Below are 56,752 nucleotides of genomic sequence, written 5' to 3' on the forward strand. Positions count from 1 at the left end.
TCTTGCGCCGGAAGCCGACAGGCTGCACGACGATGTCGATGGGCAAATCGCCGCGGAGCTCGCGGAGCCGCTGCTCGATGGCGTTGCGGTCGCCTTCGAGGTTACTGTCCGCGCCGAAGGGGATGTCGACCGCAACCCCGTCGAACAGCCAGTGCGCGGGCGCCGCCTGCGGCAGCACGGCGCGGGCGCCATCGACGATGGTCGAGTCGAGCGCGGGATTGTCAGGGTTGCAGATCAGCGTGGCGACGAGGGACATTTGAGGTTTTCGTGAGCGAGGGGTATTCCAGCAAGGCCGTGCTTATCGCAGGCCCGACCGCCAGCGGCAAGTCGGCGCTGGCGCTGGAGCTTGCGCGTGCCGCCGGCGGCGTCGTCATCAATGCCGATTCCATGCAGGTCTATCGTGACCTCCGCATCATCACGGCGCGGCCGACCGCAGCGGACGAGGCGCTCGCGCCGCATCGTCTCTATGGCCACGTCGATGCCGCCGTGAATTTCTCGGCCGGTGCCTGGGTAAGCGATGCGGCGAAGGCGCTCGACGAGGCGAGGGCGCAGCGACAGCTGCCGATCATCATTGGCGGCACCGGGCTCTATTTCAAGGCGCTGACCACAGGTCTCTCCGCGGTGCCGCCGATCCCCGCCGAGCTGCGCGAGGATGTGCGCGCGCGGCTGGAACGGAACGGCGTCGAAGCGCTGCACGCGGAACTCGCAGTCCGCGATCCGCGCGCGGCCGAGCGATTGAACCTGCGCGACCGCACCCGCATCGCCCGCGCGCTCGAGGTGATCGAGGCAACCGGCCGTTCGCTGCTCGATTGGCAGCGGGAGGGACAGCCACCGCTGCTGCCCAAGGACAGATTTCGCGCGGTCTTCCTCGCACCCGAGCGTGACGAGCTCTATGCCCGCATCGATGCCCGTTTCGATGCCATGCTGGGCGCCGGCGCGCTCGAGGAGGTCGAGCGGCTCGCCGCCAGGCATCTCGATCCGCTGCTGCCGGCCATGAAGGCCCATGGCGTGCCATCCTTGATCCGGCACCTGCGCGGCGAGCTCAGCCTGGAGGAGGCCGCCAGCATTGGCCGCGCCGATACCCGCCATTACGCCAAGCGGCAATTCACCTGGTTCCGGCACCAGCTGCCGGACTTCGAATGGGTGAGGCCGGAGCAAGCGAGCGGATGGCTCGCCGCGGCCGTGCCGGCGGAACGGCGCACCGACTGACGCGCTTTTGTGCCGGGTTCCCGAATTTACCTCTCGCCGAACCCGGGGAACACCGCTACACTGCCGAAATCGCGCGGGAACGGCCGCATTGCCTTGACATCCAAGGTTTGGCCGCTATGTTTCGCGCAACCTTTGGGAAGCCGAGCGCCCGCCATGCGTAACATTATTACCAAACTCCTTATCGCCGTCGTACCCAGGCACACCGCCGGGGGTGGCTAGCTGCCATCCACATGACAGGCGGTGTGCATGGGCCCTCTTCGGGGCCTTTTTTATTTCCCGAACCCGACACGAATGAAGCCGCTGACAACAGCGCATCCGGAGCAAGCCAATGAGCGACAAGAGCCACGATCCGAACCAGATGACCGGCGCCGCGATGATCGTCCGCGCACTCATCGATCACGGCGTGACCGACATTTTCGGCTATCCCGGCGGCGCGGTGCTTCCGATCTATGACGAGATCTTCCAGCAGAGCGAGGTCCAGCACATCCTGGTCCGCCACGAACAGGGCGCGGGCCATGCCGCCGAGGGCTATGCGCGTTCCACCGGCAAGCCGGGCGTTGCGCTGGTGACCTCCGGCCCCGGCGCTACCAACATGGTGACGCCGCTGACGGATGCGCTGATGGACTCCATTCCGCTGGTCTGTATCTCCGGCCAGGTGCCGACGCATCTGATCGGCAACGACGCGTTCCAGGAATGCGACACCGTCGGTATCACGCGGCCCTGCACCAAGCACAATTGGCTGGTGCGCGACGTCAACGATCTCGCCAAGGTGCTGCATGAGGCCTTCTACGTCGCCACCTCGGGCCGTCCGGGCCCGGTGCTGGTCGACGTTCCCAAGGACGTGCAGTTCGCCACCGGCACTTACCATCCCCCGCGCAAGTCCGACGTGCACCGCTCCTACGCGCCGCGCGTGAAGGGCGATGCGACGCAGATCCGCAAGGCGGTCTCGCTGCTCGCGAACGCCAAGCGTCCCGTGATCTACAGCGGCGGCGGCGTCATCAATTCCGGCTCCGAGGCGACCAGGCTTTTGCGCGAGCTGGTTGAGGTCACCGGCTTCCCGATCACCTCGACGCTGATGGGCCTCGGCGCCTATCCGGCGTCGGGCAAGAACTGGCTCGGCATGCTCGGCATGCACGGCACCTATGAAGCCAACATGACCATGCATGATTGCGACGTCATGCTGTGCGTCGGCGCGCGCTTCGACGACCGCATCACCGGCCGCGTCGATGCGTTTTCGCCCGGCTCGAAGAAGATCCACATCGACATCGATCCGTCCTCGATCAACAAGAACATCCGCGTCGACGTGCCGATCATCGGCGATTGCGGCAACGTCCTCGGCGACATCCTCCAGGTGTTCAAGGCGGAGGCGAAGAAGCCTGACATCAAGTCGTGGTGGCAGCAGATTGCGCAATGGCGCGCCCGCAACTCGCTCTATTACAAGAAGAGCAGCGACGTCATCCTGCCGCAACACGCGATCCAGGCCTTGTTCGAGCAGACGCGCGGCAAGGATACCTACATCACGACCGAGGTCGGCCAGCATCAGATGTGGGCGGCGCAGTTCTACGGCTTCGAGGAGCCGCATCGCTGGATGACCTCGGGCGGTCTCGGCACCATGGGCTACGGCCTGCCGGCCGCGGTCGGCGTTCAGGTTGCCCATCCCGACAGCCTCGTCATCGACATTGCCGGCGATGCCTCGGTGCAGATGACGATGCAGGAGATGTCGACGGCGGTTCAGTACGAGCTGCCGATCAAGATCTTCATCCTGAACAACCAGTACATGGGCATGGTGCGCCAGTGGCAGCAGCTGTTGCACGGCAACCGGTTGTCGCATTCCTATTCCGAAGCGCTGCCGGATTTCGTCAAGCTCGCGGAGGCCTACGGCGCCGTCGGGCTTCAGGTGCACAAGCCGGCCGATCTCGATGGCGCCATCAAGGAGATGATCTCGGTCAAGCGCCCGGTGCTGTTCGACTGCCGCGTCGCGGCGCTCGAAAACTGCTTCCCGATGATCCCCTCCGGCAAGGCCCACAACGAGATGCTGCTGCCGGAGCAGGCCAACGACGAGGCGACTGCGAAGGCATTCGCCGGGGGCAAGGCGTTGGTGTGACGCCATGTTCGACCTGAACGAACTCGAGCGCGCACATGCGATCGTGGGGCAGGCGGTGCCGGCGACGCCGGCGCATGCTTGGCCGTTGCTCAGCCGCCGGCTCGGCACCGCGGTAGTGGTCAAGCACGAGAACCACACGCCGACCGGCGCCTTCAAGGTGCGTGGCGGCCTGGTCTATCTCGATCGGCTGAAGCGAGAGCGGCCGAACGTGCCGGGCATCATCTCGGCCACCCGCGGCAATCATGGCCAAAGTCTTGCTTTCGCGGCGCGGCGTCACGGCGTGCCCGCCGTGATCTACGTGCCAAAAAGCAATTCGGTTGAGAAGAACCATGCCATGCGCGCGTTCGGCGCCGATCTGGTCGAGCACGGCGACGATTTCCAGCTGGCGCGCGAAGAAGCCGGGCGCCGCGCGCAGTTCGAAGGCCTGCATATGGTGCCGTCGTTCCACCCTGACCTCGTGCTGGGGGTGGCGACCTACGCACTGGAACTGTTCCGCGCGGTGCCCGATCTCGACGTGCTCTACGTTCCGATCGGGCAGGGCTCCGGTATCAGCGCCTGCATCCTGGTGCGCGACTTGCTGGGCCTGAAGACGGAGATCATCGGTGTGCAATCGACCGAGGCGCCGTCATATGCGCTTTCGTTCGCGGCCGGCAAGGTCGTAACGACCGAGACCAGTGACACGCTGGCCGATGGCGTGGCGACACGCTTTCCGGACGCGGAAGCTGTTGCGCTTGTTTGCAAAGGCGCTTCGCGCATCGTCCAGGTTACGGACGATGAGATTGCGCTCGCGATCCGCGCCTATTGGACCGATACGCACAATCTCGCCGAAGGCGCCGGCGCCGCCGCGCTGGCGGCGGCGCTGCAGGAAAAGAGCAAGCTGAAGGGCAAGCGCGTCGGTCTCGTGCTGTCCGGCGGCAATATCGATTTCGATCTGTTCCGCCGTTGGGTCGGGACGGACGCGCCCGCGACGGCGTGACGGAGAGACAGAGGGGACGACAATGAACCAGCCCGCATCCGCCTATTTCATCGAGGACCGTCACGATCCCAACGAGACGCATACGCTTGCGGTGCTCGTGCAGAACGAGCCGGGCGTGCTCGCGCGCGTCATCGGCCTGTTCTCGGGGCGCGGCTACAACATCGAGAGCCTCACGGTCTCGGAGACCGAGGCCCAGAAGCACCTGTCGCGCATCACCATCGTCACCACGGGCACGCCGATGGTGATCGCGCAGATCAAGAACCAGCTCGACCGCATGATCCCGGTGTACCAGGTCGTCGACATGACCCAGACCAAGCGCTCGATCGAGCGCGAGTTGGCGATGGTCAAGGTGCGCGGGCAGGGCGAGCATCGGGTCGAGGCGCTCAGGCTGGCCGACGCGTTCCGCGCCCGTGTGATCGACGCCACCACCGAGAGCTTTGTGTTCGAGATCACAGGCAATACGGACAAGATCAATCAATATATCGATCTGATGCGCCCGCTCGGCCTCGTCGAGGTGTCGCGCACGGGTGTTGCCGCGATCGGTCGCGGGCCTGAAGGGATGTGAGCCATGTTGGCGCGCGACTGGTACTACAACGAGCGGAACCGGATGGGGATCGAACCCGCTGTGGCCTCGATCTACGACAACCATGACGATGCCGATCTGCGCGCGCGCGCCGCGCTGAAGATGCTCGGGGTCCAGCGCGGCTGGCGCATCGCCGATATCGGCTGCGGCAACGGCGTGCTCGCCACCGAAGCGGCGTTGATGGGGGCCGACGTCGACGCCATCGACATTTCCCCGGCCATGCTGGCGCTCGCCGAGATCTACGCCCGCGACCGCAAGGCGCCTGTGCGCACCCAATCCGCCGGCCTGCTCAGCTTCGCCTACCGGCCCGAGTCTTACGATCTCATCGTCAGCGAGTTCACGCTGCACCATCTGCCGGATTTCTGGAAGGCGGTGGCAATGTCGCGGATTTTTCGCGCGCTCAAGCCCGGAGCGACGTTTTATCTCCGGGACATTGTTTACTCTTCGATGCCCGACGCGATCGAGCGTGACGTCGAGCAATGGGCCGACTTCCAGATCAAGAACCACGATTTCTCCCGCGAGGGCGTGGTGACCCACATGCGCGACGAATATTCCACCTTCGGCTGGGTGATGGAGCGGATGCTGACCGACGTCGGCTTCACCCTGGTCGCGGCCGACTACCACGCGCCGATGCACGGCACGTATCTGCTGCGAAAACCGAAAGCCGGCGAGCAAGGCTAGACCAAAACAACAAACAGGGCTGCGAGACAAAGCAGAACCGGAAACAACAATGAAGCCGGCCGACATCCTCATCGCCGTCATGGTGGCGATCATCTGGGGGCTTGCCTTCGTGGCGAGCCGGATCGCGCTCGACGAGCTGTCGCCGGAGTTGATGACGGCGTTACGCTTCACCATCGCCGCGGTGCCGTGCCTGTTCATTTCCAAGCCGAAGGTCGCCTGGTCACTGCTGATCGCGATCAGCTTCACGCTGTTCCTCGGCCAGTTCCTGTCTCAGGCCTATGGTATCGCCCACGGCGTGCCGGTGGGTTTGACCTCCGTCGTGGTGCAGAGCCAGGCGCTGTTCACGATCGGCTTTGCCGCGCTCGCGTTCGGTGAGCGGCCGACGCCGGTGCAGACCCTGGGGATCGTCGTTGCCGCGGCGGGCCTTTTGATGATCTGCGGCACCGTCGGCTATGATTTCAGCGTCGGCGCCTTCGCGGTTCTGATGGTCTCGCCGCTCAGCTTCGCCATCGGCAATCTGTTGCTGCGCGGCGCCCGCGGCGTGCCGATGTTCGATCTCTTCGCCTGGCTCTGTCTCGCCTCGGCCGTGCCGCTGTTCGTGCTGGCGCTGATCGCCAACGGTCCGGCGCCGACCTGGACGTCGCTGACGCACATGTCGCTCACATCGGCGCTCTGCATGCTGATGCTCGGCGGCATTTCCACCAGCATCGCCTATTGGCTATGGGGCCGCCTCTTGCGCGACTATCCGGCTGCACAAGTGGTGCCGTTCGCACTGCTGGTGCCGTTCGTGGGCTCGGCGGCCTCCAGCATCGTGTTCGGCGAACGGTTCGGGCCGCTGCGCCTCGCCGGCATGCTGACCGTGATCTTTGGGATCGCCGTGATGGTGCTGGCGAAGCGCCCGCAAGTTCTACCGAAGACTGCGTGAGGGTGATGATGACCTACTCGCTGCTCTACGCCTTCCTCGTCTTCATGGTCGTGATGTATTTCACGCCCGGGCCGAACAACATCATGCTGCTGTCCTCCGGCCTGACCTACGGCTTCCGGCGCACCATCCCGCACATCGTCGGCATCGTGCTCGGTTTCGCCTTCATGGTCGCCGCGGTCGGCCTCGGGCTCGGCTCCGTGTTCCTGGCCTATCCGATCCTCCAGACCATCCTGAAATATGCCGGTGCCGCCTATCTGATCTATCTCGCCGCTGTGATCGCCATGGCCGGTCCGGCCAAGCCGGGCGAGGAGAATGGCCGCGGCCCCATGACCTTCTGGGGCGCGGCCATGTTCCAGTGGATCAATGCCAAGGGTTGGGTGATCGTGATCGGCACCATCACTGCCTATGCGGCGATCGCCCAATTCCCGCTCAACATCGCCATTCAGACCGTGATCAGCCTCGTCGTCGGCACGGTCTCGACGGTGGTCTGGGCGCTATTCGGTACCGCATTGCGGCCGGTTCTGACTTCCGAGCGGCTGGTCCGCGCCTTCAACATCCTGATGGCGATCCTGCTGCTGGCCTCCCTCTACCCCGTTTTCATGGATGCATGATGTCGCGGATTTCCATGCAGAAACGGGTTTCCCTCAGGGCTGAAAATGCTCTAGACAGCCCCCGAAATCCGCAAATTTCACCCTTCGGACACTGACCATTGGCCGATTTCGGCCCTGAACGAGGAAACGACCTATGCGTGTTTATTACGATCGCGACGCCGACCTGAACCTGATCAAGGGCAAGAAGGTCGCCATCGTCGGCTACGGCAGCCAGGGTCACGCCCATGCGCTCAACCTGAAGGATTCCGGCGTCAAGGAAGTCGCCATTGCGCTGCGCAAGGGTTCGGCTTCGGCGAAGAAGGCGGAAGCCGCCGGCTTCAAGGTGCTGGAAGTTGCGGAAGCTGCCAAATGGGCCGACCTCGTCATGATGCTGACCCCGGACGAGCTCCAGGGCGACATCTACCGCGAGCACCTGCACGACAACATGAAGAAGGGCGCTGCCCTGGTGTTCGCGCACGGCCTCAACGTTCACTTCAACCTGCTCGATCCGCGTGCCGACCTCGACGTGCTGATGATCGCGCCGAAGGGCCCCGGCCACACCGTGCGCTCGGAATATCAGCGCGGCGGCGGCGTGCCCTGCCTGATCGCAATTGCGAAGGACGTCTCGGGCAACGCCCACGACCTCGGCCTGTCCTACGCCTCCGCCATCGGCGGCGGCCGCGCCGGCATCATCGAGACCACGTTCAAGGAAGAGTGCGAGACCGACCTGTTCGGCGAGCAGGTGGTGCTCTGCGGCGGCCTGGTCGAGCTGATCAAGGGCGGCTACGAGACCCTGGTCGAAGCCGGCTATGCGCCGGAGATGGCCTATTTCGAGTGCCTGCACGAAGTGAAGCTGATCGTCGACCTGATCTATGAAGGCGGCATCGCCAACATGAACTACTCGATCTCCAACACCGCCGAGTACGGCGAGTACGTCACCGGCCCGCGCATCATCACCGACGAGACCAAGAAGGAGATGCGCAAGGTTCTGGCCGACATCCAGGGCGGTAAGTTCGCCCGCGACTGGATGCTCGAGAACAAGGTCAACCAGACCTCGTTCAAGGCGACCCGTGCCAAGCTCGCCGAGCACCCGATCGAGGAAGTCGGCGCGAAGCTGCGCGACATGATGCCCTGGATCAAGAAGGGCGCGCTGGTCGACAAGAGCAAGAACTGACGTCTGCGCCGTCATTCCGGGTTCGCGCTCAGCGCGCGCCCCGGAATGACGAGCGAAATTCAAGCTTCGCTCGCCAAGCCAAATCTTGGACCTTGGCGGCTATGGTCGAGCGAGATCGCAAACAGCGGTCTCGCTCTTTTCGTCTCGGCGAGACATCGCTCTCTCATTCTTTCCGCGGCCTGAAGCGAAGTTGAGCGGCTCGGCTCCTGCCAAATACGGCGTCGCATCAGCCCGCCGGGACGGTCTGCCCACGCGGATCGCGGGCCACCGCAATCATGCGCAGCGCCAGCACGATGAGCAGCGGAAGCAGGAAGGCGGCATAGAGCGGCATCGTCGGCACGCGCTTGCCGAACGAGACCATGAACTGGAGCCAGAGGTAATAGCCGCCCACAAGGTGCAGGGCCCGCCAGGCGCGCGGGCCGATCAGTGCCGCGGTGCGGTCGAACGATGTCGCGCCCATTGCGATGATGAAGCCGTAGCCGATGCCGCCGAAGACGTAGGAGGCTGCCGAGGTGGCCTCGGCAAATCCGGTCGGATCCATCCCGGCAAACGTCATGATCGCCGCCGCGTGGATGGCGTGGGAGGCCGCGAAGCTGAGGCCCAGATAGCGACGGTTGCGCTTCTGCCAGCGCGTCCAGGCATTGGGCCACAGCCGCGCCAGCGCCGCGGCGCTGAAGGCGAGGCAGAACAACAGGAGCGAGCTTCGCGCCGTGAAGCCGATCACCGTGCGAACGCCCTCGACCTCGAACTGCCGCATCGAGGCGATCCATAGGCTGAGTGCGACGAGGCTCACGCAGAGAACGGCCAGCAGCCGCCAGCCTTCGAGCCAGCTTCGACGTTCGGACATGGCGATCTCCTCCCTATGTAATCATCGATTACATTTGGCGTTGAAGGCGCCGTCAACGGTGTAATCATTGCTTACATTCACGTTCGGGTGAGGCTAGAAAGATCCATGCCTGTCCGTCAGCCGTCCAAGCCGCGCGCCCGCCGCCCTGCGTACCATCACGGCGACCTCCGCCGCGTGTTGATCGATGCTGCGCTGCAACTCGCAGCGGAAGGCGCCGAAGTCTCGGTGCGGGAGGCCGCGCGCCGGGCCGCGGTGTCGCCGGGGGCGCCATTCCGACACTTTCCCAACCGCGATGCGCTCATGGCGGCCGCGGCCGAGGAGGCGCAGCGGCGCTTTCGCGCCGAGATCGATGCGGCGCTGCGCGAGGCTCCGGCCGCCGACCCGCTCGCCCGCTTCCGCGCCTTCGGTCTCGCCTATTTGCGTTGGGCCATGCGCAATCCCGCGCATTTCGAGATCATCTCGACCGGGCGCTATTTTGCCCATGGCAGCTCGCCGGACCTGACACGAGACAACGCCGAGCTGATCGCGCTAACGGAGCAGATGCTGGTCGACGCGGCAGAGCAAGGCCTGCTGCGGTCGGCCGACCTCAAGCGTATCCAGGTCGCCGGGCGCGCCCTCGTCTACGGTTTCGCTCGGATGAATCTCGACGGCCATTTCCCGCGCTGGGGCGTCGGGGAGGGCGAGATCGAGCGGATGGCGGAGGGGGTGATCGACCTGTTCATCGCAGGTATCGCAAAGCCCTAGCGGGCCAGCGGCTCTGGTCGATGCCGTACGGCGCAGCCCGCTAACATTAAGCGAAGGTCGGACCGCGCCGCGCGTTGCCTCTCCTTGATCATTCCGTTACAGTTTTATGACACGGTGCAGGCTTCCGGCTGCTCCGGACGCCCTGGCTGTTTTTGGGTCGGCCAGCCAGGCTTGGCATCACCGCGCCGGACCAGAAGTTGCGTGTCGTCGATGGCGTCCGCGCCCAATCCAGGTCCTTCTGCCACGACGGCCGTGCTGGCGAGCGTCGCCGCGCTCGGCATCTGGCGGCTGCTCGCGGTTGCAGCGCCGCATCTGGCGGCACTCGCCCTGATGTACGAGACCGAGACCGATTTCGGCTCGCGCCTGTCCTTCGCGCTGGCCTGGGGCATCCTCAACTTCTTCTGGATCACGCTGCTGCGTCGCCCCGCGCTGTCGGGTGCGCTGTCGCTGACCATGCTGGTCGTGCTGGTGCTGCTGTCGCGGCTCAAGCACGACGTCGTGCAGATGACGGTCAACTTCATCGACCTGATGATGATCGACCGCGACTCCGTCGCGTTCCTGTTCACGATCTTCCCGAACTTACGCTGGTCGGTGATCCTGGCCGGTCTGGTCACGCTGCCGCTGATGTATGCGCTGTGGTGGCTCGATCCGTTCCGCATCCGCCGCCTGCCGGCGCTCGCCTGCAAGCTCGCCTGCCTTGCCGCCCTGGTCTGCTATTCGCTCTATCACCCGGACGAGGCCTGGCGCGGCTATTACGACGACGGCTATCTCTCGAAATTCTTCCGCTCGGGCGTCACGGCCGTCTCCGATTTTGCGCAATACGGCTTCATGGAGGCGTCTGCTTCGACCGGCGAGCGGCTCAACATGCCGCTGGTCGATGCCTGCCACCCGGCTGGCCGCCGGCCCAACATCATCATGATCCATGATGAATCGAGCTTCGACATCCGCGCCGCCCAGGGCATCAAGGTGCCGCCGCGCTATGGCGACTATTTCAAATCGTGGGACGGCAAGCAGCGCACGTTCCTCGCCGAGAGCAATGGCGGGCCGAGCTGGTTCACCGAGTATAACGTGCTCGCAGGGCTTTCCTCGCGTTCATTCGGCCGCTTCGCCTATTTCGTCACGCGCATCGCCTCGAACCGGGTCGAGCGCGGCCTGCCGCTGGCGCTGCGCCGCTGCGGCTATGACACGCTGTCGCTCTATCCCGCCCATGGCGGCTTCATGGGCGCGCGCAGCTTCCAGATGACGACGGGAATCGAGCGCTTCCTCGATTCCAAGGATCTGGGCGCCAAGGGTGTCGAGCCCGACAGCTTCTTCTACGACAAGGCGCTTCAGCTGATCGGCCAGCAGCCGCCGAACAAGCCGCTGTTCGCCTTCATCTATCTCGGTGCCAACCACTTCCCCTGGGAGACCCGCTTCCGTCCCGATCTGCTGCCGAATTGGCGCGCGCCGGGCAATGTGCCGTCCATCGATGAATATCTGCGCCGCCAGACTATGAGCGCCGAACAGTACAAGGCGTTCGTTGCCGGTTTGAAGAGGACCTTTCCCGGCGAGCCATTCCTGATCGTTCGCTACGGCGATCATCAGCCGGAGTTTGCGGCTGCTATCCTGGAGCCCGGGCTCGACGAGGGCGCGATCGGCAAGAAGCTCGACGCCTACGATGCGCGCCTCTACGCGACCTATTACGCCATCGACGCCATCAATTTCGAGCCGGTTGGAAGCCAGGCCGTGATGGACACGATCGATGGTCCCTATCTGCCGCTGGTGGTTCAGGAAGCCGCCGGCATCCCGCTCGACCCGTCCTTTGCCGAGCAGAAGGAGATCATGCTCCGCTGCAAAGGCATCTTTTACGGCTGCAAGGATGGCGCCGAGGCGCGGCGGCTGAACCGGCTGCTGATCGACGCGGGGATGATCCGGGGGCTGTAGCCTCTCGCTTGGATCGCGGACGCAACTCTTCGACCGTCACCCCTGAGGTGCTCATCAAGCGGCGGCGGACCTACTGTTTGATCTTCTCCCACAACCACTTCGCCACAGCATCGGGCGATGAATTCGCATCATTGCCGCTGGCGCGCAGGTTCGCCTCGCGCATGGTGGCGATGTCGATCTTGCCGAGCAATGGCTTGAGCGCCGCCTGCAGTCGCTCGTCTCCGGCGCGCTTCGGCGCGAGCAGCAGGATCGCGTCGTAGGGCGGGATCGCGTGTTTGGGATCGTCGAGCGCTGTGAGCTCGTATTTGGCGATCAGGCCGTCGCTGGTGTAGCCAGCGATGACGTCGACCTCGCCGCTGGCAACGGCCGCATACATGAAGTCCGGCTGCATCTGGCGCTGGGCGCGGAACTGCAGCCCATAGGCCTTTTGCAGGGCAGCCCATTCGGGCCGCGAGAAGAACTCGTAGTCGCCGGCAATCGACAGCGTGGCCGAATGTGCGGCGAGATCGGCGACGGTTCGGATGCCGAGCGCATCGGCGCGTCGTCTTGGCATCACCAGCGCATAGGCGTTCTCGAAGCCGAGCTCGCCGAGCAGGGTGATGTCGTCCTTGGCGAGCGCCGTCTTCAATTCCGCCACCAGTTCTGCGCGCGGCTTGATGTCGGTGCGATGCAGCTGGTTGGCCCAGAGCGTGCCGGAATAGTCGACATAGAGATCGATGTCGCCGGCCTTCAGCGCCCCGAAGATCACACTGGAGCCGAGGCCGGAGCGTGCGGCCGCCGAGAGGCCCGCCGCCTCGAGGCGGTCCCTCATCAATGCCGACAGGACATATTGCTCGGCGAAGGTCTTGGCGCCAACCATATAGCCTGACGACGAGCGCCCCATGGTCGGCACCAGCGTTGCTGCAACCAGGGCCGCGATTCCGAGCGCCCCGAGACCGCTGCGCACACGGCTGCGGCGGCGCAGGCCGCTCTCGATCAGCCCAAGCAACTGGTCGACTGCGAGCGCGAGGAGAGCGGAAGCCACGCAGCCGAACAGCACGAAGACCCAGTTCTGGGTCTGGAGGCCGGCAAAGATGTAATTGCCGAGACTGGTCTGCCCGATCGGAGTCGACAGCGTCGCGGTGCCGATCACCCACACCGCCGCGGTGCGGATGCCGGCCATCATCACCGGTAGCGCGAGCGGCAGCTCGACGATCAGCAGCGATTGCCGCGCGGTCATGCCGACGCCCTCGGCAGCCTCGATCAGCGCGGGATCGATGCCGTTGAGGCCGGTGATGCCGTTGCGCAGCACCGGCAGCATCGAATAGAGCGCCAGTGCCAGCATCGCCGGCAGGAAGCCGAACGCGGAGAAAGATACGCCGAACCAGGCCAGCGTGACGGAAGCAGCCAGCAGCAGCAGCGGATAGAACAGCGCGAGCAGCGCCAGCCCGGGTACGGTCTGCACGATGCTGGCCAACGCGAGCAGGATGCCGCGTGGCGCCGGACGGTTGCGCGTCAGGATCGCCAGCGGCAGGCTCACGGCGAGGCCAAGCGCGAGGGCGGCGAGGCTCACCCGCACATGGTTGCCGAGGTAGTCCGGCAGATGCGACAGCGCCTCGCCCCAGCGCGGATCGGTGAAGAGGCTCATGCCGCACCGCCCATCGGCAGCAACGCATTCAGCCGCTCGACCTGGCGCCGCGGGGTACGCAACAGCTCGAGCACGTAATCGTCGCTGCTGCTCGATAGCTCCGCAGCCGTACCCTGTGCGAGCAATCGTCCGCCGCGCATCACCGCGATGCGGTCGGCGAGCAGGAGCGCCTCGGTCATGTCATGGGTGATCATCACGGTGGTCAGGCCGAGCTTGCGGTGCAGCGCGCGATAATCGTCACCGAGCGCATCGCGGGTGAGGGGATCGAGTGCCCCGAACGGCTCGTCCATCAGCACGATGCGGGGTCTTGCCGCGAGCGCCCGCGCCACACCGACGCGCTGGCGCTCGCCGCCGGAGAGCGCCTCGGGCAGCCGGTCGCGATGCGATGCGCGGTCGAGCTGCACCAGCTCCAGCAGCTCGTCGACGCGCCCTGCAACGGCAGCTTCCGGCTCCCCGAGCAGCTTCGGCGTGATGCCGATATTGTAGGCGACACTCAGATGCGGAAACAGCCCGCCGCTCTGGAAGACGTAGCCGACCCGGCGCCGAAGCGCGACCGGATCGACATTCCGCACGTCCTCGCCTTCGACGGTGATGGTGCCGCTATCGGCCTCGATCAGCCGGTTGGCGAGCCGCAGCAGCGTGGTCTTGCCCGAGCCCGAGCCGCCGACGACGGCCACAAACTCACCCTCGGCGATGTCGAGCGACACGTTATCGACGGCTGCAAGGGAGCCGAAGCGCTTGGTGACGTGCTGGTAGCTGATCGCCAGCTTGGAAGACATCGTGGGAGAGCTCTCTTTTCTCTTACCCTCCCCGAGGGGGAGGGTCGATCGCGCGCAGCGCGAGCGGGGTGGGGTGATCTGTCGACGCGGGCAGTATTCGACGCGGAGAAACCGTCCACCCCACCCCGGTTCGCATTCCGCTTCGCTTCATGCGCACCGACCCTCCCCCTCCAGGGGAGGGTGAGAGCACGGCAAGTCCCCATGCGTAGCACGCTTGGCGGCTTGATTGAACTTGGCCGCACGAGCGGCTAAGGCATCGGCCTGAGTTGGAGGAAGCACATGACGACGCCCACGGCAGTGGCGCTGGAAGATGCCAAGGTTGCGTTCCGGCTGGGGGACGGCCGGGTCTATACGGCGGTGGAGAAGGCCCATCTCGCGGTGGCACAGGGCGAGTTTGTCGCCATTGTCGGGCCCACAGGGTGCGGAAAATCGACGCTGCTCAACGTCGCGGCGGGCCTGCTCAAGCCCGCCGCGGGCAGCGTCAGGATTTTCGACCAGCCATTGGCGGGGCTGAATCGGGATGCCGGCTATTTGTTCCAGGCTGATGCGCTGTTCCCCTGGAAGACTGCGCTCGACAATGTCGCGATCGGACTCGAGGTCAAGGGCACGCCGCGCACGGCGGCCTTGGCGCAGGCGCAGAAATGGCTGACCGCAGTCGGCCTCGGCGCCTTCGCGAACCGCTATCCGCACATGCTCTCGGGCGGCCAGCGCAAGCGCGTGGCGCTGGCGCAGGTGCTGATCCGCGATCCGAAGATCCTGTTGATGGATGAGCCGTTCGGGCCGCTCGATGCGCAGACGCGCCAGGTCATGGGCAATCTGCTGCTCGATCTGTGGAGTGCCGACCGCAAGGCCGTGCTGTTCGTCACCCACGATCTCGAAGAAGCCATCGCGCTCGCCGACCGCGTCGTGATCATGTCGGCGGGGCCGTCCTCGCGCATCATCGGTGACTGGCGCGTCGGCCTGGCCCGCCCGCGCGACATCTTCGAGGTGCGCCTCGACAAGGAATTCCATGCGCTCCATCGCGAGATCTGGAGCGTGCTGAAGGACGAGGTGATGAAGGGGTACGCACAGTCCACTCAGGCGGCGGAGGTGGTCTGATGTCGCGCACGACGCTGTTTGCGCTGCAGATCCTGGTCGCTGTCGTCGGCCTGGTGCTGTGGCAGGTGCTGTCGACCGTTCCCGTGTTCGGCAAGATCCTGCTGCCGCCGTTCTTCTTTTCCAACCCGCTGGACGTGTTCAGCCAGATCGTGAAATGGTTCGCCTCCGGCGTGATCTGGAAGCACCTCGGCATCACGCTCGCGGAATCGATCCTCGCCTTCGTGATCGGATCGCTTGGCGGCGTCCTGGTCGGCTTCTGGTTCGCGCGCCAGCCGCTGGTCGCCGCGGTGTTCGACCCCTATGTGAAGATGGTCAACGCCCTGCCGCGTGTCGTGCTGGCGCCGATCTTCGCGCTGTGGCTCGGGCTCGGCATCTGGTCCAAGGTCGCGCTCGGCGTCACCCTGGTGTTCTTCATTGTCTTCTTCAACGTCTATCAGGGCGTCAAGGAGGTCAGCCGGACCGTGCTCGACAACGGCCGCATGCTCGGCATGAGCGAGCGGCAGCTGATGCAGCATGTCTATTGGCCGTCGGCGCTGTCGTGGATGTTCTCGTCGCTTCATACCTCCGTCGGCTTCGCCGTGGTCGGCGCGGTGGTCGGCGAATATCTGGGATCGGCGGCCGGGCTCGGCTATCTGATCCAGCAGGCCGAGGGCATCTTCGATGTCGCCGGCGTGTTCGCCGGCATGTTCGTGCTGTCGGCCTTCGTCATCCTGATCGATTTCGGCGTCACCTTGGTGGAGCGGCGCCTCCTGGTGTGGCGGCCGGCCGCGTCGGACGGGCGGGGGTAGGAAGCAGGTCTATTTGATCGCGTCGATGCGATCGCGGACGTGTGTTGGGCACCGCTATTGCGCCGAGGGGCTGATGGCCAGCCCGCTCAGGCGGAGCTTCTCAAGCCAGGCCCGCTGCTCTATGGTGCCGGCGGCCGAACGGAGGAAACCAATGAAGAACACGATTGCCAGGCTCGCCGGCGCACTGCTCGCGCTGACGCTCACCACCTCGCTTGCCGCGGCGCAAAGCAAGGTCACCATCGCGGTCGGCGGCGGCTCCTGCCTGTGCTATCTGCCGACGGTATTGGCCAAGCAGCTCGGCGAATACGAGAAGGCCGGCGTCAGTGTCGAGCTCGTCGACCTCAAGGGCGGCTCGGATGCGCTCAAAGCCGTGCTCGGCGGCAGCGCCGACGTGGTCTCCGGCTATTTCGACCATTGCGTCAATCTCGCCGCCAAGAAGCAGGAGCTGCAATCCTTCGTGGTCTATGACCGCTATCCCGGCCTCGTCCTGGTGGTCGCGCCCTCGCGCACCAACGACATCAAGTCGGTCAAGGATCTCGCCGGCAAGAAGGTCGGCGTCAGTGCGCCCGGCTCCTCCACCGACTTCTTCCTGAAATACATGCTCAAGAAGAACGGGCTCGATCCCACCAGCGTCGCCGTGATCGGGGTGGGCCTCGGCGCCACTGCGGTGGCCGCAATGGAGCAGGGCCAGATCGACGCGGCAGTGATGCTCGATCCGTCCGTGACCGTGCTGCAGGGCAGCCACAAGGATCTGCGTATCCTCTCGGACACCCGTACCCAGAAGGATACGCTGGAGACGTTCGGCGGCGAATATCCGGGCGGCGCGCTGTATTCGACCGTGGCCTGGATCAACGGCCATGAGAAGGAGGCGCAGGCGCTCACCAATGCGATCCTCGCCACGCTCGCCTGGATCCATTCGCATACGCCGGAGGAGATCATGGCGAAGATGCCCGAGCAGACCGTCGGCAAGAACAAGGATCTCTATCTTGCCGCACTGAAGAATACGATCCCGATGTATTCCGAGACCGGCAAGATGGACCCGAAGGGTGCCGACGCCGTGCTTGCAGTGTTCAGCGTCGGCTCGCCCGAGGTGGCGAACGCCAAGATCGACGTCAGCAAGACCTTCACCAACAAATTCGTCGAGCAGGCCAAGAAGACCACCGGGAGCGTCAAATAGCCGACGCGAAGGCGTGGTAACCGACCCGTCATGAAGTCTCCGGTCATTCATCGCGTCGCGACGCTCGATCTTGCCGTGCGGCCGATCGTCTGGCCGTTCGCCGAGGAGCGCCGCGCCGAGATCGCGGCGCATTTCGCCGAGAAGCAGCGCGAGCGGCCGAAGATCTGGAACGGCCGCATCCTGCTCGGGCGCGACGCTGTGTTCAGCGACGGTTACCTGAGGGCGACCTATTTCGAGACCGATTTCGCAAGCTTTCTCGCCTGGCGCGACTGGGGCTTTCCCGACAAGGCCGTGTTCAACGGCTTTGGCATGGGCGCGTTGCGCGCCTCCGACGGCACCTTCATCATGGGCGAGATGGCGCCCCACACCGCCAATGCGGGCCGCATCTATTTCCCCTCGGGAACGCCTGATCTCGACGACGTCAGGGACGGCGCGCTCGACATCCCCGGCAGCGTCGTCCGCGAGCTCGGCGAGGAGACCGGCCTGACCGCGGCCGATTATCGGATCCAGCCCGGCTGGCATTGCGTGGTTACCGGCCCCACGATCGCAATGTTGCAGGTCATCAACCTGGACATGCCGGGCGATGCGGCCCGCGCCAGGATCGAAGCCAACCTTGCGCGCGAGATCGAGCCGGAGCTGTCCGCCATTCATCTCGTGCGCGGGACCAGCGATCTCAGGCCGTCCATGCCGCGATTTGTCACGGCCTTCGTCGAGCAGCAGTTCGCAGCGCGCTGATGCGCGAGGCTTGACATCGCCGCGCGCAGCCCATGTGATGGGCCGAAGAATTGCACCAAGAATGCAATGCACAAATCGTCCAGGGAGGTTTTAATGCGCCTGCGCATGGCTGCCCGCTTGGTACGTGGGCTGTTGGTCGCGATATCAGCGACGGGCTTGGCGGTGTCTGCCGCGGCCCAAGACAAGGCTCAAGAGAAAAAGCTCAAGATCGGCGTCATCTACGATCTGACTGGCCCGCTCGCCGGCGGCGGTTCGGAGCTTCAGTACACCGGCGCGAGGATCATGCTGGATCAGTACAGCACGAAAGACGTCGAAGGCTACAAGATCGAGGCGATCTATGCCGATGCTCAGAGCAAGCCGGATATCGCCATCAATGAAGCGATCCGTTTGATCGAGCAGGAAAAGGTCGACATGCTGCTCGGCTTCTTCTCCTCGGCGCAATGCGTGCCAGTGGCCGCGCGGGTCGAGCAGCTGAAGAAGTTCATGTGGATCACGACATGCATTTCGTCGGCGGTGCTGGAGAACAAGAACTACAAATACGTGTTTCGACCGCAGGCCTCCGGCGACCAGTTCGGCATGATGACGATGGACTTCATCGCGCAGAACGCGAAGGAAAAGCTGGGCAAGGACCCGAAGGACCTGCGGGTCGCCATCATCCACGAGGACGGCGCCTACGGCGTCGACGTTGCCAAAGGCAACGAGGCCGGTGCCAAGAAGGCCGGTTTCAACATCGTGCTCAGAGAGGGCTATTCGGCGACGGCCCCGGATCTGTCTGCGTTGGTCACCAAGCTGAAGCGGGCCAAGCCGGATGTGGTGTTCCATACCGGCTATAATCCCGACATCACCTTATTGCTCCGGCAAGCCCGCGAACAGGGGCTGAAGTTCGGCGCACTGGTAGGACATGGCGCCGGCTACGGGGTCTATGAGAAGCTGAAGGAAGGCCTGGGCGCCGACGTAAACTATGTCTTCAACACCGATCCGATCTCGATCTGGCTCGCCAACCAGAAGAGCATGGATCCGAAGCTGCCGCCGATCATCAAGGCGGTCGGCGAGGAGTTCGACAAGCGCAAGCCGGGTGTCGCCATCCGTTCGGCCCATGTCGGCATGGCTGCGTCCAACACCTATTTGTTCCTGAACGACGTGCTGCCGCGAGCGATCAAGAAGTATGGCGGCGTAGATCCCGACTCCCTGCGCAAGGCAGCACTGGACACCGACATACCCGAAGGCGGCACCATGCTCGGCTTCGGCGTCAAATTCCACGGCGAGGGTTCGCCAATGGCCGGCCAGAACGAGCGCTCGTTCCCGGTCGTGATCCAATACGTCGACGACAAGTCCTATGTGGTGTGGCCCAAGAGCCAGGCGCAGCGCGAGGCCGTGCTGCCGCTGCCCAAGGGCACCACCTACAGCAATCAATAGCGGGGTTCTGCGGTGTTGGAAGTCAGCGGATTGGTGAAGCGGTTTGGCGGCTTCACCGCCGTGAACAACGTCTCGTTCCGGGTCGATCAGGGCGAGATCCTCGGCCTGATCGGCCCCAACGGCTCGGGCAAGAGCACGATCTTCAACATGCTGTCCGGCACGCTGGCGCCGACCTCCGGATCGATCCTGTTCGCCGGGCACGAGATTGCGGGTCTTGCGCCGCACCGGATCATCAACAGCGGCATCGGGCGGACCTTCCAGATCCCGCGGCCGTTCCGCCGCCTCAGCATTTTCGAGAACGTCGCGCTTGCCGGCTTCTACGGCCAGGGCCGCCACAGCCGCGCCAAGGCGGAGGAGGCGGCCGAGCGGTCGCTGGCGATGGTCGGCCTGCCGACCGATCGCCATGCTAGTGTCGATGGGCTCGGCGCAGCGGGGCTGAAGAAGCTGGAGCTGGCGAAGGCGCTCGCCACCGCGCCAAAGCTATTGCTCGCCGACGAGAGCCTCGGCGGTCTCGACGAGGCCGAGATGGACCAGGCTGCGGACATGCTGCGCAACATCCGCGACGAGCTCGGCATCACCATCATCTGGGTCGAGCACATCATGGGCGTCCTGATGCGCGTGGTCGACCGCGTCATGGTGCTCGATCACGGCGAGAAGATCTCGGAAGGCCTGCCGAGCGCGGTCGCGGGCGATCCGCGCGTCATCGAGGTCTATCTCGGCACCGACGCCGAGACCACGCAGGCCGCGGCCGCCGAAGCGCGCCGCCGCGCAGGGGGCTAGGTGATGCTGGAGCTTCGCGGCCTCAATGCTGGCTATGGCACCTTCCAGGCGTTGTTCGACGTCAACCTCGACGTGAAGGCCGGCGAAGCCGTCGGCGTCATCGGCCCCAACGGCGCCGGCAAGACCACCCTGATGCGCGTCATCTCCGGCCTGATCCGTCCCTCGCGCGGATCGATCAGGATGGAGGGCGTCGACCTCGTCGCGACACCGTCGCACAAGATCGTCAGCCTCGGCATTGCGCATGTGCCGGAGAACCGGCGGCTGTTTCCGCAGCTCACGGTCGACGACAATCTCAAGATGGGCGCCTTCATGAAGGAGGCGCGGGACCACTACGCCGAGCGGCTGGAGGTGGTGTTCGACCTGTTCCCCCGCCTGAAGGAACGCCGTCACCAGATGGCCGGAACCATGTCCGGCGGCGAGCAGCAGATGTGCGCCATCGGCCGCGCGATGATGTCCAATCCGAAACTGTTGCTGCTCGACGAACCCTCGGCGGGGCTCGCGCCGGTGGTGGTGCAGCAGGTGTTCGAGTTGGTGAAGCGGATCCGCGCCAGCGGGCTGACGGTGCTGATCGTCGAGCAGAACGTGCAGCAGGTGCTGAAGGTGGTCGATCGCGCCTATCTGATCGAGGCGGGCACGATCCGCGCGTCCGGCACCTCGGCCGAGATGCTGGCGAGCGACACGGTCAAGGAAGCTTATCTCGGGGTGTGAGGGGCATGCAGGCGTTCCTGGACGTATTCGACATCTACCTGCTGGAGGCCGTCATCAACGGCATCCTGCTCGGCGGCGTGCTGGCGCTGCTCGCGCTCGGGCTCAACCTGATCTTCGGCGTCATCGACGTGACCTGGATCTGCTACGCCGAGCTCGTCATGATCGGCATGTACGGCATGTATTTCATGGTGCAGTATTACGGCGTCAGCTATTTCGTCGCTGCCCCGCTCACTATCATGCTGGTCGCCGTGCTTGGTGCGGCGCTGCACTACCTCGTCATTGCGCCGCTGCTGACCGCGCCACCGATCAATCAGCTGCTCGCGACCGGCGGGGTGCTGTTCGTGCTGCAGAGCTTTGCCACCGTTGCCTTCGGCATCGACTTCCGAAATCTCGGCATCCGCCTGCCGGTGCTCGCCTTCGGCGACATGAATTTCAGCTACGCACGACTGCTTTCGTTCGCCGCCGCGCTGGTCGGCATGGTCGCGGTCTATCTGTTCATGACGCGCACCTTCACCGGCACTGCGATCCGCGCCATCTCACAGGACCGCCAGATCATGGCGCTGATGGGCGTCGACACCAAGCGGATCTACTTGATCACGTCGGCGCTCGGCGGCGCGCTCGCCGGCCTCGCCGCCTGCCTCTTGGTGCTGCAATACGACGTGCATCCCTTCGTCGGTCTGTCCTTCGGGCCAATCACCTTCCTGATCTGCGTGCTCGGCGGCCTCGGCAATTTCATCGGCGGCTTCATCGCCGCCTTCGTGTTCGCCGAGATCATCTCGCTCGGGGGCCTGTTCTCCGACCTCGAATGGGGCTATGTGCTGGCCTTCGCGTTCTTCATCGTCATGATGTTCATCCGGCCCGCGGGCCTGCTTGCGAGGCGCCGATGATGGGGCAGGGGCGGCTTGCTGCATGGGGCGTGGGGCTGGCGGCGCTGGTCGCGCTGCCCTTCGTCTATCGCGATCCCTATCATCTGCACATCCTGGTGCTGATCCTGATCTGGTCGTTCGCCTATACGTCCTGGTCGATGATGGGGAGGTTCGGCCTCGTCTCGCTCGGCCATGGCGGCTTCATGGGGATCGGCGCTTACGTTACGGCGCTGTTGTGGAATCACGCAGGGTTGTCGCCCTGGATCGGCATTCCCATCAGCATGGCGGCGGCCGGCGCGCTGGCGATGATCGTCGGCTACCCCTGCTTTCGCTTTCGTATCACCGGGCATTATTTCGTGCTGGTGACGCTGGCGCTGTCAGGCATCGTGCTCCAGGTCATCACCGCGACGCGCGACTATACCGGCGGCTCGCTCGGCTATACCCCGAACCGCGCGTCCGGCAACAGGCTGCTGGCGCTGCAATTCGACGACAAGACCACCTGGTACCTGATCGCGCTTGCGGTCTGGCTGTTCGGCATCGTGGTCTGGCACTGGGTCGACCGCAGCATGGCGCGTTATGCGCTGGAGGCGATCTCCGAGGACGAGGATGCCGCCGCCGCGGCCGGCGTCGACGTCACCGCCGAGAAGCTGAAGATCACGCTGCTCAGCGCGCTGATGACGGCGCTGGCGGGCGCGATCTACTGCCAGTACCAGATGTTCATCACGCCCGACACGGTCAGCGGCATCGCGGTCTCGCTGCAGATGGTGTTCGCCGCGATCGTCGGCGGGCTGTTCGTCTCGCTCGGTCCGACCGTCGGCGCCATCATCACCATCTTGCTGGCGGAAATGCTGCGCATCGGTTTCGGCACCAAGGCGGTCGGCTGGGACAATCTCGTCTACGGCGTGCTGCTCGTGCTTTTCATCATATTCCTTCCCAAGGGCATCCTTGGTAGCTTGCTCGACCGATTGAAGTTGCAACGCAAGGTGCCCCGCGCTCATGAGCAAAAAGCCGTCCCAGTCGCTCGCCCAGGAGCTTGACCGCTACATCACGCCGTTTCGCTACGATGGCTCGGGCAAGTTTCACCTCAAGGACCACAAGACCGACGAGAAGGGCGATCTCGACAAGGAGAAGGCGCAGGCGATCCTCGATGCCAACAAGAAGCGGCTGATCGCGTTTCAGGAGAAGCTCTACGCGCAGGACCGCTGGTCGCTCCTGATCGTATTCCAGGCGATGGACGCCGGCGGCAAGGATTCTGCGATCAAGGCGATCTTCGAGGGCATCAATCCGCAGGGCTGCGAGGTCACGGCCTTCAAGGCGCCGAGCAGCAAGGAGCTCGACCACGACTTCCTCTGGCGTCATGCGGTCGCGCTGCCCGAGCGCGGCCATATCGGCATCTTCAACCGCTCGCATTACGAGGAATGCCTGGTGACGCGCGTGCATCCCGAGATTCTCGCCAAGCAGAAGCTGCCGCCGAAGCTCGTCACCAAGAACATCTGGAAGGAGCGGTTCGAGGACATCTCCGCCTTCGAGCGCTATCTCTGCCGCAACGGCACCGTGGTGCTGAAGTTCTTTCTCAACCTGTCCAAGGAAGAGCAGCGCGAGCGTTTCCTCGCGCGGCTGGACGATCCGGCCAAGCAGTGGAAGTTCTCCATGGACGACATCAGGGAGCGCGCGCTGTGGCCGCGCTACCAGGCGGTCTACCAGGACATCGTCCGGCACACGGCGACGTCCCATGCGCCCTGGTATGTCGTGCCCGCCGACCACAAATGGTTCGCCCGCGTCGTGATCGGCTCGGTGATCAATGCCGAGCTGGAAAAGCTCGACCTGCGCTTCCCCCGTGCCGACAAGGCCTCGCTGGAGGAGTTCAAGCAGGTGCGCAAGGCGCTGGAGAAAGAAGGCACGGGAGGCAAGAGGCAAGCAAAGTGACAGCCGGCGGGACCACGAACTGCAAGAACGTCAACTTCGCGCTCCAGGGCGGCGGTGCGCACGGCGCCTTCGTGTGGGGCGTGCTCGACCAGGTGCTCGAGGACGGCAGGCTCGCGATCGAGGCGATCAGCGCGACCAGTGCCGGCGCGATGAATGCGGTGGCGATGGCCTCGGGCATGGCGCACGGAGGCGCGGAGGCCGCGCGGGAGAGCCTGCACGCATTCTGGTACGAAGTGTCGCGCATGGACATGGCGTACGATCTGATGTCGCCGCTGAACCAGTGGATCCAGGCCCTGAAGCTGCCGCCGGAATATCATCCGGTCCACGCCTTCATCCACACGCTGACGCACACGCTGCCGCCGAACCTGCTCAATCCCTTTCAGTTCAATCCGCTCCGCGCGCTGCTGCAGCGCGTGATCGATTTCGACCGGCTCAATTCCTCGCCGGAGGCGCCGCAGCTGTTTCTCAACGCCACCAACGTCCGCACCGGCAAGATCAAGGTGTTTCAGAGCCCGCTGCTGACGGCGGACACCGTGCTCGCGTCGGCCTGCCTGCCGCCCTATTTCCAGGCCGTCGAGATCGACGGCGAGCATTACTGGGACGGCGGCTATCTCGGCAATCCCGCGATCTATCCGTTAATCTACCGCAAGGGCAGTCACGACGTCGTCATCGTGCAGGTGACGGCGATCCGGCGCGACGAGCTGCCGGCCAGTGCCGCCGATGTCCTCCACCGCATCAACGAGATCAGCTTCAATTCGTCCTTGATGCGCGAGATGCGCGCGATCGCCTTCGCCACCCGCCTGATCGACGACGGCGAGCTCGACAGCAACAAGCACAGCCGCATGTACATGCATTGGATCGGCAACGACGCGCTGATGTCGCAGCTCGGCACGGCCACGCAGTTCCACCCCGAATGGAGCCTGTTGTGCCGCCTGCGCGATGAGGGCCGCGCGGCGGCGCGCAACTGGCTGGCGCGAAACTTCCACCAGATCGGAAAGGCCTCGACGGTCGACCTCGCGGAGATGTTTCTCTAAATGGCCGGGTGGCCATCGAGCAAAAGTGTGAAAACAACCCCATGCACAGTAGCCGGGCATAGCGGAATCAATGGCTTATCGGCTCTCATCATTCGCGATGCGGATTTCACGAAATTCGTTTGCATCGTCGGGCAAAACAGGTGCATGATGTCACCATGCCGGCCGTCTTCGGAAATCCCTCACCTCGCGCGGAAGCGATTTGCACAGCGGAACTCGGATCGTCAAATGTGATCGTCAGATCATTGATCCCGCTTGACAGTTTTGTGTCGCAGGGGGACCATGCCCATGGTCGCAAACAAGCGACGCGCAACGTCCACCTCATGAGCAAGGGGAGGTCTATGACACCACCTCCGCAAATCCAGCCGCGTTAATTGCGATGGAGCTCGTTCGGACTATCGCATAGCGGCGGAAACCGCGAACGGCACGCCGGGACAAGGTTTAGCGGGCTGCATCAGTGAGGCAAAGCCCCTACCTTCCCGGCGCTGTATTTTGATCGTGTCGGATGGCCGTGAAGGCCGCCGCACCAATTTTTTTTGACACCCCGCTCGTCTCAATCCTGCTGGTTGATCCGCAAACGGGTCTTTGCGCGCACTGACGGAGACATCAGCTCCCGATCCTGCATTGCGGCAAATGCCAAGAGAATGTCGTCCCAAAGGCCAACTTCCGACACAGGCTGGGGGCGAATAGCGCCGATCCGACATGACGGATGTGCTTCGGCGGTGACGGCCACGCTACCTGCGAGCACATTCACTTTTCCAGGGAATCTGCGTGTCGCAAAAGCTTGTCCCGGCGCTTCTCGCCGCTCTTTTCCTTGCAATCTCTTCTCTCTCCTGCGCCCGCGCCGATGCGCCGTCCGCGAACGGTGCCGCGGCGCTATCGCCTGACGAGGCGAAGCGTGCGTTGGACACGCTTCAGGACGACAAGAAGCGCGCGCAGATGATCGATACGCTCCGTGCAATCGCCAACGCGTCTGGTTCGCAACAGGCCGCGCCGCAGCCGAATTCGCCGATCCCGCTTTCGGCCGACGGCCTCGGTGCGCAGCTCATGCTGACGGTCTCCGAGGAGATCGGCGAAATCTCGCGTGAGATCGCCGGCATCGCGCGGACGCTCACGCATTTTCCGGCGTTCTACTACTGGATCGTGCGCACCGCGAACGATCCCGCGGCTTACAATCTTCTGATCGAGATCGCCTGGAAGCTGGCGCTGGTGCTCGGCTGCGCCCTCTTGGCCGAATGGGTGATCTTCCGCCTGATCCGCCGGCCGGTCGCGTTCCTGGAGGGACGCGTGCCGCAAACCGCGCGCCTGCCGGCACCCGCGTTGCCGCTTGCCGATCCGCCATCGTCAGTCGCCGACGTTACGCCTGCACCTGAAATGCAGGAGCGACGCCACAGCCTTGCGCGGGTCTGGCAGATCATGCTGCGCCTGCCCTTCGTGCTCGGGCGTTTCGTGCTCGAGCTGCTTCCCGTGCTCGTCTTCGTCGGCGTCGCCACCGCGCTGCTCGGGACGGAGATTGGAGAACCGACAACCGTCCGCCTCGTGATCCTCGCCGTCGTCAACGCCTATGCGTTCTCGCGCGGGCTCATCTGCCTGGTCCGGGCGCTGGCGGGGCCGTTCGGCTTGTTTCCGGTGCGCGCGGAGACCGCCGCCTATGTCGAGATCTGGGCACGCCGCATCGTCGGCGTCGGCGTCTCCGGCATCGCCTTTGCCAATGTGGCGCTGCTGCTCGGCCTGCACCGCGCCGGCTACGCCGCGCTGCTGCGCATGGTGATGCTGGTCGTGCACCTCTTCATCGCCGTCATCGTCCTGCAATGCCGCCGCCAGGTCGCCGATGCCATCCGCGCCCCGGCCGAGCGGCAGGGGATCGCGGCTCGTTTGCGCAACCGCGTCGCCGGCGGCTGGCACTATCTTGCCATCGCGCTCGACCTCGCGCTCTGGGCGGTGTGGGCGCTCAACATCCGCAACGGCTATTCGCTGCTGCTGCAATATTTCGTCGGCACCATCGCAGTGGCGCTGGTCGCACGTGTCGTCATCATGCTGACGCTGAGCCTGATCGATCGCGGTTTCCGCATCAAGCCGGAGATCCTCCAGCGCTTTCCCGGCCTCGAGATCCGTGCCAACCGCTATCTGCCGCTGCTCCGCAGGATCGTATCCGGCGTGATCGCCTTCATCGGTTTCGTGGCGGTGCTCGAGGTCTGGGGCGTGGACGCGATCGTCTGGTTCTATGGCGGCCAGATCGGCAGCCGGCTGATCTCGGCCGTGGTGACCATTGGCCTTGCCGTGCTCATCGCCGCGGCGATCTGGGAAGCCAGCAATGCGCTCCTAGACCGCCAGATCAATACGCTGTCGCGGGACGGGCACTATGCCCGCGCCGCGCGGTTGCGCACCTTCCAGCCGATGCTGCGCACAGCGCTGCTCTGCCTGATCGCGACAATCGTCGGCCTCACCGCGCTCAGCGAGATCGGCGTCAACGTCGCGCCGCTGCTGGCGGGCGCCGGCATCGTCGGCATTGCGATCGGCTTCGGCTCGCAGAAGCTGGTGCAGGATCTCATCACCGGCCTGTTCCTGCTGCTGGAGAATACGGTGCAGGTCGGCGACAGCGTCAGCGTGTCGGGGTTGTCGGGCGTCGTCGAGAACGTCTCGATCCGCACCATCCGTCTGCGCGCGGGCGACGGCGCCGTGCACATCGTGCCGTTCAGCGCAGTCACGACCATCACCAATGCCAGCCGCGGCGCCGGCAACGCTTCGGTCAGCGTCAACGTCGCCTACAAGGAAGACACCGACCGCGCCGGCCAGATCCTCAAGGACATCGTCGATGAGATGCGCCGTGAAGCGGACTTCCGCGCGCTCATCCGCGGCGACCTCGAGCTGTGGGGCGTCGACAAAGTCGATGGCGCGATGGTGTCGATCGTCGGGCAGATCCGCTGCACCGAGGCCGGCCGCTGGCCGGTCCAGCGCGAATTCAACCGCCGCATGAAGCTGCGCTTCCAGCAGAACGGGATCGAGGTCGCATCGCCGGTGCAGACCATCCTGATGCACATCGCGCCGCCGGCGGACAGCGCTGCCAATCTGACGCCCCGGCGGGCGGCGGGATAAGCAGTCCCAAATTCCGGCCTGCCTTTATTTGCGGCTCCGCCAACGCGCGCCCCGGTTGGCGCGTTAAACCTTTTCGCGCGCAAGTGCCAGGCGTTTGCAAAATCTGCTGCGGTGCGAGATCACGATCGCGGCCGGAGTCTCCTTGATCTCGATTGAACGCTGGCCGACAATGGTCGTGGTTCAATAAGAAACTCCTTGGGGGAATCGTGAATAGACCTGCTCGGGTCAGCGCCCATTCGACATCATCCGACACCGCGCACGGCATGACGCTGCTGCGCGACCCCCTGCTCAACAAGGGCACGGCCTTCACGGAAGCAGAGCGCGCCGCACTCGGCTTGCGCGGCCTGTTGCCGCCCTGCGTGCTGACGATGGAGACCCAGGCTCAGCGCGTGCTCACCAATCTGCGCACGCTGCCGACGGACCTGGAAAAATACGTTGCCCTGAACGCGCTGCATGACCGCAACGAGGCGCTGTTCTTCCGCGTCGTCGTCGACAATATCGACGAGATCCAGCCGATCATCTACACCCCGACGGTCGGGCTTGCCTGCCAGAAATACGGCCTGATCTTCCAGCGGCCGCGTGGCATGTTCATCTCCTCGCGCGACCGCGGCCAGATCGCGGAGATCCTGAAGAACTGGCCCTACCAGGCCAGGCTGATCGTCGTCACCGACGGCGAGCGCATTTTGGGACTTGGCGATCTCGGTGCCAACGGAATGGGCATCCCGGTCGGCAAGCTATCGCTCTATTCGGCCTGCGCCGGCGTGCATCCGGAAGCGTGCTTGCCGATCGTGCTCGATGTCGGCACCAACAACGAAGAGCTGTTGAACGATCCCTATTATCTCGGCCTGCGCGAGCGGCGGTTGACGGGCGAGGCCTATGACAGCTTCGTCGACGAGTTCATGCAAGCCGCGCGCAAGACGTTCCCGGGCGTGCTGATCCAGTTCGAGGACTTCGCCAATCATTCGGCGTTCAAGCTGCTGCACAAATATCGCGACGAGGCTTGCGTCTTCAACGACGACATCCAGGGCACCGCGGCGGTGGCGCTCGCCGGCCTGTTCTCGGCTCTGCGCATCTCCGGCGGCAAGCTGAAGGATCAGAAGATCCTGTTCCTCGGCGCGGGCGAGGCGGCGACCGGCATCGCCGACCTCGTGGTCTCCGCCATGATGGCGGAAGGCGCGTCCGAGGCGGACGCGCTTCGCCGCAACTGGCTGGTGGATTCCCGCGGTCTCGTCGTCAGCGGCCGTGAAGGCCTTTCTGGCCATAAGCTCCGCTATGCCCATGCCGGTCAGGCGCCGATCGCCGACTTCCTCACCGCCATCAAGACGCTGAAGCCGACGGCGATCATCGGCGTCGCCGCGGTCGGCGGCGCCTTCACGCCCGACGTGCTCAAGGCGATGGCCGAGCTCAACGAGCAGCCGATCGTGTTCGCGCTCTCCAACCCGACCTCGAAAGCCGAGTGCTCGGCGGAGGATGCCTATCGCTACACGGAGGGACGCGCGCTGTTCGCCTGCGGCAGTCCGTATGATCCGGTCAAGCTCAACGGCCGCAGCTTCGTGCCGCGCCAGGGCAACAATTCCTACATCTTCCCGGGCGTCGGCCTCGGCGTCATCGCCAGCCGCTCGCGCCTCGTGACCGATGAGATGTTCATGGCGGCGGCCCACGCGCTCGCCGATTGCGTCGGCAAGGAGGACCTCGCTCAGGGCAGCCTCTATCCGGCACTGCAGCGTATCCGCGAGGTCTCCGTGCGCATCGCGGCGGCGGTTGCGGATGTGGCCTATCAACGCGCGCTCGCCGACGGACCCGCGCCCAACGACGTGAAGGCCCTGGTCCAGTCGCAGATGTACGAGCCGAAGTACTAGAAATCGGGCCGCGCCGAAAACGCGGCTCGCGGGGCGTATCGGGCTGATCCTTCGCTGATCTGTCCCGATTCTGAACAGGTCACTGTGGTGGAATCGCCACAGCTGGCGCGAAACGAAGGCGGCCCCAGAGCCGCTTTTGTTCCGACAAGGTTCTGCCCTCATTGCCCACCGAAACTTGGGGTTGTTCGGAGGGCGCATCATGTCTCGCATTGCAAGTGCCGAAACTGCCCGGATGTCGCTGGCGAGCTCGAGCCGGTTATTGCTCGCGGTCCTGGGTGCCGCATCGCTCGCTGCCTGCTCGCAATCGCCGGTCGGCCGTCAGAAAGCCGATCTCGCCGGAACGACCCGGCAAGCCGCGGTCGAGCGCCCGCACCGGGTGGCGGCGCTGCATCCACGCCCGATCAGCCGGGCGCGCGTCCCCGCCCGCGACGCAAAGCAAACCGCGTCGCACGGCATCGCCAGCTTCTATTCGGATACGCAGACCGCGAGCGGCGAGAAGTTCGACAGGAACGAATTGACCGCGGCGCATCCCACCCTGCCGTTCGGCACCAAGCTGCGCGTTACCGAGACCTCCTCCGGCCGTTTCGTTACGGTCAGGGTCAACGATCGCGGGCCCTTCGTGCGCGGACGCGTGGTCGACATCTCGCCGTCGGCCGCCGAGGCGCTCGGCATGGTCGACAAGGGCATTACCAATGTCAGGCTTGAAGTCGTGCAATAGGGCGCCACGCGTCGCGACCGTGCGGGCGCGCTTAACCGGCTGTTAGCGGCTTCTCAAGCACCATGGCTGTCCGCACAATTCGGGGCTTTGGGGGAGGCGACGCTTGAACACGATCCAGCATCTCGAAGATCAGGCTGCGCGTGCCGAGCGGCTCGCCAAACGGATCACGGATACGCTGACGATCGAAAAGCTGCTGACCTTCGCGGGCGAACGCCGCCGCGAGATCGAGGTCATCGCCGGCAAACGCCGCCGCAACTAAAGCACGATGCGATCAGGTTCGATTGCTACAAGGGAGGTGCACTCCCTCTCCCGCAAGCGCAGGGCTATCGGATATGACTTGTGGCGGCGGCCTGCGCGCACGCCTCGTCCTTCGAGACGGCGCTGACGCGCCTCCTCAGGATGAGGCTAATCAGCATCAGTGCTCGTTGAAACTGCTGCCGCGCACTCCGCCCTCATCCTGAGGAGCCCGCCCAAAGCGGGCGTCTCGAAGGATGGCCGCAGAGAAAAACTCCCAAATGCGATAGTCATTCCCGCAAGCAGGGAGGGAGCGCACCTCCGTCCTTTTCGGCAAGTGAGCTTCATTTCATCGCGCTTTGGGAATGGCTTTCGATGAAGTCGCTGAGATAATCGGGGAGCTCTATTCCATAGATGTCGCAGCGTGCGCGGATCTCGCCGGCGACGTCGCACGAGATATCCTTCATCCAGTGCTCGAGCGTGTTGAACGAGATCACCTTGATCGGGTCATTGAAGCAGCCGGCGACGAGCTCGCCGATCGTGGTGTCGAGATCGCTGCGCTCGATGCGGATTTCGGTCGCCTCGTCACGGCGATCAACCACCACGAACAGGGTCTGGTCCGCTCCGTAAGGCACGATCGGTGATGATACGCCGGCGTCAAACATCTCGAGGCGCTCACGTCATTGCTTTGATCCCTGACAACGGGAAGAACCGGAAGAAGGTTCCTGCTCGCACGCTTGTGAAGGGCGTCAGAGAAATTCTCTCAAGCGCGACAGCTCGAGGACGTGTTCGGGGGAGAGGATCTCGGTGACGAGCGGCGGCTGCGCTACGGTGCGGATCTCGTAGAGGTGCCGGGTCGTCGCCGGTTTCTGCATGAAAGCCGAGATGCAATCGTCGAGCGTGCCTTCGATGAGCTGGTAGGGCTTCCGGTCAGGCTGGCGCTGATTGGCAAGTGATGGCCATTTATGCAGCACCGCAAGCGCGCCGAAATTGACCTTTGAATCCCCGACCACGTCCCCCATCGCCCTGCCTCACGCAAAACACGACCCCAGCACACGTGCTCGCGTGCCGGGGCCCATACATCTGTCGCTGCATCTCAATGCCACAGGTCAGCCAACGCGGCAGCCGGGAAAAGGTTCCCGGCTCATCCGCTACGGAGTACGGCTCAATCGCTGGGAATCTTCGGAATTTGCAATATCCAGCGGACAAACGCCTTCACGCGGGGATCTTTGGCCATGGCCGCGGGCCAGCGCACGATTTGAGCCTTGCTCGACGGCAAGTCCCAGGATTGCGGAAGCACCCGCACCAGCCTGCCATCCTTGAGGGCATCCTGGACCAGCAGTGAACGCGCGAGCACGATCCCGTTGCCGGCGAGGGCGGCGGCTATGGCGGTGGCAATCGTCGCAAAACGTATCTCGGCGGGTGGCGGGCGGCCGAGACCCAATCGTTCGAACCAGGAGGTCCACGACCATTCGACCCCGCGGTCATCGCCGGACCGGCCCTTGTGCAGCAGCGGCAACGATTTGAGGCGCGTCACGTCGGTCAGTGGCTGCTGGCCAGGCAGCAGGCGTGGGTGGCAGACCGGGTAAACATGCTCGCGAACTAGCAAACGCTGCGTGGACGTTGGCCTCAAGCCGGCTGCTGGTTGCCACACAACCGCGACGTCGAGATCGGTCGACCTCGCATGTGCGTCGGCTTCACGTACGGCCAGCTCAACCGGTATGCCGGGATGCTCTAGCGCAAAATCGGGCAAGCGGCGCACGAGCCAATAGTCGGCAAGCGCTGCACCGACGCCGACTTTCAAGGCCGGTGGCGGAGCGGCGGCGCGACAAAGCGCACGAAAATCCGCCATCCTGTCGAGCAAACCGGCCAACTCGTTGGAGAGGGCAATGCCGGCGGGCGTGGCACACAAGCCACTCGGCTGCCGGATGAGGAGGGGCGTCCCGACGAAGTCCTCGAGCTTGCGGAGCCGATGACTGACCGCGCTCTGCGTGAGCCCGAGCTCCGCGGAGGCGCGCGTGACGTTCGCATGTCTCAAGGCTGCCTCGAACGCAATCAGCCCGTCAAAGGGAGGAAATGAGCGCATTGCATCATCATGAATCATTTTCATGCCGATGTGAATGCATTGCATTGGCGCAGGCCTCGCCCCGACATGCATAGCGGTACCAGATGCTTTCACCATGGGACAACGATGATCACGCCTGAACCCGATCTGCAGTCTCCAAGCCGTTGGCAGGACCTGCTGCCGGCGATGGTGCTCGGCATGGCGGCCTTTCTGACGCAATTCGACGTGACCGCGGTTGTTGTCGCGATGCCGGCCATGGCAGCCGAACTCGGTTTCGGCAGCGCTGCCTACGCCTGGGTGATGGATGCCTACAGTCTGGCATTTACCGGTGGGCTGCTCGCTGCGGGCGCGCTAGCCGACAAGTATGGACGTCGACGCGCTTTGCTTGGCGGCAACGTCGTGTTCCTGGTCGGATCGATCATTTGCGGCTTCGCGGCGGGCGGTCCAATGCTGTGGGCCGGGCGCGCAGTTCAAGGCCTGGGCGCGGCGTTCGTCATCACGGGAGGCATTGCGCTGCTTGCGAATGCCTATGCTCGGCCTGACGAGCGCGCCCGCGCCTTTGCGTTCATGGGCGTGCTCTCAGGCACCGCCATGGCACTCGGACCAGCGCTCGGGGGACTTGTCTCGGCCTGGTTCGGATGGCGCTGGATCTTCCTGGCCAATATCCCGCTTTGTCTGCTCACGCTTCTGGCCGTTCCGCGACTGGTCGCGGAATCGCGTGATCCCGCCGGCCGCCCGCTGGACTGGAGCGGCGTCGTGCTTCTCACGCTTGCGCTTGGTATTGCGATCGAGAGCCTGCTGAAGGGAGGTGAAGTGCCGGCCCGGATTGCAGCGGGCCTCGGGCTGAGCGCCTGCCTGCTCGCCATCTTCGTGATGCAGCAGCGGCGGCGGCCCGTGCCGATTTTCGACCCCGCTGTGTTCATGCGGCCGGTCATGGTCGGCATTTCCGCGCTGCTGATTGCTGTTTCTGTTGGATACTGGGCGGTTCTCGTCTATCTGCCACCGTTCCTGAACGCAGCCTTCGGCTGGGCAGGCCCGTCCGTTGGCTTCGCAATGCTCTTTGCGACGCTGCCGATGCTTCTGTTGCCGCCCTATGGTGCTCGCCTCGCAATACGCTGGGGCTGGCGCCGGCTGTTCGCAACGGCGATGCTGGCGCTGCTCGCAGGCGATCTCATTCTGATCCTGGCAGCGAGCGGCTGGCTCTCGAATGCGCAGGTCGTTCTCGCCGCGGCGGCAAGCGGAATGCTGTTGACCGGGATTGGCGCAGTCCTCGCGCATCCGCAATTGTCGAGCGCCGTCGTTGCGTTGGTGCCGCCGGCCCAAGCGGGCATGGCCTCGGCGGTCACCGTGGTCATGCGGCAGGCCGGATTTGCACTCGGCATCGCAGCGCTCGGTGCGATTCTATCGGACGGAGGAACGGCTGCCGGCTACGCGTGGCCATGGGCTGTTGCGGCTCTTGGATCAGTAGGCGGCCTAATCGCCGCATCGACGTTGCTGCCTGACCAGCAGCCTTAGCTGTATCCGGCGGATACAGCCGGCTGCCGGGCCCACACCAATCGCTGGGTCGGCCGGGGAATGGTTGCCGGCCGCCTGTCGCCATTCAGCTCGCGGCGGCTGCGATCCTGCGCCCGGGGCTGTCATGCTCCTGGTTGCTCTCGCCGCGGCGGACCTCCGGCGGCAGTCCGGCGAAGCGCCGCAAGGCCTCCGCCATCTGCACCCGTCCCGACACGCCTGTGATCACCACGTCCACCATCGCAAAGGACGAGTGGAAGTGGCCGCGCGCCTTCAATTGCTCGACCGGCACGCCCGCTGCGGCCATTGCCTCGGCATAGGCGATGCCCTCGTCGCGCAGCGGATCGAACTCGCAGGTGACCACGAGGGCCGGCGGCAGGCCGGCAACCTTGCCGCGCAGCGGGGCGATCCGCGGGTCGGTGCGGTCCGCCGGCGAGCAATAGAGGTCCCAGAACCAGTACATCAGAGAGCGCGTCAGGAAGTAGGCGGTCCCGTTTTCGTTGTAGGAGGGCCGATCGAAGCTGCAGTCGGTGACCGGGCAGACCAGAAGCTGGCCGGCGATCGAGGGCCCGCCGCGGTCGCGCGCGAGCTGGCAGGTGACGGCCGCAATGTTGCCGCCGGCGCTCCAGCCGGCGACCAGCACCGGGCCCGGCCTGCCGCCGAGCTCGGCGGCGTGCTCGGCGATCCAGCGCGTGGCCGCATAGCCGTCCTCGGCCGCGGTCGGGAAGCGATGCTCCGGTGCGTGGCGATAGCCGACGCTGACGAACATCATGCCGGTCCGCCGCACCATGTCGCGGCAGAACGGCTCGTCCGATTGCTCGTCGCCGAGCACCCAGCCGCCGCCGTGGAAATAGACCACAACCGGATGCGGTCCCGGCGTTGCCGGCTTGTAGACGCGGTAGGGCAACGCACCGTCGGCGACGGGCAGGGTGCCGTCGACGATCTCGCCGATCGGCCGCCCCGCAGGCCGGCCCTTGTTGAACTCGTTGACGAAGGCGCGGGCGCCGAGCGCGCCCATCGACTCGATCGGCGGCAGGTTGAGCGAGGCGAGCAGGTTCAGCACCAGCCGCACGTCCGGCTGCAGGCGCACCACCTCGCCGTCGTTGCATTGGACGGCGCCATCGGGGCCGGTGAGCTTGAAGCCGAGCATGCCGCGGCTGACCACCTCGTCGCAGATGCTGCGATAAGGGCCGACGCCGCCGGTATAGGGCATCAGCCCCTGCACCTTGCCGGGCACGTTGGCGCCGGTGTACCAGGTGTTGGCGAGCCGGTGCAGCGTCAGCATCGAGCAGTCGGCCATGTGCCTGTTCCAGCCGGCCTGCGCCGTCTCGGTCGGCTCGATCGTGGTGAAGCCGGCATCGCGCAGCGACGCAAGGCGATCGACCACCCAGTCGACATGCTGCTCGATCGACACCGCCATGTTCGACAGCACCGACGGGCTTCCGGGTCCGGTGATCATGAAGAAGTTCGGGAAGCCCTCGACCGTGAGGCCGAGATAGGTCTGCGGCCCCTGCGCCCAGACATCGGACAGCGACTTGCCACCGCGCCCGGTGATCGGATGCACGGCACGGATCGCGCCGGTCATGGCGTCGAAGCCGGTTGCGAAGACGATGACGTCGACGTCGAAGCTGCGGCCGTTCGTGGAAATGCCGCTCGCGGTGATCGCCTTGATCGGCTCCTTGCGCAGATTGACCAGCGTGACGTTCGGCCGGTTGTAGGTTGCGTAATAATTGGTCTCGAGGCAGGGGCGCTTTGCGCCGAACGGATGGTCGTCCGGCATGAGCGCCGCGGCGGTCTCAGGATCGTTGACGGCGGCGCGGATCTTCTCGCGGATCAGATCCTGGACGATCTTGTTGCCGTCGACGTCGACGGCCTGGTCGGCCCAGAGCTGCGTCAGGATGTGGACGAGGTCGCCGGCGGCCCAGGCGCGCTCGAACCGCTCGCGGCGCTCGGCATCGCTGAGCTGCCAGCTCACGACCGTCTGCTGCGGATAGGGCACGCCGGCCATCGACTGCCGCGCCTGCTCGCGATAGGCCGCGCGGTCGCTCTGCAACAGGCTCATGCGGTCCGCGGGCGCAGGGCCGTTGTGCGCCGGCAACGCGAAATTCGGTGTGCGCTGGAACACCGTCAGATGCGCAGCCTGCTCGGCGATCACAGGGATCGACTGGATCGCCGAGGAGCCCGTGCCGATCACGGCGACGCGTTTTCCGGTGAGATCGACGCCGTCATGCGGCCAGCGCCCGGTGAAATAGACCTCGCCCTTGAAGTCCTTGACGCCGTCGATCTCCGGCGGCTTTGGCGCGGAGAGGCAACCGGTCGCCATGATGTAATGGCGGCAGGAGACGGGTGGCCCATTGTCCGTGGTGATGAGCCAGCGCCCGGACGCTTCGTCCCATCTGGCTTCGGTGACCTTGGTCTTGAAACGGATATCGCGGCGCAGATCGTAGCGATCGGCGACGAAGCCGAGGTAACGCAGGATCTCGGGCTGGGTCGCGTATTTCTCCGACCAGGTCCAGGCGGTCTCGAGCTCCGGATCGAACGTGTAGCTGTAGTCGATGGTCTGGATGTCGCAGCGCGCGCCAGGATAGCGGTTCCAATACCAGGTGCCGCCGACATCGCCGGCCTCGTCGAGCCCGACTGCCGAGAACCCCGTCTTGCGCAGGCGATGGAGAAGGTAGAGGCCGGCAAATCCGGCGCCGACCACGGCAACATCGACCTGCTGAGCGGTTCCGCGCCCATCGGAGGCACGTGTGGCAACCATTGCGTCAGGCATGGTATTCCTCCCGGATGTCTTGTTTTGGCGGCAGGCTATCGCCGCAGGCTCAGCTTGTCATTAGAGCAAGTGCAATCTTAGGGTGGTCGTTTGCGGCGGCTTCGTGACCGCGCGAATCTTGCGGCACCACACGCACCGCGATGCACAATGGCCGTGATCGCCCGGGGTAATCAGCCATCGTCCTTCTGTGTATGCTTGCGCTTACAAGCCACGCGTACCGCCCGGGCGTCATGACAGAGTTGAGTGAACGCACCAAAGCGAACATGGACGTCGTCCTCGAGCAGACGTGCCGGCAACTGCCGCATGGCGGCGATCACGACAGCCGCAGGTTCATCGCCGAGCGCCTGATCGAGGCGGCGCGGGCGGGACACTCCACGCTCGGCGAGCTCGGCATCGTCGCGCGCCACGCGCTCGCGGAGCTGATTGGCAAAGGCGGTTAGGCTCAAGGTGCGCGAGGGTTGCCTCGCCGACGGCTTCGGACATAACCTGCCAAAACCCTTCATCGAGATCGTTGCGAAGATGCGGGCCCTGCTTGCATTCGTTGCGGCTATTGCAGTCCTGTGTGGTGCCGACCCGGCCGTCGCCCAGCCGGTCGGGCAGTTTCCATTCGCGCTGACCCGTGAAGGGCAGATGCTCGGCGCCGTGGAAGGCGAGGTGGCCTCGTTCAAGGGGCTGGCTTACGCGGCGCCGCCGCTCGGCGCGTTGCGCTGGCAACCGCCGCAGCCGACGACCGAAAGCTCGGAGATGCGCACCGCCTACGAATACGGCGCGCCGTGCCTTCAGCCGGCGCTGCCGGCGGCGAGCGAGGATTGCCTGACGCTGAACGTGTTTCGTCCTTTCGGGGTCGACGGCCCGTTGCCGGTGATGGTGTTCATTCCTGGCGGCGCGTTCGTCACGGGCACCGCGAACGATCCGCTGTTCGATGGCGCCAAGCTGGCGCAGGCGGGCCTCATCGTGGTCACCGTGAATTATCGCCTCGGCGTGCTCGGCTGGCTCTCGCATCCCGCGCTGTCGGACGCCGGCTCCGGCAATTTCGGCCTGATGGACCAGATCGCCGCGCTGCACTGGGTGCACGACAACATCGCGGCGTTCGGCGGCGATCCTGATAACGTCACGCTGTTCGGCAGCGATGCAGGCGCGACATCGATTGCGCTGCTGATGCTGTCCGCGCAAGCGCGCGATCTGTTCCACAAGGCCATTCTGCAATCGGTGCCCGGCCGCGCGCGCCTGCGTTCGGCGGAAGAGGCGGAGGCCATCGGCCGGCTCTTCGTGACCGCGCTTTCGCCGAAGACGGATCTGCGCGCGGTCGAGCCGCGGCGCCTGCTGGCCGCCGAGAAACAATTGCTGGAGACATCGCCGCACAGCTTTGCACCGATGATGGATGGACGTCTCGTGACCGAGGACCTCGCCGCGGGTTTTGTGGCCGGACGCCAGAGCCGCATTCCCCTGATCATCGGCTCGAACGAGGATGAGACCGGCTTGGAGAACGAGACCGCGATCAAGGAGGAGCTTGCGCCGCCGGGCGCGGGCGGCGGCGAATTGCGCAAGCTCTATCCCGATCTCGCCAGACCTTCGGATCTCGCGGCAAGAATTTACACCGACAAGGTCTTTTCCGAGCCGGTGCGGCTGCTGGCACGTCTGCACGCGGCAGGCGGCGCGCCGACCTTTCGCTACCGCTTCGCCTATGTGCCGGAGGCCAGGCGCGCCAATCCGGACGTCGGCCACGGGCGCGAGCTGCAGTTCATCTTCGGTACGGAAGGCGTGCCCGGTGCGGGCATCCTGTCGCGGCGCGACCGCGAGGTCGCAGGCCGCATGCGCGCCTATTGGATAAACTTCGCCCGAAGTGGCGATCCCAATGGTCCCGACCTACATGGTCCCGACCTGCCACGCTGGGACGCAGCCAGCGGCGATCGCCTGCTGCTGATCACGAACGACGGCATCGCGAGCGGCGACGATCCGATCGCGGATCGTCTCGATCGGCTCGCAAATGAGGGCAGGAGATGAAGCGGATTTAAGCCGCGAGCTCGACGCGCGGCGCCGGGCTGAGCCGGTCTTCCTCCAGATAATCCATCGCGCCGTCCTTCTCGACGGCATAGAACTGCTGGCCATCCCGCGACTTGAAGGCGGCGCGGACGACACCGCGGCGGCCCTTGTCACTGTTGACGACGTCCCCCAGCGCAAACTTCCTCATCGTACGTCTCACTTGTCTTCAGGCCGACTGCTTCGGCCCCGCCGGGGATTCTGGGCGGCAAATCGTTAACGACTTGCTAACCATGCCGCTTTGCCTATGCTCATCGCCGATCGTGCGGACCGCTCGCACGTGCCTGTTGTCAACGAGACGAGCCGATGACGCGACTTCCGACCCTGTTCCTGTCGCATGGCGGCGGCCCCTGGCCCTTCATGGAGGACAGGCGGGTGCAATATGCCAAGACCGCCGAGGCGTTCGCGAACTTGCCGCAGCTTCTGCCCGAGAGGCCGAAGGCCGTGCTGGTCATCACCGGGCATTGGGAAGCCGACGCCTTCACGGTGTCGACCTCGCCGCATCCACCGATGGTCTACGATTATTACGGTTTCCCCGAGCATACCTACCACATCAAATATCCGGCGCCGGGCAAGCCCGAGCTTGCCGCGCAAGTGAAGGCGCTGCTCACGCATGCCGGCCTCGATTGCCGCGAAGATCCCGACCAGGGTTTCGATCACGGCACGTTCGTTCCGCTCGGGCTGATGTATCCGAATGCCGACATGCCGATCGTGCTGCTGTCGCTTAAGTCCAGCTATGACGCGGCCGAGCACGTCAAGGTGGGGCAGGCGATCGCATCCTTGCGCGACGAAGGCATCCTGATCGTCGGCAGCGGCCTGACCTATCACAACATGCGCGGCTTCAACCGTCCGGAGTCCAAGCCCGTCTCGTATGATTTCGAGGCCTATCTGAACGAGGCGATCAGCAACCCCGATGCGGCGCGCCGCAATGCCATGCTGGTCGATTGGGAGAATGCGCCGAGCGCACGCCTTGCACATCCGCGCGAGGACCATCTGCTGCCGCTGATGGTGGCGGCCGGTGCTGCGGGAAGCGACGTCGGACGGCGCGTCTTCGTCGACGAGGTCGCGCATGTGGCGATGGCCTCGTATGTGTTTGGATAATGATCTCTTCTCCGTCGTCCCGCAAGCGGGGAGAGGCGAAGAAAGCCTCACCCATATCTCAGCTTCATCACCAGAATGCCGCCGGCGAGAACCATGGTGACGGCGTTCGCCGCGACCAGGGGGGCATCGCCTGAAAGCAGGCCGTAGATGAGCCAGAGCGTGAGGCCCAGCATCATGACCAGAAACATGCCGAGAGAAATGTCGCGCGCCGAGCGGGTCTTCCAGACCTTGATGAACTGCGGCGCGTAGGCGACGGTGGTGCAGGTAGCGGCGGCAAAGCCGAGCAGCTTGATCGCGAAGGGGTCCATGTCGGCTCTATAGCATGGATTCGGCTCTGCCTCACGCGCGCGCCGCCATGAGGCTGCGGTACAGCGCGGCATAGTCGCCGGCGCGATTACGCCAGGAGACGTCGGTCGCAAGGCCGCTGCGTTGCAGGCGGCGCCAGGTCAGCTTGTCGTAGAAGGCGGTGTTGGCCTTGCGCAGCGTGCCGGCGAGGGCATCCGCCGTCACGGGGGCGAATTTGAAGCCGGTGGCATCGTGGCCGGACGCGTCGGCCTCGCCGATATCGACGATGGTGTCTTCGAGGCCGCCGACGCGCGAGACGATCGGCACCGCGCCATAGCGCAGCGCGCAGAGCTGGGTCAGGCCGCACGGCTCGAAGCGCGACGGCACGATCAGCGCGTCCGAGCCGGCCTGGATCAGGTGCGCCAGAATCTCGTCATAGCCGATCACGACGCCGATGCGGCCCGGATTGGCGCGGGCCGCGGCCTGGTAGCCATCCTGCAGATCGCGGTCGCCGCTGCCGAGCAGCGCGAGCTGCATGCCTTCGCGCAGGATGGTCGGGATGGCCTCCATCAGGAGATCGAGCCCCTTCTGCCACGACAGCCGGCTGATGACGCCGAGCAGCGGCGCTTCGTCCGAGGAATCGAGGTTGAACTGCTGCTGCAGCACCGCCTTGTTCGCGGCCCGGAAGGTCAGGTCTTCCGCGCCGAAGCGGTAGGCGATGTGGGGATCGGTTTGCGGATTCCAGACCTCGGTGTCGATGCCGTTGAGGATGCCGCTCAGCACGTTGGATCGTTCACGAAGCAGGCCGCCGAGGCCCATGCCGCCTTCGTCGCTCTGGATTTCCTTCGCGTAGGTCGGCGATACCGTGGTGATACGATCGGCAAGGCTCAAGCCGGCCTTCAAGAAGCTGATGCCGCCGAAATATTCCAGTTCGTTGACGTTGAAGGCATGCCAGGGCAGGCCGATCGATCCGATCAGCTCAGGGGCGAACTTGCCCTGGTAGGCCATGTTGTGGATGGTCATCACGGTGCCGGGTCGGGGACGATTGTCGTAGTGCAGATAGGCCGGCGCGAGCCCCGCCTGCCAATCGTGGGCGTGCACGACATCGGGCACGAAGGCCGGCACGAGGCCGTGGCCGATATCGGCCGCCACGCGCGACAGCGCGGCGAAGCGCACGCCGTTGTCTGCCCAGTCGACGCCGTCAGTGGTGACATAGGGGTTGCCTGGCCGCGCATAGAGATGCGGCACGTCCAGCACGAACAGATCGAGCCCGGCATGCGAGCCCGCCAGCAGCCGGCCGGGGCCGCCGAAATAATCCGGCCAGCGCCGCAGTTCCTCTGTGCCGGACAAAAGGCGCATCACGTCGGGATAGCCCGGCAGCAAGGTGCGCATCTCGACGCCATGCGCCTTCAGCGCAACCGGCAGCGCGCCCGCAACATCTGCGAGGCCGCCGGTCTTGACGAGGGGATAGACTTCAGAGGCGACCGCGAGGACGCGAACAGGCGTCATGTATTGAGCCTGTCGATCATCGGCTGGGTGATCAGCGAGATGCCCTGCTCGGTGGTGCGGAAGCGCTTTCCGTCGAACTCGGGATCCTCGCCGACGACGAGCCCTTCCGGGATCTCGACGCCGCGGTCGATCACGACGTTCCTCAAGCGGGCGCCGCGGCCGACACTCACGTAAGGCATGATCACGGCATTCTCGACATTGGCGTAGGAGTTGATGCGCACGCCGGTGAACAGCAGCGAGCGGCGCAGCGAGGCGCCGGAGATGATGCAGCCGCCGGAGACCAGCGAGCTCACCGCCTGGCCGCGCCGGCTCTCCTCGTCATGGACGAATTTCGCCGGCGGCGTGATCTCGGCATAGGACCAGATCGGCCAGGCTCGGTCGAACAGGTCGAGCTCGGGCACCACGTCGGTGAGGTCGATATTGGCGGCCCAATAGGCGTCGACCGTGCCAACGTCGCGCCAATAGGCGCGAGTGTCGCTGCCCGAGCGGACGCAGGAGGTCGAGTACTGGTGCGCCATCGCGCGGCCGTTCTTGACCAGGTAGGGAATGATGTCCTTCCCGAAATCGTGGTTCGAGTTCGGGTCCTCGGCATCGCGCTTGAGCTGATCGAACAGGAATTTCGCGTCGAACACGTAGATGCCCATGCTGGCGAGCGAGACGTCCGGCTTGCCCGGCATCGGCGGCGGATCCTTCGGCTTCTCCAGGAACTCCTGGATCCAGCCGTTCTCGTCGATATGCATGATGCCGAAACCGGAAGATTCGGTCCGCGGCATTTCCAGGCAGCCGACGGTGACGTCGGCGCCGCTCTCGACGTGCTGGCGCAGCATCACCTCGTAGTCCATTTTGTAGATGTGGTCTCCGGCCAGCACGACGATGAAGCGGCAGGCGTGGGATTCGATGATGTCGATGTTCTGGTACACCGCGTCCGCCGTGCCGACATACCACATGCTCTCGGAGACGCGCTGGCTGGCGGGCAGGATGTCAAAACTCTCGTTGCGTTCGGGGCGGAAGAAGTTCCAGCCCATCTGAAGGTGCCGGATCAGGCTGTGCGCCTTGTATTGGGTCGCCACCGCGATACGGCGGATGCCGGAGTTCACCGCGTTCGACAGCGCGAAATCGATGATGCGGGACTTTCCGCCGAAATAGACCGCCGGCTTGGCGCGGCGGTCGGTCAGCTCCAGCAGGCGGCTGCCGCGTCCTCCGGCCAGGACAAACGCCAGCGCCTGACGGGCAAGGGGCTCGGGTCTCGCGGCACTCATGTGATCCTCCCACAACTCTGGCGCTCGCGAGAAGCCTCCCGGCCGCGCACATTGGAACCGATAGTAATGGCACGAATAGTAAATCGTGAAGGTGGTTGTTGGTTGCGAATGCACGGGAAGCTTAATGCCTTGCCGGGGTGATCGGGCCTCAGCCACCGTCGCGCGGCTGTCACAGGCGATGACGTCGCCGGGCACCGGTTGATCAGAACGGAGGCAAGCGTCTTGTGCGGTGCACGCAAACTCCAGGCTTTGAAATTCAATGCTTTGACTTGGCGCAAGGATGTCCGATCATGACGCTGCGATCCTTTTTCCAAGCGAAAGGTCAGACAGGGAGTAGGACGATGAGGATCTGGAAGACGGCGATTGCCTGTTCATTGGCCGGGGTGGTCATGGTGGCCCAGATCGGGCAGGCCACGGCGGCCCCGATGCCGACCAACGTTGCGACGATGAAGGCTGCGGCCGGTGACAATGTCACACCGGTGCATTGGCGCGGCAGCGGCTGGGGCTTTGCCCTGGGCGGTCTCGCAGCCGGCGCGCTCATCGGCGGCGCCATCGCCGCGGGGTCTCCTTACGGCTACGGCTATTATGGCCGGCCCTATTATGGCGGCTACGGCTATGGATATCCGGGCTACGGCTATGGTTACGCCCCCGCCTATTACGGCGGCTACGGCTACGCACCGGTCTATCCGCGATATTATCGGCCGTACCGTCCGTATTACAGCTATGGCTATTACCGGCCGTACCGGGTTTATCACCGCCCGTTTGGTGTCTACCGTCCCTACTACCGCGGCTACTGGTGAGACCGCGCGGCTAGAATGACAGCCACACGATCAGGCTCATGCATGCAAGATGCATGAGCAGGATCGCGGCGAGATGCAATGGGCCTGGCCTGAGGCGAAGCCTGCGCATTCGGCGGCCCTTTGCCATGTTGGATTTTCCTGTGGCCGTGAACATGGTGCTCTCCCTCCCCCGCTTGCGGGGGAGGGTCGGGGAGAGGCTGTTTCCGCGAGCGCGAACCCCCCAGAGGAGAAAGCCCTCACCCGGCGCGTTGCGCCGACCTCTCCCGCAAGCGGGAGAGGTAAAGCGGGCACCGCGGCTCCGTTCGAAGGTCATATCGTTTAGTTCGATCCCGCGGCCGCAGCCGTGAAGCTGCGGTCGACGGCTTTGCTGACGTCGAGCTTCTTCGGCAGGATGCCGTAGCGCGTCGCGCGGTCGGAGGCTTCCTGCACCTCCTTGACCACGTTCTCGTCGATCACGATCGGGCCGGTGCGCTGCGCGGTGTAGGCCGACAGCAGCACGTCCTCGGGCAGCTTGGTCAATTCGGCCGTGTTCTTGGCGTATTCGGCGACATGGTCCAGCGACCACAGTCGCGCCTTGTTCAAGCGCTGCACCAGATCCTGCACCGCCGCGCGCTTGGTGGCGATGGCGTTGTCGGAGGCGACGATGAAGGTGATGGTCGGCGTCAGCCCTTCGCCGTTGGCGATGACGCGAGCCTTGTCCTTCAACGTCGCGAACGAGACGTAGGGCTCCCACACCGCCCAGGCGTCGATCGAGCCGGCGAGCAGCGCGATCTTGGCATCGACCGGGCCGAGCGGCGCGAAGGTCGCATCCTCCAGCTTGATCGCTGCCTTCTCCAGTGTCGCATCGATCAGGAACTGGCCCCAGCCGCCGCGTGTGCCGGCGAGCCGCTTGCCCTTGAGGTCGGCCGCCGATTTGATCGGCGAATCCTGACGCACCAGGATAGCCTGCGTCTTCGCATCCGAGCGCGTGCCGCCGATCGCCTTGATCGGCGCGCCCGCGGCATAGACCGAGAGGAACGAGAGATCGCCGGTGTAGCCGACGTCGAGCGCGCCGGCATTGAGCGCTTCGAGGATCGGCGCGGCCGCGGGGAATTCCGACCATTCGATTCTGTAAGGCAGGTCCTTCGCATAGCCGGAGATTTCGAGCAGCGAGCGATTGCCGCCCTTCTGGTCGCCGACGCGCAGCACGACAATGTCGGCGGCGAGCGATGCGGCAGCGGTCGATAGCGTGATGGCGGCGGCGAGCAGCGAGGTGGCGAGCCGGCGTGTGATGGAATGGTCGTGAGAGTTGATGCTCATTGGATCCGTCTTGTTGCGTTGCTCACGATGCGTGAGCGAACGGTGCAGCGAGACGATCAAGTCTATGAGCGCGCGGTGCGCCGTCAATGAAATGGCCAACCGTATTGTGCGTGCTTCAGGCAATGACGTTTCAGCGGGCCGGCGCTTTCGAGAATGCGCAGCGTGCGCGGCAGACGCTGCACAGGGATGCAGCAGGCGATGGAGTCGCGGTTGACCCTGCGTGCCTATGCATCTGCGAAAATCCTTTCATCGCTTGCCCATGCGCGGATGGAGAGAATGTCTTCCCTTCGCGCAACATTCGAAAATCCATTTCATTGACGATGCCGCGAACGCGCCGCATGATTTGCGCATCGCATCAACACGGCGCGCCAAGCGCCGACGGAACAATTTTCTCTTAGACGCAGCTCCGCACGGAACATGCGCAACGCGACCCGTTGCGTACACGGCGGAGCCGTGCCAGCGCAGGAGCCAGGCCGATGAACAACGATAACCAGCGCAGCGGGTCGAAACTCGACCGGCGCCACCTGCTTCAGGCAGGGCTTGCGGCGGCCTTCGCAGCGCCGCTCGGCGCGCTGGGTGCGCAGGCCTTCGCACCGCGCGCCATCGCGCCGGGTGTCGACTTCCCCGAGTTTCCGCTGTGCCGCACGGCCTCTGACGCACCCGCGCTCACTGGCGCGCCGCGCAAGCTGAAGCTGTCGTGGAATGCCGGCGCCGTCTGCCTCGCGCCGGTGCCGGTTGCGATCGAGCACGGCTTCTTCAAGAAGCATAATCTCGACGTCGAGCTCGTCAACTATTCCGGCTCGACCGACCAGCTGCTCGAGGCCATCGCGACAGGCAAAAGCGATGCCGGTCTCGGCATGGCACTGCGCTGGCTGAAGCCGCTGGAGCAGGGTTTTGACGTCAAGATCGCCGCGGGCACCCATGGCGGCTGCATGCGGGTGCTGTCGCGCACCGATTCCGGCGTCTCGAAGCTGACCGACCTCAAGGGCAAGATCGTCGCGGTCGGCGATCTCGCCGGTCCCGACAAGAACTTCTTCTCGATCCAATTGGCCAAACTCGGCATCGATCCGGTGAAGGACGTCGACTGGCGCGCCTATCCCGGCAATCTGCTCAACGTTGCCGTGGAGAAGGGCGAGGTGCAGGCGTTCCTGTCGTCCGATCCGCTCGCCTATCTCTGGCTCAAGGACACACAGTACAAGGAGGTCGCCTCAAATCTCGATGGGGAGTACCGCGAGAAGAGCTGCTGCATCCTCGGCCTGCGCGGCTCGCTCGTGCGCGAAGAGCCTCAAGTCGCGCGCGCCATCACCCAGGCGCTGCTCGATGCTGCGATGTTCACCGCGCAGAATGCGACGCTCGCGGCGAAATCGTTCCAGCCCTATGCGCCGAAGGCGGCGACGCTCGCCGATATCGAGGGCATGGTGCGCTACCACACCCACCATCATCATCCCGTCGGCGAGATCTTGAAGCGCGAGCTCAAGGCCTATGCCGACGACCTCAAGAGCGTGCAGGTCTTCAAGCAGAGCACCGACACCGCCAAATTCGCGGAGCGCATCTATGTCGACGTATTCGCTGTCTGACGGCCTTGCCTCGGGCGCGCCGCGCACCTCGCGCGTGCCGCTGCTGGCGAGCTGGATCCGGGAGTCCGGCGCCGGCGTTCTCGCCAGCGTCGCCTGGATCGCCCTCGGCCTGTCCTGCCTGTGGTGGCAGGATGTCGGCGATTGGTCGCGCACGCATTCACTCGGCATCGCCGCCTTCATCATCGCGGCGCTCGCGCTGTTCGGCACCGTCGGGGCCGACTATCTGGGATCGGCAGGACAGGCGCTGCACAAGCGCGCGCCATGGCTGGTCGCGCTCGGGGTGTTCCTGACGGTGTGGGAGGTCGCGACGGCAAAATTCGCCTGGCTGCCGCTGCCGTTCTTCCCGCCGCCGCAGGCGATCACCGAGGTCTATACCGACGATCTGCCGAAGCTGCTCGACAGCGTCCTTGCCTCGATCAAGCTCCAGCTCGGCGGCTATCTGATCGGCGCCACGATTGGCTTTCTAACCGGCGTCTCGATCGGCTGGTCGCGCGCGGTCGGTTATTGGGTGCATCCGGTGCTGCGCTTCATCGGCCCACTGCCGGCGACCGCCTGGCTGCCGATCGCCTTCTTCACCTTTCCGTCGAGCTGGAGCGCCTCGACCTTCCTGATCGCGCTGGCAACTGGCTTCCCGGTTACCGTGCTGACCTGGTCGGGCGTCGCGAGCGTCAGCAACGCCTATTACGACGTCGCGCGCACGCTGGGGGCAAAGCCTTCGTTCCTGGTGCTGAAGGTCGCGATCCCGGCCGCGTTGCCGCACGTGTTCGTCGGCCTGTTCATGGGGCTCGGCTCGTCCTTTGCCGTGCTCGTCGTCGCCGAGATGATCGGCGTTAAGGCCGGGCTCGGCTGGTACCTGCAATGGGCGCAGGGCTGGGCCGCCTACGCCAACATGTATGCAGCGCTGATCGTGATGTCGCTGCTCTGCTCCGGCGCAATCACGCTGCTGTTTGCGATCCGCGATCGCCTCCTGGTCTGGCAGAAGGGGACCGTCAAATGGTAGCCACAGCTCTCGCCGAAGCGGTCACGCATCCGGCCACCGGCGCCGCGCTCGATATCGAGCAGGTCAGCCACGCCTTCGACATCGACGGGACCGAGCTGCCGGTGCTGAGCGACGTCAGCATCTCGGTCGAGCCCGGCGAGTTCGTCGCGCTGCTCGGCCCGTCCGGCTGCGGCAAGTCGACCTTGCTGCGGCTGATCGCCGGCCTCGACAAGCCGAAGGCGGGAAGGCTGCGGGAGGACGAGGAGCGCATCAGGAACCCGCATCCCTCGCGCGTCGTCGTGTTCCAGGATCCGACCCTGTTTCCCTGGCGGTCGGTCTGGGACAACGTCGCCCTGGGCCTTGAGGCCCAGGGCATTTTGAGGAGCCAGCGCCAGCGCGTCGATGACGCGCTTGACCTCGTCGGGCTTTCGCCGTTCCGCAACGCCTATCCGCACCAGCTCTCCGGCGGCATGGCGCAGCGCGTCGCGCTGGCGCGGGCGCTGGTCAACGATCCCAAGATCCTGATCCTGGATGAGCCCCTGGGGAAACTGGACTCGCTGACCCGCATCACCATGCAGGCCGAGCTCGTCGCGCTCTGGCAGCGCAAGGGGTTCACCACGCTGCTGGTGACGCATGATGCGGAGGAGGCGCTGGTGCTCGCCAACCGCGTCATCGTGTTCAGCGATCGTCCCGCGCGCGTGAAGGCCGACATCCGCGTCGATCGTCCGTATCCGCGCCATCGCGGCGATCCGTATCTGGCTGAGCTGCGCCGCCAGATCCTTGGCCTGTTGGGGCTGGACGCCACATGGTGACCTCGATAGCCAAGGGCCGCACGGCTCACAGCGAACCGGACTACATCGCCCGCGCCGCGACGCTTGCCACGAGCTTTGCGGCGCGCGCGGCCGAGCACGACCGGCTCGGCAGCTTTCCCTTCGAGAATTTTCGCGAGCTCTCGGAGGCAGGCTTGCTGTCTCTGACGGTGCCGGCGGTTCATGGCGGCGCCGGTGCCGGCGCGCGCTATGCCGCGCGCGTGCTCGGCATTCTCGGCAAGGCCGATCCGTCGACCGCGCTGGTGCTGTCGATGCACTACATCAATCATCTCGTGATGGCGCGCAGTCCGAACTGGCCGGCGCGACTGTCGCGCAAGCTCGCGCGCGAAAGTGTTGAGGGCATCGCGCTCATCAACGCCCTGCGCGTGGAGCCGGAGCTCGGCTCGCCTGCGCGCGGAGGGTTGCCGGCGACGATCGCGCGGCGCACCGAAACCGGCTGGCGCCTCTCCGGCCACAAGATCTACTCGACGGGATCGCCGATCCTGAAATGGTACCTGGTCTGGGCGCGCACCGACGAGGCGGAGCCGCGCGTCGGCCAGTTCCCGGTGCCGGCGGGCCTGCCGGGCACGCGCATCGTCCAGACCTGGGACCATCACGGCCTGCGCGCCAGCGGCAGCCACGACGTCATCTTCGACGACGTCGTGGTCCCGCTCGACGCCGAGGTCGATTTGCGCAAGCCGGCGGACTGGCGCACGCTCGACGTTACGCAGCAGACTGTGCACACCGTTTTCATCGCCGCGATCTACGACGGCGTTGCCCGCGCCGCGCGCGACTGGCTGATCAATTTCCTGAAGCAGCGCGTGCCTGCCAGCCTCGGCGCGCCGCTGGCGACCTTAGCCCGCGCGCAGGAGATCGTCGGGGCCATCGAGGCGCGGCTTGCGGTCAACGCACGTTTGATCGACACGGCTGCGCGACTTCGACGATGGCGTCGATCTCTCTGCCGGTGAATCAAACGTCATCAAGCTGACCGTGACCAACAACGCCGTTGCCGTCGTCGAGGACGCGCTGTCGTTGACCGGTAACCACGGGCTCAGCCGCGCCAATCCGCTGGAGCGGCATTATCGCGACGTGCTGTGCGGCCGCGTGCACACGCCGCAGGATGATTCCACGCGCATCGGCCTCGGCCGCCTCGCACTCGGCCTCTAGGGATCAACAGGGAGACGATCATGTCGATCGAGTTCATCGGCTTCATCAGCAACAACAATTCGTCCGAGACCATCGTCCGGGAAGGACCGGTGCTCAATCCGACCCATATCGAGACGGTGGCGAAGGCGCATGAGAATGCCGGCTTCGACCTCGCGCTGCTGGCGTTTCATTCGACCTCGCCCGATGCGCTCCAGGTCGCCCAGCACGTGCTCAATCACACCGAGAGGCTCAACGTGCTCATCGCGCAGCGGCCCGGCTTTACCGCCCCGACATTGCTGGCGCGGCAGTTCGCCGTGCTCGACCAGTTTTCCCGCGGCCGCGTCGCGCTCCATGTCATCACCGGCGGCAACGCCACCGAGCTGCGGCAAGACGGCAACACTCTCGACGACAAGGACGAGCGCTATGCCCGCACCTCTGAATTCCTCGACGTGCTCAAGCTGCAATGGAGCAGCGACAAGCCGTTCAGCTACAAGGGCAGGTACTACCAGGTCGAGAACGCCTTCTCGCAGGTGAAGCCGTATCGCCCCGAAGGCATCCGCGTCTATTTCGGCGGCGCCTCGGATGCGGCGATCGACGTCGCTGGCAAGCATGCCGACACCTTTGCGCTGTGGGGCGAATCCTACGCGCAGGTGCGCGATATCACCTCGCGCGTGCACAACGCCGCGGTGCGGCAGGGGCGGCCGACGCCGCGCTTCAGCCTGTCGGTGCGGCCGATCATTGCACCGACCGAGAAGCAGGCCTGGGAGAAGGCGGAGGAAATTCTCGCGCGCGCCACCGCGCTCCAGGACAAGACCGGCTATCGCAAGCCCGCTGACGGGCATGCCACCGCCGGCGCACGGCGCCTGCTCGCGCTCGCCGATCAGGGCAGCCGCATCGACAAGCGGCTCTGGACCGAGATCGCAAAGCTGACCGGCGCCAACAGCAACACCACGGCACTGGTCGGCACGCCCGAGCAGGTTGCGGAGGTCTTCGGTGACTATTACGATCTCGGCATCAGCCATTTCCTAATCCGCGGCTTCGATCCGCTGATCGATAGCATCGAATACGGCCGGGAGCTGATCCCGCTGACACGCGAGCTGGTCGCCAAGCGCCAGGCCGTTCGCGGCGAGGCCGCAGAATGATCCGCCTCATGTTGGCCGGCGCGCTGCTGTTCGCTTCGTTCGAAGTCGCAGCTGCGCAAACCACGCTCCGTGTCGGGGACCAGAAGGGCAATGCGCAGGCCGTGATGGAAGCGGCCGGCGTGCTCAAGGATGTGCCCTACAAGATCGAGTGGAGGGAGTTTCCGGCGGCCGCGCCGCTTCTGGAAGCGCTCAGCGCCGGCGCGATCGAGACCGGCCTCGTTGGCGATGCGCCCTTCACCTTCGCCGCCGCGTCGGGCGCGCCGGTGAAGGCGATCGCTGCTATCCGGCAGACGCGCGAGGGGCTCGCCATCCTCGTGCCCGAGAATTCGCCGATCAAGAGCTTTGCCGATCTCCGGGGTAAGAAGATCGCGACCGGCCGCGGCTCGATCGGCCATCAGCTGATCCTTGCTGCGCTGGAGAAGAACGGCTGGAGCGCGAACGACGTCCAGATCGCGTTCCTGGCGCCGTCCGACGCCAAGATCGCCTACACGCAAGGCTCGGTCGATGCATGGTCGACCTGGGAGCCGTATGTGAGCCAGGAGGAGGTGCTGTTCAAGTCGCGGCGCGTCATCACCTCGGAAGGGCTGACGCCGGGGCTGAGCTTCCAGGTAGCGCGGCCCGACGCGATCAGGGACAAGCGCGCCGAGCTGACCGATTTCATCCGCCGCCTCACCGCGGCGCGGGCCTGGTCGCTAAACAATATCGACAGCTATGCCGCGACCTGGGGCAGGTTGATGAACATCCCCACCGCCGTGCCGCAGAACTGGCTGTCACGCGCCAAGATCAGGATCGCGCCGATCGATGACGGCGTGGTCAAAGACGAGCAGGCGACGATCGACCTCTATTTTCGCTGGGGCCTGATCAAGCAGAAGCTGGATGCCGCGGAGATCGTCGATCGCTCGTTCACGGACGCGATCGCGAAGGTGGGGTTGTAATGCTCCGTCGTCATTCCGGGGCGCGACGAAGTCGCGAGCCCGGAATCCATTCATCGACAGACATTGCGGCTCGATGGATTCCGGGCTCGCCCTTCGGGCGCCCCGGAATGACGACTGTGGGTGTGAGAGCTCACGAGTCACTCAAGCATTCGTGAAGCGCGACGAGCACGTTCCAGCGCAATCGCCTTCTTCGAAATATTCCTTCTGCATTCTCACCGCCCGGCAACACCCTCATTGCCATTTGCGCCGCAGCTCTTGCGGCACGGCGCACTCCCGCAAAGATCAATCCGACGACCACATCGGGAGACCGGCCATGGGCCTGCAAGAAACAAAAATCGAATCGCTTCCCTTCGTCACCGCCGAACTCAATTATCTCGCACCGATCGACGGCAAGCCGCGCACCTACGCGTTCGATCCGCCGCCGGGTGAGCCGAAAACCACCTCGCTGCCGGAGCCGCATCAGGTGCCGATCTTCGATGCGCGGCTGATCGCGCAGAACTTCTCGCTGGATCGCGAGGGCTTTGCGTTGGTGCGTCATCCGACCCAGGTGAAGGATTTTTACAACGACGAGGAAATCCGCAGCGTCTACTATCCAGCGGTCGAGGCGTTCCTGCGCGCGACGCTGAAGGCCGACCGCGTCGTCATCTTCGACCACACCGTGCGCAAGCGTGTCGAAGGCGCGCCGGATATCCGCGACGGCGGCCCGCGTCAGCCGGCCACGCGCGTCCATGTCGACCAGACGGCAATCTCCGGCGCCAACCGCGTGCGCGAGCATCTGCCTGATGAAGCCGACGAGCTGCTGAAGGGGCGCGTGCAGGTGATCAATCTGTGGCGGCCGATCCGCGGTCCCTTGCGGGATTCACCGCTCGCCATGGCCGACGGCACCACGGTCAAGCCGGAAGACCTCGTCGCTTCCGACCTGATCTATCCCAACCGCCGCGGCGAGACCTATTCGGTGAAATACAATCCGAACCACCGCTGGTTCTATTTCCCGGAGATGACGCCGGATGAGGCGCTGCTGCTGAAGTGCTACGATTCCGCAACCGACGGCCGGACCCGTTTCGGGCCGCATACCGCATTCGTCGATCCGACCACGCCGGCCGATGCTGTGCCCCGCGAGAGCATCGAAGTCCGCACGCTGGTGTTCCACCGGCAGTAACAACGTGTGATGGCCCTGCCGGGTCCATGCATCATGGGCGCGGGCGTCGTTCAGGTCTCGGTGGATTAGGCGTCCGAGCGCGCTATAGTGCCGCCCAATGCAAAGGGGGCGCTATGACAAGGATCAGGGTAGGACTCGTCGGCTGCGGCTTCGTGTCGGAGTTGCACATGTATGCGTTCCGGCGCGTCTATGGCGTTGACGTCGAGGTCGCGGCGGTTGCTGCCCGCGGCGACAAGGTTGTCGCGTTTGCCGGGCATCACAATATCCCGCGTGTTTACCGGAGCTTCGCCGAGCTGATCGCCGACCGCGATCTCGACGTCGTCGACATCTGCACCCCGCCCAATCTTCACGCCGAGATGATCGTCGCCGCCATGCAGTCCGGCAAGCACGTCATCTGCGAAAAGCCGTTCGCCGGCTATTTCGGCCGCGAAGGCGATCAGCAGCCGATCGGCAAGCACGTGCCGAAGGCGCTGATGTATGAACGCGTGATCGAAGAGATGGACAGGACGCGGGCCGCGATCGAGCGCACGGGCAAGCTCTTCATGTATGCCGAGGACTGGATCTACGCGCCGGCCGTAACCAAGACCGCCGAGATCATCAAGGCGACCAAGGACAAGATCCTGTTCATGAAGGGCGAGGAGAGCCATTCCGGCTCGCACGCCGCGCATGCCGCGCAATGGGCGATGACCGGCGGCGGCTCGCTGATCCGCATGGGCTGCCATCCCCTCTCGGCCGTGCTGTATCTGAAGCAGGTCGAAGCCAAGGCGCGCGGCGAGCGCATCCATGTGGCCAGCGTCACCGGCGATGTCGGCAACGTCACCGCCGGGCTCAAGCCGGAGGAGCGCAGCTACATCAAGGCCAATCCCGTCGATGTCGAGGACTGGGGCACGCTCACCGCCACTTTCTCGGACGGCACCAAGGCGACGGTGTTCTCCGGCGACATGATCATGGGCGGCGTGCGCAATCTGATCGAGACCTATACGAGCGGCGGCTCGCTGTTTGCCAACATCACGCCCAACAATCATCTGATGAGCTATCAGACCAGCGAGGAGAAGCTCGCTTCCGTCTACATCACCGAGAAGGTCGACCGCAAAACCGGCTGGCAATATGTCTGCCTCGAGGAGGAATGGACGCGCGGCTATTTGCAGGAGATCCAGGACTTCATGGAATGCGTCGCGACGGGCCGCCAGCCGCTGTCGGACCTCGCGCTGGCCTATGAGACGATCAAGGTGAACTACGCAGGATATTGGGCGGCGGAGGAGGGGCGGCGGGTGGTGTTGTAGGCGACACGAAGTCGCTGAACGGGGCCACAGGCCCACTGCAAATCCTTCTCCCCTTGCGGGAGAAGGTGGCGCGAAGCGCCGGATGAGGGGTTGTTTCCGCGCATCCCAATGAGAGTTGAACACGCGGAGGGGGCCCCTCACCCGTCTCGCCGCAACGCGGCGAGCCACCCTCTTCCGCAAGGGGAGAGGGTGTACACTGCCCGTGCCGCCCCCTCACGCCCCGTAGGTCGAGCCCTTCGGCAGCGGGAAGACCGGGTCCTGCGTGCGGATGTTGGTCGGCCACACGACGGAGATGTGCGCGCCGGCGTTCTGCATCACGACCGGCGTCGAACGTTCGTTCTGGCCGGAGAGCGGCGTGCCTGGCGGGAAGAATTTCACGCCATAGCCCTGGATCGTGCCGCCCGCGGGGATGTCGACGTCGAGCGCCGCTTTCCGGATCGCCTCGGGCTCGAAGCTGCCGTACTTCTCCTTGGCGACAGGCAGCACGTTGTTGAGCAGCACCCAGGTCTGGTTGAAGCCCATCGAGCAGTGCGGTGGCACGTCGGTGGCGCCGGTCTTGGCCTGGTAGCGACTGACCATGGTCTTGATCAGATCGCCCATGCCGGGCGCGAGCTTGGCGGGATCGAGCAGCTGTGCCGGCACCGGGTCGATGTTGCAGAAATTGTCGATGTCGGCGCCGAACGTGGCGCGCAACTTGTCGAGCTGGCTGTAGCCGGCACCGGCTCCGAACAGCATCTTGAAGCGCAACCCGCTCTCGCGGGCCTGGCGCAGGAACAGGGTGATGTCAGGGTTGTAGCCCGCGTGCGAGATCACGTCGGCCTTGGCCCGCTTGATCTTAGTCACCAGCACCGACAGGTCGGGCGCCGAGGCCGAATAGCCTTCGCGCAGCACCACCGGAATGCCGGCCTCTTTCGCATAGGCTTCGTCAGCGGAGGCAACGCCGACGCCATAAGGGCCGTCCTCGTGGATCAACGCGACCTTGACCTCCTTCGGATCCATGCCGAGCTTTGCTTTGGCGTGCTCGGTGAGGAAGCTTGCAAAGGCCTGGCCGTATTGATCCGAATGGATCTGCGCGCGAAATACGTGTTGCAGGTTCTTGTCCTTGAACACGGCGGTCGAGACCGCGGTCGTGATCCAGAGGATCTTTTTTTGCTGCTCGACCTTGGCCGCGAGCGGCACCGCATGCGAGCTGGCATAGACGCCGTTGAGGATGTCGATCTTCTCTTGGCTGATCAGGCGTTCGGCCTCGTTGATCGCAACGTCCGGCTTGCTCTGCGAATCCGCGGCGACCGGAGCAACCTTGTATTTGCCGCCGACACCGCCTTTCTCGTTGACGAGGTCGATGGCGATCTGCGCGCCGATCGAGGAGGCGACCGAGCCGCCGGCGGCGAAGGGGCCGGTGAGGTCGTAGATCAGGCCGATGCGTATAGTCTCGGCTTGTGCCTGGGCGCGTGTCCAATCGAGGCTGAGTGCGGCGGCGGCAGCCGCCGATGTCTTCAGCAGCTGCCTGCGTGAAGTCGGCATCCTATCCTCCCTCAAAACCGTCGTTCGATCTTGTTGTTGTTCGCAAAGTATGGGGAGCGGGGCGGCGGAAAGTCAATATCGCGAAAGTCCAGGTTCTTCGGCGCCGGCGCTTCACGCCGGCGCGTTCGTTCGTGGGTGGTGCCGCTCAGCCCGGCCCGGCGCCTTGGGTCGCCGTATACACCGCGTAGAGCGATTGGCTTGCGGCCATGAACAGGCGGTTGCGCTTGGGGCCGCCGAAGCAGACGTTGCCGCACACTTCCGGCAGACGGATGCGGCCGAGCAGTTTGCCCTCCGGCGACCACACGGTGACGCCGCTGTAGCCGACGGCGCGTCCGGCATTGCTGGAGGCCCAGAGATTGCCGTTGACGTCGCAACGCAGGCCATCCGGCCCGCACTTCACGCCGTCGATCACGCAATCGGTGAACTTCTTCAGGTTCGAGAGCTTGTTGTCGCTGCCGACGTCGAACACGAAGATCTCGCCCTTGCCGCCGGGGCCGGTGTCGCCCGGTCCCTTGCCGGTCGAGGCGATGTAGAGCTTCTTGTAGTCGGGCGAGAAGCAGAGCCCGTTCGGGTCGGGCACCTGGTCTTCGGTAACGACGAGGTCGATGCGGCCGGAGGGATCGATGCGATAGCAATTGGTCGGCAGCTCGCGCTTGCCCGGCACGAAGCCGGCCGGCTGTCCGATCCGCGGATTGAGCTTGCCGCCTGCATTGCTCGGGCCGCCCGCGACGTCGGGCTCGCCTTCGTAGAGCTGGCCGCCATACGGCGGATCAGTGAACCAATAGCTGCCGTCGGGATGCGCGGCGATGTCGTTCGGCGAGTTCAGCTTCTTGCCCTGGTAGGACTCGGCGAGCACGGTGGCGGTACCGTCATGCTCGTAACGCGTCACCCGTCGCGTCAGGTGTTCGCAGGAGAGCTGGCGGCCCTGGAAGTCGAACGAGTTGCCGTTGGAATTGTTGGA

52 protein-coding genes and 1 pseudogene (2 of these 53 cut by a window edge) are annotated in these 56,752 nt (G+C 64.9%); 38 read left to right on the forward strand and 15 right to left on the reverse strand.

Annotation, left to right across the window (positions count from 1 at the left end):
- On the reverse strand, window positions 1–256 hold the beginning of the coding sequence (gene serB / locus I6F09_RS30260) for a phosphoserine phosphatase SerB (protein WP_074448134.1). 650 nt of this gene lie to the left of the window's left edge; 256 of the gene's 906 nt are visible here — the first part of the coding sequence; it begins with the start codon at window positions 254–256; its stop codon lies off the left edge, out of view.
- Window positions 257–267: 11 nt separating this feature from the next.
- Between serB and miaA the strand changes: the two genes are divergently transcribed.
- The 8 genes from miaA to ilvC all read left to right on the forward strand — a co-directional run bounded on the left by miaA (window position 268) and on the right by ilvC (window position 8,242).
- On the forward strand, window positions 268–1,209 hold the full coding sequence (gene miaA / locus I6F09_RS30265) for a tRNA (adenosine(37)-N6)-dimethylallyltransferase MiaA (protein WP_225189714.1): 942 nt from the start codon (window positions 268–270) through the stop codon (window positions 1,207–1,209).
- Window positions 1,210–1,537: 328 nt separating this feature from the next.
- Window positions 1,538–3,313 carry an acetolactate synthase 3 large subunit gene (locus I6F09_RS30270; protein WP_225189715.1) on the forward strand — a complete coding sequence of 592 codons (1,776 nt, stop codon included), beginning with the start codon at window positions 1,538–1,540 and terminating at the stop codon, window positions 3,311–3,313.
- Between the two features lie 4 nt (window positions 3,314–3,317).
- Window positions 3,318–4,289: a threonine dehydratase gene (locus I6F09_RS30275; RefSeq protein ID WP_225189716.1), complete on the forward strand. Its 972-nt coding sequence runs from the start codon at window positions 3,318–3,320 to the stop codon at window positions 4,287–4,289.
- A 22-nt stretch (window positions 4,290–4,311) separates the two neighbouring features.
- Window positions 4,312–4,854, forward strand: a complete 543-nt coding sequence (gene ilvN, locus I6F09_RS30280) for an acetolactate synthase small subunit (RefSeq protein WP_018640841.1) — start codon at window positions 4,312–4,314, stop codon at window positions 4,852–4,854.
- A 3-nt stretch (window positions 4,855–4,857) separates the two neighbouring features.
- Entirely contained in the window at window positions 4,858–5,553 is a 696-nt protein-coding gene (locus tag I6F09_RS30285) for a class I SAM-dependent methyltransferase (protein WP_036006616.1), read from the forward strand.
- 49 nt (window positions 5,554–5,602) lie between these two features.
- Entirely contained in the window at window positions 5,603–6,478 is an 876-nt protein-coding gene (locus tag I6F09_RS30290) for an EamA family transporter (protein ID WP_225137977.1), read from the forward strand.
- Between the two features lie 8 nt (window positions 6,479–6,486).
- On the forward strand, window positions 6,487–7,089 hold the full coding sequence (locus I6F09_RS30295) for a LysE family translocator (protein WP_036006650.1): 603 nt from the start codon (window positions 6,487–6,489) through the stop codon (window positions 7,087–7,089).
- A 133-nt stretch (window positions 7,090–7,222) separates the two neighbouring features.
- Window positions 7,223–8,242, forward strand: a complete 1,020-nt coding sequence (gene ilvC / locus I6F09_RS30300) for a ketol-acid reductoisomerase (RefSeq protein ID WP_036006621.1) — start codon at window positions 7,223–7,225, stop codon at window positions 8,240–8,242.
- Window positions 8,243–8,468: 226 nt separating this feature from the next.
- Here ilvC and I6F09_RS30305 read toward each other — a convergent pair whose 3' ends face one another.
- A complete protein-coding gene (locus I6F09_RS30305) occupies window positions 8,469–9,089 on the reverse strand; it encodes a hypothetical protein (protein ID WP_225189717.1) in 621 nt (206 codons plus the stop codon).
- Between the two features lie 105 nt (window positions 9,090–9,194).
- On the opposite strand from I6F09_RS30305, the gene I6F09_RS30310 reads away from it, so the two are divergent.
- Both I6F09_RS30310 and I6F09_RS30315 read left to right on the forward strand, forming a co-directional pair.
- Window positions 9,195–9,833: a TetR/AcrR family transcriptional regulator gene (locus I6F09_RS30310; protein ID WP_225189718.1), complete on the forward strand. Its 639-nt coding sequence runs from the start codon at window positions 9,195–9,197 to the stop codon at window positions 9,831–9,833.
- 210 nt (window positions 9,834–10,043) lie between these two features.
- The gene (locus tag I6F09_RS30315) at window positions 10,044–11,756 is read left to right on the forward strand and encodes a sulfatase-like hydrolase/transferase (RefSeq protein WP_225189719.1); all 1,713 of its coding nucleotides are present in this window, start codon (window positions 10,044–10,046) and stop codon (window positions 11,754–11,756) included.
- Between the two features lie 70 nt (window positions 11,757–11,826).
- Here I6F09_RS30315 and I6F09_RS30320 read toward each other — a convergent pair whose 3' ends face one another.
- Window positions 11,827–13,383 (reverse strand): ABC transporter permease/substrate-binding protein, encoded by a 1,557-nt coding sequence (locus I6F09_RS30320; protein WP_225189720.1) that lies wholly within the window; start codon window positions 13,381–13,383, stop codon window positions 11,827–11,829.
- Window positions 13,380–14,162 (reverse strand): ABC transporter ATP-binding protein, encoded by a 783-nt coding sequence (locus tag I6F09_RS30325; protein ID WP_225189721.1) that lies wholly within the window; start codon window positions 14,160–14,162, stop codon window positions 13,380–13,382. The genes I6F09_RS30320 and I6F09_RS30325 overlap by 4 nt, the downstream gene beginning before the upstream one ends.
- A 279-nt stretch (window positions 14,163–14,441) precedes the next feature.
- Here I6F09_RS30325 and I6F09_RS30330 point away from each other — a divergent pair, with 279 nt between their 5' ends.
- The 15 genes from I6F09_RS30330 to I6F09_RS30400 all read left to right on the forward strand — a co-directional run bounded on the left by I6F09_RS30330 (window position 14,442) and on the right by I6F09_RS30400 (window position 30,619).
- The gene (locus tag I6F09_RS30330) at window positions 14,442–15,260 is read left to right on the forward strand and encodes an ABC transporter ATP-binding protein (protein WP_225189722.1); all 819 of its coding nucleotides are present in this window, start codon (window positions 14,442–14,444) and stop codon (window positions 15,258–15,260) included.
- Entirely contained in the window at window positions 15,260–16,048 is a 789-nt protein-coding gene (locus tag I6F09_RS30335; protein ID WP_036006641.1) for an ABC transporter permease, read from the forward strand. Before I6F09_RS30330 ends, I6F09_RS30335 begins: the two co-directional genes overlap by 1 nt.
- 151 nt (window positions 16,049–16,199) lie before the next feature.
- The gene (locus tag I6F09_RS30340) at window positions 16,200–17,225 is read left to right on the forward strand and encodes an ABC transporter substrate-binding protein (protein WP_036006644.1); all 1,026 of its coding nucleotides are present in this window, start codon (window positions 16,200–16,202) and stop codon (window positions 17,223–17,225) included.
- A 30-nt stretch (window positions 17,226–17,255) separates the two neighbouring features.
- Window positions 17,256–17,960: a hypothetical protein gene (locus I6F09_RS30345; protein WP_036006647.1), complete on the forward strand. Its 705-nt coding sequence runs from the start codon at window positions 17,256–17,258 to the stop codon at window positions 17,958–17,960.
- Window positions 17,961–18,053: 93 nt separating this feature from the next.
- Window positions 18,054–19,376 (forward strand): ABC transporter substrate-binding protein, encoded by a 1,323-nt coding sequence (locus I6F09_RS30350; RefSeq protein ID WP_225127739.1) that lies wholly within the window; start codon window positions 18,054–18,056, stop codon window positions 19,374–19,376.
- Window positions 19,377–19,388: 12 nt separating this feature from the next.
- Complete coding sequence (locus tag I6F09_RS30355; RefSeq protein WP_036037489.1) at window positions 19,389–20,156, forward strand: ABC transporter ATP-binding protein; 768 nt, start codon at window positions 19,389–19,391, stop codon at window positions 20,154–20,156.
- A 3-nt stretch (window positions 20,157–20,159) separates the two neighbouring features.
- On the forward strand, window positions 20,160–20,864 hold the full coding sequence (locus I6F09_RS30360) for an ABC transporter ATP-binding protein (protein WP_036025019.1): 705 nt from the start codon (window positions 20,160–20,162) through the stop codon (window positions 20,862–20,864).
- A gap of 5 nt (window positions 20,865–20,869) precedes the next feature.
- Window positions 20,870–21,751 (forward strand): branched-chain amino acid ABC transporter permease, encoded by an 882-nt coding sequence (locus I6F09_RS30365; RefSeq protein WP_036025021.1) that lies wholly within the window; start codon window positions 20,870–20,872, stop codon window positions 21,749–21,751.
- A complete protein-coding gene (locus I6F09_RS30370) occupies window positions 21,748–22,767 on the forward strand; it encodes a branched-chain amino acid ABC transporter permease (protein ID WP_225189723.1) in 1,020 nt (339 codons plus the stop codon). Before I6F09_RS30365 ends, I6F09_RS30370 begins: the two co-directional genes overlap by 4 nt.
- A complete protein-coding gene (locus I6F09_RS30375; RefSeq protein ID WP_057026362.1) occupies window positions 22,727–23,656 on the forward strand; it encodes a polyphosphate kinase 2 family protein in 930 nt (309 codons plus the stop codon). Before I6F09_RS30370 ends, I6F09_RS30375 begins: the two co-directional genes overlap by 41 nt.
- Window positions 23,653–24,690, forward strand: a complete 1,038-nt coding sequence (locus I6F09_RS30380) for a patatin-like phospholipase family protein (protein WP_225189724.1) — start codon at window positions 23,653–23,655, stop codon at window positions 24,688–24,690. The genes I6F09_RS30375 and I6F09_RS30380 overlap by 4 nt, the downstream gene beginning before the upstream one ends.
- A 768-nt stretch (window positions 24,691–25,458) precedes the next feature.
- Window positions 25,459–27,783 (forward strand): mechanosensitive ion channel domain-containing protein, encoded by a 2,325-nt coding sequence (locus I6F09_RS30385; protein WP_225189725.1) that lies wholly within the window; start codon window positions 25,459–25,461, stop codon window positions 27,781–27,783.
- A gap of 206 nt (window positions 27,784–27,989) precedes the next feature.
- On the forward strand, window positions 27,990–29,642 hold the full coding sequence (locus I6F09_RS30390; RefSeq protein ID WP_225189726.1) for an NAD-dependent malic enzyme: 1,653 nt from the start codon (window positions 27,990–27,992) through the stop codon (window positions 29,640–29,642).
- 199 nt (window positions 29,643–29,841) lie between these two features.
- The gene (locus I6F09_RS30395; protein ID WP_036025042.1) at window positions 29,842–30,360 is read left to right on the forward strand and encodes a septal ring lytic transglycosylase RlpA family protein; all 519 of its coding nucleotides are present in this window, start codon (window positions 29,842–29,844) and stop codon (window positions 30,358–30,360) included.
- Window positions 30,361–30,463: 103 nt separating this feature from the next.
- Window positions 30,464–30,619, forward strand: coding sequence for a hypothetical protein (locus tag I6F09_RS30400; protein ID WP_167361678.1), 156 nt, complete (start codon window positions 30,464–30,466; stop codon window positions 30,617–30,619).
- A gap of 319 nt (window positions 30,620–30,938) precedes the next feature.
- On the opposite strand, the gene I6F09_RS30405 is transcribed toward I6F09_RS30400, so the two are convergent.
- From I6F09_RS30405 to I6F09_RS30415, 3 genes are all read right to left on the reverse strand, one after another.
- A complete protein-coding gene (locus tag I6F09_RS30405) occupies window positions 30,939–31,259 on the reverse strand; it encodes a hypothetical protein (protein ID WP_036006679.1) in 321 nt (106 codons plus the stop codon).
- Window positions 31,260–31,343: 84 nt separating this feature from the next.
- On the reverse strand, window positions 31,344–31,616 hold the full coding sequence (locus I6F09_RS30410; protein ID WP_225141619.1) for a hypothetical protein: 273 nt from the start codon (window positions 31,614–31,616) through the stop codon (window positions 31,344–31,346).
- A gap of 143 nt (window positions 31,617–31,759) precedes the next feature.
- Window positions 31,760–32,725, reverse strand: coding sequence for a LysR substrate-binding domain-containing protein (locus tag I6F09_RS30415; RefSeq protein WP_225172902.1), 966 nt, complete (start codon window positions 32,723–32,725; stop codon window positions 31,760–31,762).
- 60 nt (window positions 32,726–32,785) lie between these two features.
- Between I6F09_RS30415 and I6F09_RS30420 the strand changes: the two genes are divergently transcribed.
- Window positions 32,786–34,174 carry an MFS transporter gene (locus I6F09_RS30420; protein ID WP_225141623.1) on the forward strand — a complete coding sequence of 463 codons (1,389 nt, stop codon included), beginning with the start codon at window positions 32,786–32,788 and terminating at the stop codon, window positions 34,172–34,174.
- A gap of 85 nt (window positions 34,175–34,259) precedes the next feature.
- On the opposite strand, the gene I6F09_RS30425 is transcribed toward I6F09_RS30420, so the two are convergent.
- Complete coding sequence (locus I6F09_RS30425) at window positions 34,260–36,944, reverse strand: alpha/beta hydrolase fold domain-containing protein (RefSeq protein WP_225189727.1); 2,685 nt, start codon at window positions 36,942–36,944, stop codon at window positions 34,260–34,262.
- Window positions 36,945–37,135: 191 nt separating this feature from the next.
- Between I6F09_RS30425 and I6F09_RS30430 the strand changes: the two genes are divergently transcribed.
- Window positions 37,136–37,384, forward strand: coding sequence for a hypothetical protein (locus tag I6F09_RS30430; protein WP_036006688.1), 249 nt, complete (start codon window positions 37,136–37,138; stop codon window positions 37,382–37,384).
- Between the two features lie 79 nt (window positions 37,385–37,463).
- Window positions 37,464–38,948 carry a carboxylesterase family protein gene (locus tag I6F09_RS30435; protein WP_225172911.1) on the forward strand — a complete coding sequence of 495 codons (1,485 nt, stop codon included), beginning with the start codon at window positions 37,464–37,466 and terminating at the stop codon, window positions 38,946–38,948.
- A 7-nt stretch (window positions 38,949–38,955) separates the two neighbouring features.
- On the opposite strand, the gene I6F09_RS30440 is transcribed toward I6F09_RS30435, so the two are convergent.
- Window positions 38,956–39,135, reverse strand: coding sequence for a hypothetical protein (locus I6F09_RS30440; RefSeq protein ID WP_036006694.1), 180 nt, complete (start codon window positions 39,133–39,135; stop codon window positions 38,956–38,958).
- A gap of 155 nt (window positions 39,136–39,290) precedes the next feature.
- Between I6F09_RS30440 and I6F09_RS30445 the strand changes: the two genes are divergently transcribed.
- Window positions 39,291–40,085, forward strand: coding sequence for a class III extradiol ring-cleavage dioxygenase (locus I6F09_RS30445; protein ID WP_036006697.1), 795 nt, complete (start codon window positions 39,291–39,293; stop codon window positions 40,083–40,085).
- Between the two features lie 47 nt (window positions 40,086–40,132).
- Here the strand turns inward: I6F09_RS30445 and I6F09_RS30450 are convergent, their stop codons facing one another.
- Genes I6F09_RS30450 through glgC form a run of 3 tightly spaced genes read right to left on the reverse strand, consistent with a single transcriptional unit; the run spans window position 40,133 to window position 43,138 of the window.
- The gene (locus I6F09_RS30450) at window positions 40,133–40,393 is read right to left on the reverse strand and encodes a SemiSWEET transporter (protein ID WP_036006700.1); all 261 of its coding nucleotides are present in this window, start codon (window positions 40,391–40,393) and stop codon (window positions 40,133–40,135) included.
- A gap of 31 nt (window positions 40,394–40,424) precedes the next feature.
- Window positions 40,425–41,879, reverse strand: a complete 1,455-nt coding sequence (gene glgA / locus I6F09_RS30455; RefSeq protein ID WP_225189728.1) for a glycogen synthase GlgA — start codon at window positions 41,877–41,879, stop codon at window positions 40,425–40,427.
- Window positions 41,876–43,138, reverse strand: a complete 1,263-nt coding sequence (gene glgC / locus I6F09_RS30460) for a glucose-1-phosphate adenylyltransferase (RefSeq protein WP_036006706.1) — start codon at window positions 43,136–43,138, stop codon at window positions 41,876–41,878. Before glgC ends, glgA begins: the two co-directional genes overlap by 4 nt.
- Before the next feature lie 341 nt (window positions 43,139–43,479).
- On the opposite strand from glgC, the gene I6F09_RS30465 reads away from it, so the two are divergent.
- A complete protein-coding gene (locus tag I6F09_RS30465) occupies window positions 43,480–43,938 on the forward strand; it encodes a hypothetical protein (RefSeq protein ID WP_036006709.1) in 459 nt (152 codons plus the stop codon).
- A gap of 318 nt (window positions 43,939–44,256) precedes the next feature.
- Here the strand turns inward: I6F09_RS30465 and I6F09_RS30470 are convergent, their stop codons facing one another.
- Window positions 44,257–45,237, reverse strand: coding sequence for an ABC transporter substrate-binding protein (locus I6F09_RS30470; RefSeq protein WP_225150316.1), 981 nt, complete (start codon window positions 45,235–45,237; stop codon window positions 44,257–44,259).
- A gap of 476 nt (window positions 45,238–45,713) precedes the next feature.
- Here I6F09_RS30470 and I6F09_RS30475 point away from each other — a divergent pair, with 476 nt between their 5' ends.
- From I6F09_RS30475 to I6F09_RS30510, 8 genes and pseudogenes are all read left to right on the forward strand, one after another.
- Window positions 45,714–46,814, forward strand: a complete 1,101-nt coding sequence (locus I6F09_RS30475) for an ABC transporter substrate-binding protein (protein ID WP_036006711.1) — start codon at window positions 45,714–45,716, stop codon at window positions 46,812–46,814.
- Window positions 46,792–47,814: an ABC transporter permease subunit gene (locus I6F09_RS30480; protein ID WP_225189729.1), complete on the forward strand. Its 1,023-nt coding sequence runs from the start codon at window positions 46,792–46,794 to the stop codon at window positions 47,812–47,814. The genes I6F09_RS30475 and I6F09_RS30480 overlap by 23 nt, the downstream gene beginning before the upstream one ends.
- On the forward strand, window positions 47,808–48,605 hold the full coding sequence (locus I6F09_RS30485) for an ABC transporter ATP-binding protein (RefSeq protein ID WP_109144910.1): 798 nt from the start codon (window positions 47,808–47,810) through the stop codon (window positions 48,603–48,605). The genes I6F09_RS30480 and I6F09_RS30485 overlap by 7 nt, the downstream gene beginning before the upstream one ends.
- Window positions 48,599–49,769: pseudogene (locus I6F09_RS30490) on the forward strand (acyl-CoA dehydrogenase family protein). Before I6F09_RS30485 ends, I6F09_RS30490 begins: the two are co-directional and overlap by 7 nt.
- 20 nt (window positions 49,770–49,789) lie before the next feature.
- Entirely contained in the window at window positions 49,790–50,890 is a 1,101-nt protein-coding gene (locus I6F09_RS30495) for an LLM class flavin-dependent oxidoreductase (protein WP_225189730.1), read from the forward strand.
- Window positions 50,887–51,825 (forward strand): ABC transporter substrate-binding protein, encoded by a 939-nt coding sequence (locus I6F09_RS30500; protein ID WP_036006740.1) that lies wholly within the window; start codon window positions 50,887–50,889, stop codon window positions 51,823–51,825. Before I6F09_RS30495 ends, I6F09_RS30500 begins: the two co-directional genes overlap by 4 nt.
- A gap of 313 nt (window positions 51,826–52,138) precedes the next feature.
- Window positions 52,139–52,984, forward strand: coding sequence for a CmcJ/NvfI family oxidoreductase (locus I6F09_RS30505; protein ID WP_225189731.1), 846 nt, complete (start codon window positions 52,139–52,141; stop codon window positions 52,982–52,984).
- 113 nt (window positions 52,985–53,097) lie between these two features.
- Window positions 53,098–54,267, forward strand: a complete 1,170-nt coding sequence (locus I6F09_RS30510; protein ID WP_036006745.1) for a Gfo/Idh/MocA family oxidoreductase — start codon at window positions 53,098–53,100, stop codon at window positions 54,265–54,267.
- A 213-nt stretch (window positions 54,268–54,480) separates the two neighbouring features.
- Here the strand turns inward: I6F09_RS30510 and I6F09_RS30515 are convergent, their stop codons facing one another.
- Window positions 54,481–55,791 (reverse strand): ABC transporter substrate-binding protein, encoded by a 1,311-nt coding sequence (locus I6F09_RS30515; RefSeq protein ID WP_057026370.1) that lies wholly within the window; start codon window positions 55,789–55,791, stop codon window positions 54,481–54,483.
- 145 nt (window positions 55,792–55,936) lie between these two features.
- On the reverse strand, window positions 55,937–56,752 hold the 3' portion of the coding sequence (locus tag I6F09_RS30520; RefSeq protein ID WP_036006753.1) for an SMP-30/gluconolactonase/LRE family protein. The gene runs 417 nt beyond the window's last position; only the last 816 of its 1,233 coding nucleotides appear in the window; its start codon lies off the right edge, out of view; it ends in the stop codon at window positions 55,937–55,939.

This window comes from Bradyrhizobium sp. IC3195 (genome assembly GCF_020193585.1).
GTDB classification, from domain to species: Bacteria; Pseudomonadota; Alphaproteobacteria; order Rhizobiales; family Xanthobacteraceae; genus Bradyrhizobium; species Bradyrhizobium yuanmingense.

Excerpts from the sequence above, each read along its gene's own strand:
- I6F09_RS30270 (WP_225189715.1), top strand. The coding sequence starts at position 1,538 with ATGAGCGACAAGAGCCACGATCCGAACCAGATGACCGGCGCCGCGATG.
- I6F09_RS30275 (WP_225189716.1), top strand. The coding sequence starts at position 3,318 with ATGTTCGACCTGAACGAACTCGAGCGCGCACATGCGATCGTGGGGCAG.
- ilvN (WP_018640841.1), top strand. The coding sequence starts at position 4,312 with ATGAACCAGCCCGCATCCGCCTATTTCATCGAGGACCGTCACGATCCC.
- I6F09_RS30285 (WP_036006616.1), top strand. The coding sequence starts at position 4,858 with ATGTTGGCGCGCGACTGGTACTACAACGAGCGGAACCGGATGGGGATC.
- I6F09_RS30290 (WP_225137977.1), top strand. The coding sequence starts at position 5,603 with ATGAAGCCGGCCGACATCCTCATCGCCGTCATGGTGGCGATCATCTGG.
- I6F09_RS30295 (WP_036006650.1), top strand. The coding sequence starts at position 6,487 with ATGACCTACTCGCTGCTCTACGCCTTCCTCGTCTTCATGGTCGTGATG.
- ilvC (WP_036006621.1), top strand. The coding sequence starts at position 7,223 with ATGCGTGTTTATTACGATCGCGACGCCGACCTGAACCTGATCAAGGGC.
- I6F09_RS30305 (WP_225189717.1), bottom strand. The coding sequence starts at position 9,089 with ATGTCCGAACGTCGAAGCTGGCTCGAAGGCTGGCGGCTGCTGGCCGTT.
- I6F09_RS30310 (WP_225189718.1), top strand. The coding sequence starts at position 9,195 with ATGCCTGTCCGTCAGCCGTCCAAGCCGCGCGCCCGCCGCCCTGCGTAC.
- I6F09_RS30315 (WP_225189719.1), top strand. The coding sequence starts at position 10,044 with ATGGCGTCCGCGCCCAATCCAGGTCCTTCTGCCACGACGGCCGTGCTG.
- I6F09_RS30320 (WP_225189720.1), bottom strand. The coding sequence starts at position 13,383 with ATGAGCCTCTTCACCGATCCGCGCTGGGGCGAGGCGCTGTCGCATCTG.
- I6F09_RS30325 (WP_225189721.1), bottom strand. The coding sequence starts at position 14,162 with ATGTCTTCCAAGCTGGCGATCAGCTACCAGCACGTCACCAAGCGCTTC.
- I6F09_RS30330 (WP_225189722.1), top strand. The coding sequence starts at position 14,442 with ATGACGACGCCCACGGCAGTGGCGCTGGAAGATGCCAAGGTTGCGTTC.
- I6F09_RS30335 (WP_036006641.1), top strand. The coding sequence starts at position 15,260 with ATGTCGCGCACGACGCTGTTTGCGCTGCAGATCCTGGTCGCTGTCGTC.
- I6F09_RS30340 (WP_036006644.1), top strand. The coding sequence starts at position 16,200 with ATGAAGAACACGATTGCCAGGCTCGCCGGCGCACTGCTCGCGCTGACG.
- I6F09_RS30345 (WP_036006647.1), top strand. The coding sequence starts at position 17,256 with ATGAAGTCTCCGGTCATTCATCGCGTCGCGACGCTCGATCTTGCCGTG.
- I6F09_RS30350 (WP_225127739.1), top strand. The coding sequence starts at position 18,054 with ATGCGCCTGCGCATGGCTGCCCGCTTGGTACGTGGGCTGTTGGTCGCG.
- I6F09_RS30360 (WP_036025019.1), top strand. The coding sequence starts at position 20,160 with ATGCTGGAGCTTCGCGGCCTCAATGCTGGCTATGGCACCTTCCAGGCG.
- I6F09_RS30365 (WP_036025021.1), top strand. The coding sequence starts at position 20,870 with ATGCAGGCGTTCCTGGACGTATTCGACATCTACCTGCTGGAGGCCGTC.
- I6F09_RS30370 (WP_225189723.1), top strand. The coding sequence starts at position 21,748 with ATGATGGGGCAGGGGCGGCTTGCTGCATGGGGCGTGGGGCTGGCGGCG.
- I6F09_RS30375 (WP_057026362.1), top strand. The coding sequence starts at position 22,727 with ATGAGCAAAAAGCCGTCCCAGTCGCTCGCCCAGGAGCTTGACCGCTAC.
- I6F09_RS30395 (WP_036025042.1), top strand. The coding sequence starts at position 29,842 with ATGTCTCGCATTGCAAGTGCCGAAACTGCCCGGATGTCGCTGGCGAGC.
- I6F09_RS30405 (WP_036006679.1), bottom strand. The coding sequence starts at position 31,259 with ATGTTTGACGCCGGCGTATCATCACCGATCGTGCCTTACGGAGCGGAC.
- I6F09_RS30410 (WP_225141619.1), bottom strand. The coding sequence starts at position 31,616 with ATGGGGGACGTGGTCGGGGATTCAAAGGTCAATTTCGGCGCGCTTGCG.
- I6F09_RS30415 (WP_225172902.1), bottom strand. The coding sequence starts at position 32,725 with ATGCAATGCATTCACATCGGCATGAAAATGATTCATGATGATGCAATG.
- I6F09_RS30420 (WP_225141623.1), top strand. The coding sequence starts at position 32,786 with ATGATCACGCCTGAACCCGATCTGCAGTCTCCAAGCCGTTGGCAGGAC.
- I6F09_RS30425 (WP_225189727.1), bottom strand. The coding sequence starts at position 36,944 with ATGCCTGACGCAATGGTTGCCACACGTGCCTCCGATGGGCGCGGAACC.
- I6F09_RS30430 (WP_036006688.1), top strand. The coding sequence starts at position 37,136 with ATGCTTGCGCTTACAAGCCACGCGTACCGCCCGGGCGTCATGACAGAG.
- I6F09_RS30435 (WP_225172911.1), top strand. The coding sequence starts at position 37,464 with ATGCGGGCCCTGCTTGCATTCGTTGCGGCTATTGCAGTCCTGTGTGGT.
- I6F09_RS30440 (WP_036006694.1), bottom strand. The coding sequence starts at position 39,135 with ATGAGGAAGTTTGCGCTGGGGGACGTCGTCAACAGTGACAAGGGCCGC.
- I6F09_RS30445 (WP_036006697.1), top strand. The coding sequence starts at position 39,291 with ATGACGCGACTTCCGACCCTGTTCCTGTCGCATGGCGGCGGCCCCTGG.
- I6F09_RS30450 (WP_036006700.1), bottom strand. The coding sequence starts at position 40,393 with ATGGACCCCTTCGCGATCAAGCTGCTCGGCTTTGCCGCCGCTACCTGC.
- glgA (WP_225189728.1), bottom strand. The coding sequence starts at position 41,879 with ATGACGCCTGTTCGCGTCCTCGCGGTCGCCTCTGAAGTCTATCCCCTC.
- glgC (WP_036006706.1), bottom strand. The coding sequence starts at position 43,138 with ATGAGTGCCGCGAGACCCGAGCCCCTTGCCCGTCAGGCGCTGGCGTTT.
- I6F09_RS30465 (WP_036006709.1), top strand. The coding sequence starts at position 43,480 with ATGAGGATCTGGAAGACGGCGATTGCCTGTTCATTGGCCGGGGTGGTC.
- I6F09_RS30470 (WP_225150316.1), bottom strand. The coding sequence starts at position 45,237 with ATGAGCATCAACTCTCACGACCATTCCATCACACGCCGGCTCGCCACC.
- I6F09_RS30475 (WP_036006711.1), top strand. The coding sequence starts at position 45,714 with ATGAACAACGATAACCAGCGCAGCGGGTCGAAACTCGACCGGCGCCAC.
- I6F09_RS30480 (WP_225189729.1), top strand. The coding sequence starts at position 46,792 with ATGTCGACGTATTCGCTGTCTGACGGCCTTGCCTCGGGCGCGCCGCGC.
- I6F09_RS30485 (WP_109144910.1), top strand. The coding sequence starts at position 47,808 with ATGGTAGCCACAGCTCTCGCCGAAGCGGTCACGCATCCGGCCACCGGC.
- I6F09_RS30495 (WP_225189730.1), top strand. The coding sequence starts at position 49,790 with ATGTCGATCGAGTTCATCGGCTTCATCAGCAACAACAATTCGTCCGAG.
- I6F09_RS30500 (WP_036006740.1), top strand. The coding sequence starts at position 50,887 with ATGATCCGCCTCATGTTGGCCGGCGCGCTGCTGTTCGCTTCGTTCGAA.
- I6F09_RS30505 (WP_225189731.1), top strand. The coding sequence starts at position 52,139 with ATGGGCCTGCAAGAAACAAAAATCGAATCGCTTCCCTTCGTCACCGCC.
- I6F09_RS30510 (WP_036006745.1), top strand. The coding sequence starts at position 53,098 with ATGACAAGGATCAGGGTAGGACTCGTCGGCTGCGGCTTCGTGTCGGAG.
- I6F09_RS30515 (WP_057026370.1), bottom strand. The coding sequence starts at position 55,791 with ATGCCGACTTCACGCAGGCAGCTGCTGAAGACATCGGCGGCTGCCGCC.